The organism is Dactylosporangium sp. NPDC051087, assembly GCF_055586325.1.
Window position 1 is genome coordinate 1 of record NZ_JBVJIJ010000013.1, and the last position, 57,671, is coordinate 57,671.

Here is a 57,671-nt window from a genome sequence, read left to right on the forward strand (position 1 = left end):
ACCGTCAACATCTCCGGCTTCTACGTCGAGAACGCCGGGAAGCTGTACCGGGCCTGCGGCAACTGCACGAACTCCTACCAGCGCAACGTCGTCGTCGACAACATCCGCGTGAAGTCGCTGAAGGTCGTCGCCGGCATCAACACCAACTGGGGCGACACCGCCCGCTTCACCCGCGTCACCGTCATCGGCGACAGCTCGCACAACACGATCATCTGCGACAAGTACAAGGGTGTCCCGAAGGGCAGCGAGCCGACCCACATCGGCTCCGGCCCCGACAGCACCAACTGCTTCTACAACCCGAACACCGACGTGATCTGGGCCTGACGGCCGGCGGAGGGGCCCTTCACCGGGCCCCTCCGCGGTTCAGGCGGCGATCGTCTCCCGCCGCGCCGCCGGTGCCGGGGCCGGCCGCTTGCGGCCGAACCACAGCGCCCGGGCCACGACCGACGGGGCGAACAGCGCCGGCGGCGCCTTCATCAGGTTCGCGACCTCCAGGAACCGGCGGCCGACCGCGGCGCTGCGGCCCGACGCGGCCTGGATCCTCGCCACGTAGGCGTTGAGGAAGCGGGTCTTGCCCGTGCGCTCACCCTGGATCTCGGGGTTGGCGAGGTCGGCGCCGACCGCGATGTCCCACGGCACGTCGACGACCTTCGCCGCGCGGGCGTAGAACCGGCGCGGCAGCCCCGCCCGGCCGGCCCGCAGCGCGTCCCGCAGCTCGATCGCCTCCGCCGCCGCGACCGTCATGCCCTGGCCGTAGGCGGGGTTGAAGGCGCAGACGGCGTCCCCGATCGACACCAGGCCGTCCGGGAGCCGGCTCATCCGCTCGTACCGGCGGCGCACGCTCGCCGGCAGCCGCATCCGCAGCGGCGGGCCCAGCGGCTCGGCCGTGCTGAGCAGCTCACGCAACCGCGGGTCGGGCAGCTTCGCGGCGAAGTCCGCGAAGGCGTCGGTGGGCGGTGCCTGGCCCGCGCCGACACCGAGCAGCGTCACCATCCACCGGTCGCCGTCGGCGGCGATCGCGACGGCGCCGAACGGGCGGCCAGCGTTGGGGGAGTTGATGACCGCGGCGTAGTCCTGCGCGCCCGGGACCCGGCGGTAGTCGCGGGACACGTAGACGGTCAGCGGGTCGACGCGCTCCTCGACCGGCCGGTCGAAGCCGAGTGCGGCGAGCCACGTCGGGCCGCGGTTGCCGCGGCCGGTCGCGTCGACGACGAGGTCCGCGGCCACGTCGTGCTCGCCGCCGGCGACGGGCCGGACCTTCGCGCCGGTGACCCGGACCCCGTCGAACAGCAGGCCGGTCGCCTCATGACCGTCCAGGACGACGACCCCGGGCAGGGCGAGGACGTGCCGGCGGACGGCCGCCTCGAGCGTCGGGCGGCTCACGCACAACCCGGCGAGGCCGGACGCGACCCGCGGCATCGGCCGGTCGCCGGTGACCCACACGCAGTCGCGCATGATGTCGACGGGGATCGCACCGGCGGCGGTCAGCTCGCCGGCGATGCCGGGGAAGAGCTCCTCGAGGACCTGGCGGCCACGGGCGAGGAGCCCGTGGGAGTGCTCGCCCTGCGGCACGCCCTTACGGTTGGCGGCGCCGGCGGGAAGGGTGTCACGGTCGAATATGGTGACATTCGCAAATGACTCGCTGAGGACACGCGCGGCGAGCAGCCCGGCCATACTGGCACCGAGCACGACGGCATGACCGGATTTTTCCTCGGGTGACAAGGGAATCCTCCGTTTGAAGTGGCTGGCTGTGCGCAAACCGTAGCCACCGGGTCTGCCCCACGCCGTCTCCAACGGGACTGTCAGGTCGCCGACCGAGCCGTATCAGACCGCCGGGGACCGCCCGAACAGGGAAGACACGGGACACCCGCGGATCTCTCCGGTGTCCCGATGCCCTCGACAGTCGCCGACCCGACCGCAGCCTGCCTCTGGTGCGTCCGCGACGCGTGCCGGCGGGACGGGTGCGGCGACCCGTCCCGCCGGTGATCAGGAAGCGCCGCGGTCAGGCGAGGCGCAGCCAGGCTGACGTGTCGACCGGCAGGCGGCCGCCGGGCAGGTCGCCGCTGGTGAGCAGGACCTCGCCGGCGGGCAGGTCGACCGGGGCGCCGGACAGGTTGACGACGCAGGCGAAGCGGCCGTCGCCGCGGGTGAACGCGAGGACGTCGGCGGGCGCGTCCAGCCACGCCATCGGGCCGTCGCCGAGTCCCGCCAGGTCGCGGCGCATGGCGAGGGCCCGCCGGTACAGGCTGAGCATCGACGACGGGTCGGCGCTCTCCGACTCGACGGTCCACTGTGTCCAGTCGGCGGGCTGCGGGAGCCAGCCGGACGTCCCGACCTCGGCGGCGGTCCAGGGCAGCGGGACGCGGCAGCCGTCACGGCCGGGGTCGGCGCCGCCGGTGCGGGCGAAGATCGGGTCCTGCCGCGCCCCGGCGGGGAGGTCCTCGACCTCGGGCAGGCCGAGCTCCTCGCCCTGGTAGACGTAGACGGAGCCGGGCAGCGCCATGGTGAGCAGCGCGGCGGCGCGGGCCCGGCGGGTGCCGAGCGCCAGGTCGGTGGGGGCGAGGTGCCGGGTCTGGCGCAGGTGGTGCTCGAAGCCGGTCTCGGTCCGACCGTAGCGGGTGACGTGCCGCGTGACGTCGTGGTTGGACAGCACCCAGGTGGCGGGGGCGCCGACCGCGGCGTGCGCCTCGAGGGTCTCGTCGACGCACCGGCGCAGCGCCTTGGCGTCCCACGGGCAGCCGAGGAAGTCGAAGTTGAACGCCGCGTGCAGCTCGTCGGGGCGCAGGTACTGGGCGAAGCGCTGCTGGTCGGCGAGCCAGACCTCGCCGATGAGGGCGCGGCCGCCGGGGTAGCTGTCGGCGACGCGGCGCCAGGCGCGGTAGATGTCGTGGATCTCGTCGCGGTCGTTCCACGGGTGCGGGTCCGGCGGCGACGCGGGGTCGAAGTCGGGCAGCGCGGGGTCCTTGGCGACCATCGCCGCGGAGTCGATGCGGATGCCGTCGACGCCCCGGTCGAACCAGAACCGCAGGACGTCCTCGAACTCCTCGCGGACGACGGGGTTGTCCCAGTTGAAGTCGGGCTGGCCGGCGTCGAACATGTGCAGGTACCACTGCCCGTCGGCGACCTGGGTCCAGGCCGGCCCGCCGAAGATCGAGCCCCAGTCGTTCGGGGGCAGGTCACCGCGGCCGTCGCGGAACCAGAAGCGGTCCCGGAACGACGGATCCACCAGCGCCCGCTGGAACCAGGCGTGCGCGGTCGACGTGTGGTTCGGCACGATGTCGATGATGATCCGGATGCCCCGGGCGTGCGCCTCGTCGATCAGCGCCTCGGCCTCCGCCAGGGTGCCGAACGCCGGGTCGATGTCGCGGTAGTCGGCGACGTCGTAGCCGGCGTCGGCCATCGGCGACGGGAACCACGGGCTGAACCAGATCGCGTCGACCCCCAGGTCCCGCAGATACCCGAGGCGGGCCCGGACCCCGGCCAGGTCGCCCACGCCGTCGCCGTTGTCGTCGGCGAAGGACCGCGGATAGATCTGGTAGATGGCCGCGTCGCGCCACCATCGGGTATCTGCTGTGGACACTGGAGGTCCCCGCTTTCTGCTGGTTGTGAAGGGGTTAGAAGCCGCTGTTGCCCGGGCCACGCACGAGCGTGTAGCCGGTGTTGTTGAGCAGCCCGCCGGACGCGGCGCCGCTGACGGTGACGTAGTTGAAGGTGGCGGAGCCGGCGGCGGAGATCTCGATGCCGTAGGTGCCGGCACCGGCGATCTTCACGTGGTCGAAGGTGACGCCCGAGATGGTCCGCTGCCACGTCATCAGCAGGCCCTGGTACGAGCTGTCGAGGATGTCGACGTCCTTGACCAGCACCGTCGAGGTGATGTCGCGGGCCTCGGCGTACAACCACAGGGCGCCGATCGAGGAGCCCCAGTTGCGCTCGTACCCACCGGTGCGGGTCAGCGTGTTGCGCTGCACGCTCGTCGTCCCGGAGAACGGCTGCGCGCCGTGCCAGGTGCTGATCGCGATGCCGGACGCGGCGTAGACCGTGTCGGAGAACAGGTTGTCCTCGATCCGGTTGCCGTTCCCGCCGTAGATCGCCGCCGTGTTGGCCAGCATCGGCAGGGCGGCGGTGTTGAACGTGAACGCGGAGTTCGTCACCGGCGCGCTGTTGGACCACATGGCCAGGGCGTCGTCGCCGGTGTTGCGCAGGACGCTCTGGTCGACGCGGGTGTTGCGCAGGTCGCCGTTGAGGTTGACGCCGTCGGCGAAGGTGTCCCGGATGCGGACGCCCACCATGTACAGGCCGTCGGTGCCGCTGGACGCCCACAGGCCGACCTTGGTGTGCTCGACCCACAGGTTGTGCAGCAGCGAGCCGGTGCCGAAGTTGCCTTCCAGGGCCGCGTCGAAGTTGGTGTCGTCGCGGTACCGGACGTCCCCGGCGATGGTGAGGTCGGCGATCTGCACCTTCGAGCCGGTGGCGAAGAAGCCGCCCTTGCCGTTGCTGCCGCGGACCGTGGTGTGCCACATGCCTGCGCCGCGGATCGTGACGTTGTCGACGTTGATCCGGGACGTGATGTCCCACGTGCCGGCCGGCAGCCACAGCGTCCGGCCCTGCGACCTCGCCGCGGCGACGGCCGAGTTGAACGCGCCGGTGTCGTCGCCGCCGCCTGCGACCGCGCCGTAGTCGGTGATGGACAGCGAGTTCGCCGGTGCGGTGAACGGCGCCGCGACGACCTCGGTGTCGACGAGGTCGACGGTGATCGGGGTGCCGCCGTCGTTCTGCAGCTTCAGCACCGTGCCCGCCGGGTAGCTGGGCAGCGTGGTGCGGAACTCGTCGAAGAACCGGTGCGGCTCACCGCCGGCCGGGTTGTTGTTGTACGGGTACGCGCCGTACACCCAGCTGTAGGTGGAGGAGACCGGCAGGTCCTTGACCTTCGCGCCGCCGGCGTAGACGGCGAGGTTGGCGCTGGTGCCGGTGCCGGCCGCGTTGTCGGGCACGGACGCCCGCACGACCAGGGAGTTGGTCGGCTTGGTGAGGGTGAACTGGACGTACTTGCCGGCGTTGTCCAGGCGCACCGCGCGCCGGCCGGACGCCTCCGCGGCGACGCTCAGGTAGGCGCGGTCCGGGCCGATCGTGGTGGCGTTGGTGCTGCCGTTCTCCGCCTCGTACTCGGTGTAGGCGACGGTCGCGCCGCGCGCGGCGAGAGCGGTGGAGCCGGCGACGGCGACGTTGTCGAGGGACACGTTGCCGGAGTCGCCGCTGTCGTACTGGTAGCCGATCAGGTTGAGCCCGGCCCGCAGCGGCAGGGTCTGCGCCGCGGTGAGCCAGCCGCTGCCGGCGGCGAGGGAGATCTGGCCGACCTTCACGCCGTTCGCGTAGGTCGACAGCGTCTTCGTGCCGCCGGTGGTGTTGCTGTACCGCAGCGTCGTGGCCGCGTTCCCGGCGGTGGTGACGTTGACGGTACGGATGGCGCGGGCGCCGACGGCGGTGAAGCCGGTCGCGTAGCCGGTGCCGGTGTAGCCGCTGGTCGAGGTCGCGACGGTCGGCCCGCCGGACAGGAACGCGGTCTCCAGCTCGGCACCGCCGGAAGCGGGCGGCTGCGACGGGGTCGGCGACGTGCTGACGGACGCCACGACCAGGTTGTCGAGGTTGACGTTGCCGGAGTCGGTGCTGTCGAAGCGGTAGGCGACGCTGTTCGCGCCGTTGTTCAGCGCGACCGTGTCGGCCCGCGTGCCCCAGGAGTCCCAGTTGGCGGTCGCCGGCAGCGACACCTGCGTGACGCGGGTGCCGTTGACGTACAAGGAGAGCGTCATCGCCGACCCTGTGCCGTTGGCGTAGCGCAGGGTCAGCGACGACGAGCCCGCACCGGACCGGTTGACGGTGAACGTGGTCGCGGCGTTGCCCTTATTGCCGTCGGTGTAGCCGCCGACGAACCCGGAGCCGGTGAATCCACTGTGGTCGGTGGCGACGGCCGTACCGCCGGACAGCGCCGCGGACTCCGCCTCGAGGGTGCCGGCGGGCGGCGCGGCGACGTCGGCGACGACGAGGTTGTCGAGGTTGACGTTGCCGGAGTCGGTGCTGTCGAAGCGGTACGCGACGCTGTTGGTCCCGTTGTTGAGCGTGACGGTGTCGACGCGGGTGCCCCACGAGTCCCAGTTCGCGGTCGCGTTCAGCGACACCTGCGAGACGCGGGTCCCGTTGACGTACAACGACAGGGTCTTGGCGGAGCCCGTGCCGTTGGCGTAGCGGAGGGTGAGCGTGCGCTGCGCCGTACCGGAGACGCCGACGCTGAACGTGGTCCTGGCGTTGCCCTTGTTGCCGTCGACGTAGCCGCCGACGAAACCCGAGCCGGTGTAGCCGGTGTGGTCTGTGGCCGTGGCGGCGCCACCGGCGAGCGCGGCGGACTCGGCCTGGTAGGTGGTGGTGGCGGCCTCGGCGCGCATCGTCGCGGCGAGGGTGATGGACGCCGCCGCGATCAGGGTGGCGGCCCCGATCGCGAGCAGGCGGGATCGTCGGAGCATCGAACCGATCTCCTTAGTGGTGTGAAGAAAAACGGGTGTTGTATCAGCCTTTGAGCGCGCCCGCGGACAGGCCGCTCAAGATGCTGCGTTGGAAGACGGCGAACACGACCACCATCGGGATGCTGGTGATGGCGAGCCCCGCGAACATCTCGTTGGGGGTCACGTAGCCGTTGAACGCCAGGCGGCTCAGCGCGACGCTGATCGTCTGGTGGTCAGGGTCGGGCAGCACGAGCAGCGGCCACAGGAAGTCCTTCCAGGCGCCGATGATCGCGAAGATCGACACCACGGCGAGGACCGGTCGGGACAGCGGCAGCACGATGTGCCAGAGCATGCGCAGCCGCCCGGCGCCGTCGATGCCGGCGGAGTCCAGCAGCTCGTCGGGGATCTGGTCGAAGAACCGCTTGAGGACGTAGATGTTGAACGCGTTCGCCGCGCCCGGCAGCCACAGCGCCCACGGCGTGTTGAGCAGGTTCACGTGCAGCAGCGGCACGTCGGCGACCGTGAGGTAGCTGGGCACCAGCAGCGCCGCCGCGGGCAGCATCAGGCTGGCCAGCATCCCGCCGAGGATCAGCTTGCCGAAGCGGGGCCGCAGCTTCGACAGCGCATACGCCGCGGCGACGTCGACGACGAGCTGGAACAGCCAGCCGCCGATCGCGTAGAACGCCGTATTCAGCAGGTACCGGCCGATGTTGAGCTTCCGCCACGCGTCGAGGTACGTCTCCGGGTGCCAGCTCTGCGGGACGAGGGTCGGCACCGGCTGGGCGAGCTCGACCGGGGTCTTCACCGCGCCGGTGACCATCCAGTACAGCGGGAACACGAACAGCGCGACGAACAGCACCGCGAGGCCCCACAGCACGACCCGGTAGAGCACCCGGTGGCGCTGCAGCTCGCTGTCGGAGATGAGGGATCGCATCATGACTTCCGGGTGAGTCGCAGGTACACGGCGGAGAACGCGCCCAGGACGACGAACAGCAGCACGCTCATCGCGGCGGCCATCCCGAAGTCGTTGTTGACGGTGAACGCGTAGCGGTAGATGAGCACCATCACCGTGATCGAGTCCGGGTTGGTGGTGCCGGTCAGCTGGTACGGCTCGATGAACACCTGCATCGTCGCCACGATCTGCAGCAGGAGCAGCACCAGCAGGATGAAGCGCATCTGCGGCAGCGTCACGTGCCGGATCCGCTTCCAGACGCCGGCGCCGTCGAGCTCCGCGGCCTCGTAGAGCTCACCGGGGATGCTGGCCAGGCCCGCCAGGTACATGATGGTCGCGCCGCCCATGTTGGCCCACGTGCTCACCAGCACCAGCGACACCATCACCATCCGCGGCGACTGCGTCCAGCCCGACTCGGGCAGGTGCAGCGCCGACAGGACCGCGTTGAACAGGCCGTTGCCCGGGTCGTAGAAGTACTGCCAGAGGATGACCGTGACGATCGGCGGCAGCATCACCGGCAGGTACACCGCGAACCGGAAGAACCCCTTCAGGTGCCGCAGCTCGTGCAGGACGATCGCCACCCCGAACGGGACGAGGTAGCCGAACACCAGGGCGAGGCCGGTGAAGTACAGCGTGTTCTTCCACGCCGTCCAGAACAGCGGGTCGTCGAGCACCGCCTGGAAGTTGGCCAGCCCGACCCACTCCGGCTCGGTGACGAAGTTGTCCTGCTGGAACGCCAGGATGATGCCCTTGACGAGCGGCCACCAGCTGAACAGCCCGAAGCAGAGCAGACCCGCCGCCAGGAACGCGTAGGCGGTGGCGTTGTCGGCGATCCGGCGCCTGGTCGCTCCGCCCCGCGCGGCCTCGGTGGTGACAGGCCGCGCGGGACGGGTCGGGGTGATCGTCGCCATCGTTACTTGACTGTCGCCAGGATCTGGTTGACCTGGGTCTCGGCGTCCTTGAGCAGCTGGTCGACGTTGGCGTTCGGGTCGGTGAGGACCTTCAGCATCGCGGTGTCCAGCACGGCGTAGAGCTGCTGCGCGTTCGGCGGCTCGATCTTCAGCGGGACGCCGGCGCTGGCCTTGTTGAACGGCGCGTAGTTGGCGGCCGGCACGTTGGCGTACTTGGTGTTCGCGGCGATCAGCTTCTGCTCCGACCCGCCCGTCCAGATGTTGGGCTCCGGGATGCCGACCGGCTGGTTCTTCTCCTTGTCGAGGGCCTTGTCGGCGTCGACGCGGTCCGGGTTGAGCTTGCGGAACGCGAGCCACTGCAGGCCCGCCTTGATCTTCGCGGGGGACAGGCCGGCCTTGAACATGTAGCCGTCGCCGCCGCCGAGGGTCGCCTTGCCGTCGGGGATGACACCGAGGCCGTAGTCCTCGTACTTGCCCTTGTACTGGTTGACGATGTTGGGCAGGTCGCCGGTGCCGCCGACCATCATGCCGAGCTTGCCCGACGCCATGTGGGTCAGCAGGTCCGCGTACTCCAGGGCCTGCTTCTCGGCCATCGACCTGTCGGTGAAGCGCATGTCCTTGAGCTGCTGCAGGACCTGCTTGCCCTGGGCGTTGTTGAAGCCGGCCTTCCAGGTCTCGCCGTCCTTGACCGCCATCTCGCCACCGACGGAGTACAGCTCCGCGGTGAAGTGCCAGCCGCCGGTGTTGTTCTTGCTGAAGTCGCCGTAGCCGGTGATGCCGTTGCCCAGTGCGGTGATCTTCTTGGCGGCCTCGCGGACCTCGGCCCACGTCGCCGGCGGCTTGTCGGGGTCGAGTCCGGCCTGCTGGAACAGCGTCCGGTTGTAGATCAGGCCGAGGGAGTAGTTGGCCGACGGCAGGCCATAGGTCTTGCCCTTGCCGTCGCTGAAGACCTGCATCAGGACGGGGCGGACGTCCTTGAGCGCCGGGACCTCGCCGAGATACGGCGTGATGTCGGAGACCTGCTTCTTCGCGATCAGGTTCTGCGGGTCGGTGAAGTAGACGTAGAAGACGTCCTCCAGCTGGCCGCCGGCCAGTTTGGCGCTGAACGTCTTCGGGTCCATCTGACCCTCTTTGGCGTCGATCTTGATGTTGGGGTACTTCGCCTCGAAGTCCTTGACGTCCTTCTCGAAGTTCGCGCGGTTGTACTCGTCGGTGGCGGCGGGCATGCCGTTGACGACCAGCGTCACCGGTCCGTCGGCGGCCTCCGGCTCGTCCCCTGTATCGCCGCATGCGGCCAAGAACAGTGACGCTGCGAGGGTCACTGCCGCGGCGGCGCGGAAATGCTTCATGGTGCCTCTCTCTCCACGAGCCAAAGAATCGGGCGGCGGGCCCGAGGGGTGTGGCTTCTTGCTCACGACGTGTGAGGGCCGCGCCGTTGTTCCCGGCGCGTGGAGACGAGAGTAGGGCCATGGACATCAGAAAGTCCATAGCTTCTTGCAATCCAATGCAAGAACCCGCTACTCCGCTTGCGTAGCCTTGCAAATGTAGTTGTTTTCCCAGCTCAGGAGCGGTGCTTCACCGGTCCCGTGGAGTCCCGGACGATGAGCTCCGGGTCGTAGAGCTGCTCGTCGAGGGCGACCTTGCGCCCGTCGATCTGCGCCACGAGCGACGCGACGGCGGCCGCGCCGATGGTCTCGATCGGCTGCCGCAGCGTGGTCAGCGGCGGGTCGGTGTAGGCCATGTACGCCGAGTCGTCGAAGCCGATCACGGACAGGTCGCCGGGCACGTCGAGGCCCTGCTTGCGGGCCGCCCGGATGGCGCCGAGCGCGAGGGCGTCGCTGGCGCACACGACGGCCGTCGCGCCCTGCGCGAGCAGCCCGTTCGTCGCCGCCTGGCCGCCCTCCATCGAGAACATCGTGCGGGTGACCAGCTTGCGCGCCGGCCCCTTGGCCCGGGCCAGGAACTCCTCGACCTTCCGGTCCGACGGGACGTGCCCGGCGGGTCCGACGACGACGCCGATGCGCTGGTGGCCGAGGCTCTGCAGGTGGCTCAGCGCCAGGTCGACGGCCATCGCGTCGTCGACGCCGACCCGCGGGACGTCCCGGTTCTCGTCCGCGGGGTTGATCAGGATGATCGGCAGCTTCCGCCGGCGCAGCGCGTCGGCCTGCTCCGGGCCCGCGTCGGCATAGCTGGCCGCGACGAACACGATGCCCGCGACCTGCCTGGCCAGGAGCATCTCGATGTAGTGCGCCTCGGACACGCCGTCGGACGTGCGCGTGCACAGCACCGGCACGAGACCCTGCCGAAACAGCGCGCCCGCCATCGCCTCCGCATAGGCCGGGAAGATCGGGTTGTGCAAGTCGGGCAGCACCATGCCGACCAGCCGGGCCATCTCGCTGCGGTGCCGGAACGGCCGCTGATAGCCCATCACGTCCAGCGCGGTGAGCACGGAGTCCCTGGTCGCGGCGGCGATGCCGGGCCGGTCGTGCAGCACCCGGCTGACCGTCGCCTCGCTCACGCCGGCGTATTTGGCGACCTTCGACAGTCTCGTGACCACGCCAGCAGTCTAACCATCGGTCATGCAAAAACACCATCCGGTCGTGCAACGATTTGCATAACTGAGGGTAGTCACGAAAGTTGTTACATTGGATCGTGACCTTTCCCGGCCCCGTGCTCGCCGCGCCCATGGCCGGCGGCGCCGGCACCCCGGCCCTCCTCGCCGCGTGCGGCGGCGGCTTCCTCGCCGCCGGCTATCTCACCCCCGGCGCGCTGGCGTCGCGGATCGCGCAGACCAGGGCGGGCGGCACGTGGTTCGGCGTGAACCTCTTCGCTCCGCCCGCCGTCCCGGTCCCGCCCGCCGCCCTGGCGCGCTACGCGGACGAGCTCCGGCCGGAGTTCGCCGTGTACGACCTGACCCCCTCGCCGCCACCGGCGGACGACGACGACCACTGGGCGGCGAAGCTCGACCTGCTGCTCGAGGACCCGGTGCCGGCGGTGAGCTTCACGTTCGGCATCCCGCCGGCGGCGACGGTCACCGCGCTGCGCCGGGTCGGCACCCTCGTCCTGCAGACCGTCACCACCCCGGCCGAGGCGCTCCTCGCGGCGGGTGCCGGCGTCGACGCCCTGGTCGTGCAGTCGTCCTCCGCGGGCGGCCACTCGGCCACCCTGACCCCCGCCGCCGCGCCGTCCCCGGTGCCGCCGTTGTGCCTGCCCGAGCTGGTCGCGGCGGTGCGGGGCGCGGTGTCGCTGCCGGTCGTCGCCGCGGGCGGGATCGCCACTTCGGCGGACGTCGCCGCCGCCCTGCACGCGGGCGCCGCCGCCACCATGGCCGGCACCGCCCTGCTGCGCACCGACGAGGCCGGCACCTCGGCCCCGCACCGGGCCGCCCTCGCCGCCCCGGCCGGCGCCGGCACCGTGGTGACCAGAGCCTTCACGGGACGGCCCGCGCGGGCGTTGCGCAACGGGTTCATCGACCGCCACGACGCGACCGCGCCGCTCGGGTACCCACGGATCCACCACCTGACGGCGCCGCTGCGCAGGGCCGCCGCGGCCGCCGGTGACCTCGACCGGGTCCACCTGTGGGCGGGCACCGGCCACCGGCACGCCGCCACCGGCCCGGCCGCCGCGGTCGTCGCCGCCCTGACCGCCGCGCTGTGACGGCGCCCGGGGCCCGGGCCGGCTACGCGGGGCGGACCAGGCGCGCGGTCAGGTCCGTGGCGGCGACGACCGACCGCAGCGCGTCCGGGTCGCCGCCGTCGAGGCCGAGGGCGGCGGCCCGCGGGTAGGGGCGGACCCGCGCGCCCGCGTCCTCCAGGGCGAGGATCAGGCCGAGCACCCGGCCCTCGACGTCGCCGGTGAGCAGCACCCGGTGCTCGTGCCGCTGGGAGCCGCCGCCGTCGAACGCCTCCTGGAGCACGGCGGCGGTGGAGCGGGTCATCGAGCGGGTGGTGTTCACGCCGGGCGGGGTGGGGGAGTAGACGGGCCAGTACGCGTGCCGTTCGCCGCGGCGCGGCCGGCGGGGATGGCCGGCGCAGTGCCGCAGGAACCCGGCGAGGTCGGTGACGTGGTGGGCGCGGGCCTCGGCGGCGAGCACCGCCCACGTGAACCCGCCGGCGAGCCCCCACGCGGCGCCGTCGAGCTGGTGGGCGCGGGACCAGGCCCGCACGTCGCCGAGCAGCGCCCGGAACACGGGGTCGGCCGCGGGCAGCGCGTCGGCGTCCCGGACGGCGAGGACCGCCCGCAGGTCGGCGTCGTGCAGGGCGGCCAGGTCCAGGTCCGCGGCCGGGTCGACGCTCACCCGCTGCACGTCCACCCCGACGCCGCTGACGACGGCCCGCACCACGGGCACGACGCTCCCGGCGAGCCGCGCGCCGTCCAGCAGCCCCGCGAGGTGCTCCAGGGCGTCCGGCGCCGGCGTCGCCCACACCAGGTCCAGGTCGGTGGACGGCCCGGCGACCCCGAGCCGCACCGAGCCGGCCACGTGCAGCACCCCGGCCGGGTCGACCGCGGCGCAGGTGGCGGCGACGGTGTGCAGCGCGGCCTGGTGCGACGGTGACGGCAGGCCGCTCCACGCGGGCAGGTCCGCGACGGCTGGGTGCGGCGCGACCGGGCCGAGCGGCACGCTGTCGCGGACGGCGAACGGCTCGTCGTCCCGGCGGCTGATGAGGTCCACGGCCGAGACGGTGAACTCGACCGGCTCCCAGTCCGCCTGCCACTGCCGGACCCGCGCGTCGACGTCCGGCCCGGTCAGCTTCGCGACCGTCAGGTGCGGGGTGAACCCGCCGCGGCTGTCCTGCTCGACGCAGCCGGGGAAACGCGCGGCGAGGGCCGCCCGCAGCTCCCGCAGCGGCTCCGGCGGTGACGGCTCCAGCCACACGGTGGTGCTGCCGCGGTGCTTGAACGTGCGGAACTCCGACAACCGGATCCGCACCGGCCCGAGCTCGGCGACGGCCTCCCGGACCGCGGCCGCCGCCCGCGGGAACGCGTCCTCGGGGACGAACCCGTACACCAGGTTGATGTGCGGCATCCAGCGCCGGAACGACGGGTCGTGCGCGGACCGGATCGCCTGGACCGCCGGCCACGCCGCCACCGGCGGGCGCAGGACGAGCGCCGACGTGTGCACGGACGCCGCACCGACCACAGTGGACGGTGCCGCGTCCTGCAGGAGGGCGGTGACGCCGAAGTGGTCGGACACGAACCGGGACCCGTCGAACGGCCGGTCGCCGAAGCGCTCCACGGCGAGCGGCACGAGCCCGCCGGGCGCGCCGGACCGGATGAGGATCCGGTCGAGGCGCCGCGGCAGCCCGGTCCGGGACGCGACCGCCGCGAGCGGGTTGACCGCGGGGTCGAACGTGAACCCGGCGTCGTGCGGGTGCAGCGCCCGCCACGCGTCGGTGTAGCCGGCGACGTCGGGGCGGGTGTCGTCGCCGAAGTTGACGTCGGCGAGGACGACGGCGCCGTCGAGGTCGCCGCGGCCGAGCCGTTCGTCGATGATCCGCAGCTGGTGTTCGCGGCGCTGCTCGGCGCCCGCGGTGTGGTCGCTGGTCAGGTGCGCCGCGACGAACCCGACCCGCCGCCCGTTGAGGCGGGCCGTGCCGAGGATGGTCCGCTTGTACGTGCTGAGCCGGTGCACCTCGAGCGACAGCGGCCACCGGGACAGCAGCACGGTGCCGTAGTCCGCGTCGGGACCCGCCGACACGTGGTAGCCGTCCCGGACCCACGGCGCGGCGAGCAGCGCGTCCCACAGCGCGACCGTCACCTCGTGCAGCGCGACGACGTCGGCGCCGAGCCCGCGCAGGAGCTCGACGCACGCGGGGACGCGCAGCTCGGGGTAGGTGAGGTCCCGGTCGTACGCGTCGGACAGCACGTTGAACGTGGCGACCTGCACGGCGTCGGCCCGCACGTCCGCGGCCGGCGGCGCGGGCACCCACCCGCCGGTGGCCGCGTCGAAACGCAGGCACCCGGCGGCGTCGAACGCCACCCCCCGCCCCGGCGCGGCGACGGCAGGGGCGACGGCCGGGGCGACGGCAGGGGCCGCTGCCGGCGCGTCCCGCAGCGCCGTGAGGTCCGCGGCGGGCGTGTCACCGGTGCCGAACACGAGGTCGACCCGCGCGTGCCGGTCCCAGACGACGAGGTCGCCGGCCTTCACGTACCGCACCCGATGCCACGGCACGTCCCCACCGGCGACGAACAGCGGCAGCGGCGTCTCCCGGATCCCGGTGCCCCGCTCCTCGTAGCCGACGGCGAACCGGGCGGCGTCGAGGGCCGCGTCGAACCGGATCCGGGACACGACGTCCTGCACGGGACGCAGACTCCCGGTCCCTTTCGCCATGCCCGGATCGTAGGCCGCCACGCCACAGGCGCTCCACCGGTTTAGCCGCCGGGCGAAGGCGCCGCCGACCCGGACGGCGACGGCGACGGCGACGGCGACGGCAGTTCGGTGGACTCGGGCGCGGGCGTCGGCGAGGCCTCCGCCGCCGACGGGTCCACGGTCGGCACCGCCGGCACCGCCTCCACCGTCACCTCCGGCAGGTCGAACGTCCACCCGGCGGCCAGCAGCCGCGGGATCAGGATCCGCATCGCCTCCACGGTCTGGCCGCGGTCGCCGCCGCCGTCGTGGACGAGCACGATCGCGCCCGGCGTCAGCTGCCGCTCGATCCGCGACACGATCTCCGCCGCGCCGGGCATCGTCCAGTCGTCGGGGTCGACGGTCCAGCCGATCGGCGTGTGCCGCATGTCGTGGGCGACCTTCGCCGACACGCCCCAGTCGCCGTACGGCGCCCGGAAGTACGTGACGGTCGAGCCGGGCGCGGCGGCGGCGATCGCGGCGTCGGTGGTCGCGATGTCGTCGTGGACCCGCTCGGCGGTGGCGTGCCCGAGCTCGTCGTGGTGGGTGGAGTGGTTGCACAGGGCGTGGCCGTCGGCGACGATCCGGCGGACCTGCGCGGGGTGGTCCGCGACGGCCTCGCCGACGACGCAGAAGGTGCCGCGGATGCCGTACTGGCGCAGCAGGTCCAGCACGGCGGTGGTGTATTGCGACGGGCCGTCGTCGAACGTCAGCGCGAGGGTCCTGCCCGGGTGGGCGGTGCGCAGGACGGGCCGGGCGCCGACGGCGGCGGCCGGGGCGCGGCCGTCGAGGTCGTCGGGGCTGCCGGTCCTGCCGGCGTCGCCGGTGTCGGCGCGCCCGACGTGCGCCGGTGCGGGGAACGCGGCCTCGGCGGTGCCGTGCAGCGCGGCCCGCACGAAGTCCCGCCACAGTCGCGCCGGGAGGGTCTCGCCCTCGATGGGCGCGCCGCCGTCGTCGCGGATCGGGCCGGGCACCAGCCTGCCCATCCAGACGGCGGCGGCGAGCTGCGGGGTGTAGCCGCTCATCCACGCGTCCTGGTTGTCGCCGGTGTCGCCCCACTGCTGGCTGCCGGTGGCGCCGGCGGCGGGCCGCCCGGGGGTGAGGCCGCGGCCGTCGACGACGGCCCGGAGGACGGCGGTGACGTCGGCGGCGACCCGCGGGTCGAGCACCCGCGCGCGGGACGGCGCGGCCCGCCACGCGACCGCCCCGCCTGCGGTCGTCACGGACCCGACGAAGTGGCGTTCGCTGCGGGTACCGGCGGCGGCGAACGTCGCGTAGACCGTGGCGACGTCGGCGACGGACACGGGATAGCGGCCGAGGGCGATGTCGGCGCGGGTGCGGCCGGGACGCGGGTCGCCCTGGACGTCGACGAGCGACGGGTTGCCGCCGTACGCGGGTGCGACACCGAGGTCGAGTGCCACGGCCCGCACCTTGTCGCCGCCGATCCGCCGCGACAGCGCGTAGATCGGGGTGTTCAGCGACCGGACCATCGCCTCCTCGAGGGTGCAGGAGGGGCATTGCGCGCCGCCGCGGTTGGTCAGCGGCACGCCGCCCCGGTCGGCGAACAGCCGCGGCGATCGGCCGTCCCACCGCGACAGGTAGCCGATGCCCTCGCGGAGCCCGGCGGCGAGCGCGACCGCCCGGAACGTCGCCGCCGGCGGGTGCGGCGCGGCCGCGTCGTCGTAGTACCCGCGGCCCTGGTCGCCGCCGTAGTACGCGCGGACGGCGCCGCTGCCCGGGTCGACGGCGACGAGCGCGGCCCGCAGCCCGTCCGGCTGGCCGCGCAGCGCCGCGCCGACGAGGTCGAGGGCGGCGCCCTGCGCGGCCGCGTCGAGGGTGGTGACGACGGTGAGCCCGCCGGTGTGCAGCTGCTGCGCCGTGACGCCGTGCGCGGCGAGCTCCCGCTCGACCCGGTCGACGACGAGCCCGTTCCCGCCCGCCCGCCGCGCCACCGGCAGCACCGGCGGGTAGGCCGGCTGCCCGGCGCCCATCCCGGCGACGACCCACCGCCACCGGTCGAGGGCCTCGCCGGGGTTGACCGCCGGGTCGAAGTACGACGGGTCCTTGACGACGGCGGCGAGCACCGCGCCCTGCGCGCCGTCGAGGTCCTCCGGCGGCATCCCGAAGTACGCGTGCGCGGCGGCGGCGATCCCGTAGGCGCCGCGCCCGTAGTAGATGGTGTTCAGGTAGCGGGCGAGGATCTCGTCCTTGGACACGGCGCGTTCGAGCTTGACGGCCAGCGCGAACTCCCGCGCCTTCCGCCCGGCCGTCACCTGCTGCGTCAGGTAGGCGTTGCGCACGTACTGCTGCGTGATCGTCGACGCGCCCTGCCGGGCGCCGCCGGCGTCGGCGACGACGGCGCGGAACACGCCCCGCACGGAGATGCCCCAGTGGTCGGGGAAGTCGCGGTCCTCGGCGGCGACGAACGCCCGGCGGACCGGCTCGGGGACCGCGGCGAGCGGCACGTCGGTGTGGTCGGTGACGCCGACCCGGGCCAGGACGGTGTGCCCGTCGCGGTAGTACAGCACCGACGCCTGCGGGCCGACCGGGGTGGCCGGCAGGTCCACGGAGGCGATCCAGCCCTCGAGGGCGGCGTCGCCGGCGATCGTGACGAGGACGAGGAGCACGAGCGCCCGGCAGGTGACCCGCAGCCAGGCGCGGGGGCGCCGCTTCAAGAGGTCCATGACGCGGGTCACGCTAGCGGCGCGGCGCCCCCACGCCGATCGTCCGGGTGACGGACCACGGCCCGGGTCGCCCGCCCGGACCCAGGCCGGCGGCCGGTGCGCCGACCGCGACCGGGGTCGCCCGCCCGGGTCCGGCGGCTCGTCGATCCGTCCACCATCCGGGACGACCGGCCCGCGGTCCAGGACGATCGGTCCGCCGTCCCGGGGTGTGCGCCGTTCGGCGTGCACCGGCGGCGGGCTCAGCCGAGACGGACCTCCACGGCGACCGTCGGGCCGTCCACGGTGGTGCGGGCGTCCGGGAACAGGCGGCCCAGCAGGCGCAGCATCGGCGTGTTGTCGGTGAGGACGGCGGCCTCCACGATCTGGTAGTCGAGGGCCTCCGCGACCGTCACCAGGTGCCGCAGCAGGGTCCGGCCGACCCCGCGGCCCTGCGCGGCGTCGACGACCTCGACCGCGACCTCGGCCCGCCCGGACCCGGTCGCGACGAGGTGGCCGATACCCTCGGCGACCCAGCCGCCCGGACCGATCCGCTCGGCGACGAGGACGATCCGGCGGCGTCCGTCCACAGCGGACAGTGCCGCCCGGTTCGCCGGGCTCAGCCGGTGCATCGCCGTGTGGTAGCGCAGGTACCGGGACCGGACGGACAGGCCGTCGAAGACGTCCTGCAGCACGTCGACCTCGCCACGGGCGAGGGGCCTGACACGTAACCGCCGCGCGTCGGGGCGGGACATCACCTCTTGCATACGTCGAGCATCGGCGCGGGCACCGGTGACCCGGATCCGTAGAACTACCGGCGGGCGCCGGTAACCGAGTGTCGGGAATCCGCCCGCCCGCGATAGCATCCGCCGTGGACTCGGTGCTGGCGCGGGCCGTCGCGGCCCTGCACGACGACGGCGACCTGCGCACCGCCCGCACCCTGTTCGAGCAGGCGTGGCAGGAGTCGCCCGGCGACCCGGAGGCGGCGCTCGGCCTGGCCGGGCTGTGGGTGCACGAGCACCGCGACGCGGCCGCCGCCGCCCTCGTCGAGCAGCGCGTCACCCGGGCGCTGACGACCGCGACGGGCCCGGCGGCGATCCGGTTGCGGGCGCGGCTCGCCGCGGAGGCCGGCTACGCCGCCGGCGACCCCGCCAGGATCCTCGCCGTCCTCGACGAGGCCCGCGCCGCCGGGGACCCGGTCGCGCTCGCCGAGACGCTCAGCCTCGCCCACCACTGCCTCCTCGCCCCCGCCCACGCCGGGACCCGGCACCGCCTCGCCCGGGAGCTGCTCGGTGTCGCCGCCGGCACCGGCCGCCGCGGCGACCTGATCATGGGCATGCTGTGGCACACCGCGGACCTGTTCCTCGCCGGTGACCTCCTCGCCGAGCGGCGCCTGAGCGCGCTCGCCGACGCGCTCGCCGAGCGTGACCATCTCGCCGTCGGGTATGTCGCCGCCGCGATGCGGGTGATGCTCAGCATCCGGGCCGGCCGGCTCGAGCACGCCGAGTGGCTCGCCGCGTCCTGCGCCGACCGGGGCCGCGACGCCGGCGACGAGGACACCGACGGCTGGCACGGCGGGCAGCTCATGGCGATCCGCTGGTTCCAGGGCCGGATCACGGAGCTGCTGCCGATGTTCGGCGACCTCGCGCACGCCGCGACGCTCAGCGCCATCGACCGGTCGCCGCTCGCCGGGCTCGCCGTCGCGGCGGCCGCCGCCGGTGACCGGGCCCGCGCCGCCGCCGTCCTCGCCCGCCTCCGCGGCGACGGCCTGGCGACGCTGCCCCGCGGCAGCAGCTGGCTGGTCACCCTCTACGGCGTCGTCGAGGCCGCGCACCTGCTCGGCGACGCCGCCCTCGCCGCGGAGGCCGCCGCGCTGCTCGCCCCGCACGCCCGGCTGCCGATGACGGCGAGCCTCGCCGTCGCCTGTTTCGGCTCGGTCGAGCACGCTCTCGGCGTCGCCGCGCTCACCACCGGCGACCTGGACGCCGCCGTCGCCCACTTCCGGGCGGCGCTGCGCGACAACCGGACGCTCGGGCACCGGCCCGCCGCCCTGTACTCCCTGCGCCGGCTCGCGGAGGCACTGCAGCGCCGCGGCCTGCCCGGCGACGCCGACGCCGCGGCCCGGGACCTGGAGACGGCCGCCGCCGAGGCCGCCGACCTCGACGTCGCGCCCGGCGGGGAGGAGATCCTCGGCCGGGACGCGGAGCGGGCGCGGCTGCTGCAGCTCGCCGCGGAGGCCCGCGACGGGCACAGCCGCGGCGTCGTCGTGCGGGGCGCGCCCGGCATCGGCAAGACCACCCTCCTGGACGACCTCGCCGTCTCCGCGCACGGCTTCCACGTCGTGCGGGCCGCGGGCGTCGAGTTCGAGGCCGACCTGCCGTTCGCGGCGCTCGCCGCGCTGACCCGGCCCCTGCTGCCGCTGCTGGACCGCCTGCCCGGCGGGCAGGCGGCCGCGTTGCGGGCGGCGTTCGGGCTGGACGCCGGATCGGACACCGGATCTGACGGCGGCCCGGACGGCGGCGCCGCCGTGGAGCGGTTCGCGGTCGGCGCCGCGACCCTGTCGCTGCTCGCCGCGGCCGCCGACGAGCGGCCCCTGCTGTGCCTCGTCGACGACGCCCACTGGCTCGACCACTCCTCCGCCGGTGCGCTGCTCTTCGCCACCCGCAGGCTCCTCGCCGAGCGGGTCCTCGTCGTGTTCGCGACCCGCAGCGGCACCGCCTTCACCGCCCCCGGCGCCGCGACCGTCGACCTCGGCGGCCTCGACGGCGAGGCCGGCGCCGCGCTGCTGCGCCGGTGCGGGATCGGCTCCGGCGCCGTCGCCGACCGGCTCCTCACCGCCACCGAAGGCAACCCCCTCGCCCTGCGGGAGCTCGCCGGCGCCCTCACCGACGAGCAGCGCGCCGGCCGCAGCCCCGTCACGGAGCCGCTGCCGACGACGGAGCGGATCGAGCGCGCGTTCACCGACCGGGTCGCCGCCCTCGCCGACGGCGAGCAGGTCGCGCTGCTCGTCTGCGCCGCCGCCGGCACCGGCACTCCGGCGCTGCTCGCGCGGGCGTTCGCCGGGCTCGGCCTGTGGCCGTCGGCGCTGGACGCCGCGACCCGCGCCGGGCTGCTCGTGGACACCGGCGGCACGGTCCGGTTCCGGCATCCGCTGGTCCGTTCCGCCGTCTACCACCGGGCGCTGCCCGGGCAGCGCCGCGAGGTCCACGCCGCGCTCGCCGACGCGTGCGTCACCGCCGACGACGCCGACCGGCGCGCCTGGCACCTGTCGCTGTCGCTCGTCGGCCCCGACGACGCCGTCGCCGACGCCCTCGACGAGACCGCCGGCCGGGCCCGCCGCCGCGGCGGGCTCGTCGCCGAGGCCACCGCCCTGGAACGGGCCGCCGCGTTCACCGCCGCGCCGGAGCCGCGCGGGCAGCGGCTCGCCATGGCCGCCCGCGCCTGGGTCAGCGCCGGCGCCGTCGAGCACGCCGTGACCCTCCTCGACGACGCGCTGCCCCTGGTCACCAGCACCGCCGGCCGGCTGTGGGTGCTGGGCGAGCGGGCCTACCTGGCGATGCTGCGCGGCGACGCCGACGCCGCGTTCGCCGCGATCGTCGCCGAGGTCGACCGCAACGGCGCCGACGTGCCCGAGAAGGCCGCCCGGACGCTGAGCCTGGCGATGAACGGCCCGATGCGCCACCTCGACGTCGCCGGCATGGTCCGGGTCAGCGTCCGCGCCGCCGAGGTCGCCGGCACCGCCCTGCCCGACCCGGACCTGCCGAAGATCGCGATCCGGCTCGCGCACTCCCTCACCCTCGCCGGCGACCCGGAGGGGCCGCTGCTCGCCCGCCGCTGCGTCACCGCCTGCCTCGGCGAGCCGGGCAGTCCCCGGGAGGCCGACGGGTCCGCCGCGGAGCTCGGCGACGTCCTCACCTGGCTGGAGGACCACGCCACCGCCGCGCGGCTGTTCGACCACGACGTCGACGGCGGCCGCCGCCTCGACGACATCTCCCTGCTCGCGTACACGCTGCCGCTGCGGGCCAGGCTGCGGCTGCGCACCGGCGCCGTCACCGCCGCCTACGCCGACGCGCTCGAAGGTGTCGAGCTCGCCGAGGCGATGGGCCTGCCCGTCAACACCGCCGACGCGCTCACCGTCCTCGCCCAGGTCGAGGCCGTCCTGGGCCGCGCCGACGACTGCGCCGGGCACGCCGCCGCCGCGCTCGCGCTCACCCCCGGCAACCTCGGCGTCGAGGTGCACGCACGGTCCGCGCTCGGCGTCGCCGCCCTCGCCGCCGGCCGCCACGACGCCGCCGTCGCCGAGCTCGGCCGCGCCGACGACATCCTGCGCGCCGGTGGTGTCGTCGAGCCGGGGTTCCTGCCGGTCGCCGCCGACCTCGCCGAGGCGCTGGTCAAGACCGGGCAGGCCCGCGCCGCGCACGCCGTCGCCGACCGGCTCGACGCCGCCGTCGCCGCGACCGGCCGCGCCGGCATGGCCGCCGTCGCCGCCCGGGTCCGCGCGGTCCTCGGCGACGACGGCACCGGCTTCGGTCCCGCCCTCGCCGCGTTCGACGGGGTGCCGCTGCCGGTGGAGCTCGGCCGCACCCATCTCGCCCACGGGCAGTGGCTGCGCCGGGCCCGCCGCCGCGGACCGGCCCGCGAGCACCTGACCGCCGCCCTGGACCTGTTCACCGCCGCGGGCGCCGACGCGTTCGCCGAGCAGGCACACGCCGAGCTCACCCCGTCCAGCGGGCGCAGCACCCCCGCCGGGGCGCCGGCCCCCGCGACGGCGCTGGACGGGCTCACCCCGCACGAGTGGCGCATCGCCTACGCCGCCGCGGAGGGCCGCACCAGCCGGGAGATCGCCGACCGGATCGTCCTGTCGGTCCGCACCGTCGACTACCACCTCGGCAACGTGTACCGGAAGCTCGGCATCCGCTCCCGCCGCGAACTCATCCAGCTGCTCGGCGGCCACGACCCCCGCTGACAGGGCTGTTGACAGGGCCGCTGCTACGGTTCCGGGGTGGGCAGTGTGTTCAAGGCCGTGCGGCGGGACCTGCGCGGGTTCCTCGTCGGCCCCGACCCGCCGGTCCGCCCCCGCACCCGCCTCGGCCGGGCCCTGCCCACGATCGGGGTTGTCGTCGCGATCGTCGCCGGGCTCATCACCTACGAGTACCTCCTCGGCAACGGCCCCAGGGTCGGCTCGTTCTTCCTCGTCCTCGACGCCGGTCTCATCGCCGCCCCGATCGGGCTCGTCGCGACCCGGCCGCTGCTCGCGTGGCGGATCGCGTTCCTCGTCGCCGGGTTCGCCGGGCTCACCATCCCGATCGTGCAACGCACCCCGTGGCCGTGGACGCCGACGCAGATGCTGAGCATCCCCGTGGTCCTCGCCGTCGTCGCCGTCCGGCACCGCCGCGGCGTCCTCGTCTGGACCGGGCTGTCCGCGGCGCTGCTCGTCGTGCTGTTCGTCGAGCCCGCCAACATCGCCGGGCTGCTCCTCGCGGTGTTCGCCATCCTCGTCGTCGGTGACCAGGTCCGCCGCCGCCGCGAGGTCCAGGTCGCCCTCGCCGAGGAGGAGGAGCGCACCGAGCTCGCCCAGGCCCGCCGCGCCGTCGCCGAGGAACGCAACCGGATCGCCCGCGAGATGCACGACGTCGTCGCCCACCACATGTCACTGATCGCGGTCCGCGCCGAGACCGCCGTCTACCGCATCGACGACGTCCCGCCCGCGGTCGCCGAGGAGCTCGCCGCGATCGCCGGCACCTCCCGGGAGGCGCTGGTGGAGATGCGCCGGCTCCTCGGCGTGCTGCGCAGCACCGAGACCCCGGCCGTCGAGCCGCAACCGGCCCTCGACGACCTCGCCGGCCTCGTCGCCGACGCCCGCCGGGCCGGGGTCGACGTCACGTTCGAGCCGCTGCCCGGCGCCACCGTCCCGCCCGCCGTCGGGCTCGCCGCGTTCCGCATCGTGCAGGAGGCGCTGAGCAACGCCCGCCGGCACGCCGCCGGCGCCCCCGTCCGGATCAGCCTCGCCCTGAGCCCGTCGGCGCTGGAGCTGTCCGTGCGCAACACCCTGACCGGCGCCGCCGGTGACGCGGCGGGTGACCCTGCCGGTGAGCGGCACGGCCTGCTCGGCATGCGGGAGCGGGCCACCGGCATCGGCGGCACGTTCACCGCCGGACCCGACGCCGGCGACTACGTCGTGCACGCCACACTCCCGCTGGAGGTCGACTCGTGATCCGGGTCCTCATCGTCGACGACCAGGCGATGGTCCGGCAGGGCTTCGCCGCCCTGCTCGCCGCCCAGCCCGACATCGTCGTCGTCGGCGACGCCCCCGACGGCGCGCACGCGGTCACGATGGCCCGCGAGCACTCGCCGGACGTCGTGCTCATGGACGTGCGCATGCCGGTCCTCGACGGCATCCAGGCGACCCGCCGCATCCTGGACACCGACCCGGGCCTGCACCGGCCGAGGGTCGTCATCCTCACCACGTTCGACCTCGACGACTACGTCTTCGAGGCGTTACGCGCCGGCGCGTCCGGGTTCCTGCTCAAGGACGCCCCGGCCGCCGAGCTCGTCAACGCCGTCCGGGTCGTCGCCGCCGGCGACGGGCTGCTCGCCCCGTCGGTGACGCGGCGGCTCATCGAGCAGTTCGCGGCCCGCCCGAAGGCCGCCGCCGGGCACCAGCCGGCCCGGCTCGCCGCCCTCACCCCACGGGAGACGGAGGTGCTGCGGCTCATCGCCCGCGGCCGGTCCAACGCGGAGATCGCCGAGGACCTCGTCGTCGCCGAGCAGACCGTGAAGACCCACGTGAGCCGCGTGCTGACGAAACTCGACCTGCGTGACCGGGCCCAGGCCGTCGTCTTCGCCTACGAGACCGGGGTCGTCAGCGCCGGAGCCTGATCCGGGAGGACCCGTAGTACCCCGGAGGTACGCCGCAGATGGTCCCCCGGAGTGACGATCCGGGCACCGCCGCGCGCCTACCTTCGGCCACATGTTCCGCAGGGTGTTCGTGCTGCCGCTGATCGCGGTCCTCTGGTCGGTGTTCGGCCCGGCGCAGGTGTCCGCCGTCCCACCGGTCCTGCCCGTCCACGACGTACGGTCCGCCGACGGTCTCGCGGTCGAGGTCACCGGCGACCCGTCGGCGGCGGCGACCGTCGTCGTCCTCGTGCCCGGCGCCGGCACCACCGCCGCCAACTTCGACCGGGGCCTCGGCGGCGTCCAGCGCCGCGCCCCCGCCTGGCAGGCCGCCCGGCTCGCCGACGCCGCCGGCCCGGACGTCGCGGTGATCGCGTGGCTCGGCTACCACCCGCCGAAGGGGATCCGGCTCGACGCGGTCCGCGAGGACGTCGCCGCGACCGGGGCCGCCGCGCTGCTGCGGTTCCTGCGGAACGTGCCCGCACCGCGGATCGTGCTCGTCGGGCACAGCTACGGCTCCACCGTCATCGGCCGTGCCGCCGCGCGCCTCGACGCCGGTACCGGCGGCCGCGTCACCGACATCGTCGCCCTCGGCAGCCCCGGGATGGGCGTGGACCGCGCCGCGGACCTGCGCACCACCGCCCGCGTGTGGGCCGGGACCGCCGCCGGCGACTGGACCCGCCGCCTGCCGGGCCTGCGCATCCTCGGCGCCGGCCACGGCACCCACCCCGCCGACCCGGCGTTCGGGGCGCTGCCGCTGCCCGTCGGCGGGGTCACCGGCCACGACGGCTACTTCGTGCCCGGCACCGCCGCCCTGGACGCCCTCGCCGCCATCGCGAACGGAGACCTCGATGCCGCCGCTCGACACGGTCATTAGCTGGTACCGCACGTACGCCGACGACCTGCGCACCGCCCGCGACGAGCAGCGGGAGCTCCTCGCGCAGCGCCCGATGCGGCCCAGGCTCGACGACGTCGAGGCGGAGATCGCCTACCTGACGGTCCGGGCGCTGCGCCCCCGCACGGTGCTGGAGATCGGGTCGGCGCGCGGCTGGTCGACGACGTGGCTGCTGCGCGCCCTGCACGACAACGCCGCCGGCCGCGACGGTCACGGGGTGCTGCACACGTTCGACCTGACCGGCGACGCGACCCGGACCGTCCCGCCGGCCCTCGCCGCCGACCGGTGGCGCTTCACCCGCGGCGACGTCCGCGACGGCCCGCTCCCCGACGACCCCGGGTTCGTCCTCGTCGACGCCGCCCACACGGCGCGGTTCGCCCGCTGGTACACCACGGCGCTGTTCGACCGGCTCCGCCCGGGCGCCGCCGTCGCCGTCCACGACGTGTTCCACGGCCGCCGCCCGTGGCCGGTCAGCGAGGGCGCGGTCGTCCTCGGCTGGCTCCGCCGGCACGGCATCGCCCACCTGACCGCGTCACCGGCCGCCGACCCCGACACCCACGACCGGCTCGTCGGCCTGAAACTGAAGCTGCGGCTCGCCGCACCCGTGCACGCCGCCGCGTCCGGCAACCCGATGCTGTTCGCCTACCTGTAGCCCTGCAACGCCCGCTGCAGCCGTGCCTTCGCGTCCGGCGGGAGGCGGCCGCCGTCGTCGAGGGCTTCGAGCACCACCTGGCGGAACGTCTCGGAGAACTGCGCGTAGTGCGCCGTCACCGGGCGGCTGTGCGCGGACCGGATCGCCTCCAGCAGCGTCGGCGCGTACCGGTACAGCTTCACGACCGTCGCGTCGCGGTACACGATCTCCCGGGTCGCCGCGAACCCGCCACGTTCGAACAGCAGCTGCTGGCTGCGTTCCCCGGTGAGGAACTCGATGAGCGCCCGCGCCGCCCGCGGGTGCCGGCTCTGCTTCGCCACGGCGAGGTTCTGCCCGCCGAGGACGCTCGGCCCGGGCAGTTCCGCGACCCCGAACTCGACGGCCGCGGCGGCGTCGGCGCCGGCGGCGGGCGCCTTCGGGATCAGGGCGCGGTGCGCGACGGGCCAGTTGCGCATGAAGACGAGCCGGCCACCGGCGAACGCCTGCGTCGTCGCGGCCTCGTCGAAGCGCACCGAGTCCGGCAGGACCACCTGCGGCGCGCCGGGCCGCAGCCCGGCCGCGAGCCGGGTGAGGCCCGTCTGCGCCTCGGGGGAGTCGATGACGACGTCGCCGTGCCCGTCGACGACCTCACCACCGGCGCCCCAGATCGCTTCGAGGGCGTTGACGGTGAGCCCTTCGTAGTCGCGCAGCTGCCCGGCCCACCCGGCGGCGGGCCGCGCCGGTGCGGGCTGCGCCGCGGGCCGGGCGAGGACGTCCTGGACGGTGGTGACGAGCTGCGTCCAGGTGGTGGGGGCGGCGGTGACGAGGTCCGTGCGGTAGTAGAGCAGCCCGGCGTCGGTGTTGAACGGCAGCCCCCACAGCTTCCCGTCGTACGTGCACGTGGCGAGCGGCGCGGCGAGGAACCCCGCGACGTCGTGCCCGTCGGGGAATGCCCGGATGTAGCCGCTGGACGCGAACTCGGCGGTCCACGTGACGTCGAGGTTGAAGATGTCGACGCCGCCGCTCTGCCCGGCGCCGCCGCCCTGGGCGCGGGCGGTCATCTCGCTGTGCTGCGCGTCGGCGTCGGCGGCGATCTCCTCGATCCTCGCCGGGTTGTCGGGGTGCAGCGCGTTCCACTGGTCGACCAGCGCCTGCCGCTGGTTGCCGTCGCCGTCGTCGCGGCCGCTGAGGATGACGAGGTCGCCGCGTTCGAGGCCGGGCTCGTGCTCGAGGAGCGGCACGACGTGCTGGGCGGCGAGCGCGGCAACGACGAGCCCGGCGAGGAACCCGGCGAGGAGCCCGGCCCGTCCCCGCATCCGCCGGACGCCGTTCCTGATCCGCCGCACGAACCCGGGCGGCGGCGGGTCGTCGTCCCCGGGCGGCGGTGGCGGGTCGTCATTCCCAGGCGGCGGCGGGTCGTCGTCCGCGGGCGGCGGCGGGTCGTCGTCCGCGGGCGGCGGTCCAGGCGGCGGGTCGTCGCCCGGTGGGGGCGGCGGGTCGTCGGCGGGTGGGGGCGGCGGGTCGTCGGCGGGTGGGGGCGGCGGGTCGTCGGCGGGTGGGGGCGGCGGGTCGCCGGCGGGTGGCGGTCCGGGGCGTGGCGGGTCCTCGTCCGCGGGCGGGGTCGTCATGGTGCGGTGTCGCCTCCCCAGAGCAGGCCGAACAGGGTGACCAGCACGTCGTCGAGGGTGTCGGGGGCCGCGTCGTGGCAGGCGCCGCCGGTCCGCGCGATGACGTCCCGCAACGGCAGCGTGCCGCAGCTCGCCTCACCGATCGCGATGACGAACACCCGCACGCCCTTCCCCCGTACCTGGGCGTCCACTTCGGACGGTGTGAGCCCGCTGGTGTCGTTGCCGTCGGTGAGCACGACGAGACTCGTGATCGCCTCACCGGGGTCGGCGGCGACGTCCCGGACCCCGTCCGCGATCGTCTGCAGCAGCGGCGTGTTCCCCGCGGGCCGTACCCCGGCGAGCGCGTCCGCCGCCGCCTGACCGCGGCCCGCGGCCCGCCCGATCGGCAGCAGCTGCCGGGTGCCGGCGCCGCGCCCGTCGCCGGGGAACACCCGGAGCCCGAACTCGTCGCGGTCGCTCATCAGGTTCAGCGCACCGGTCACGCCCCGCGCGGCCAGCTGCAGCCGGGTCGTGCCGGCCCGGTCGACGGTCGCCGCCATCGAACCGGACGCGTCCAGCGCGAGCAGCACCCGGCCGGGGCGGTGCGCGGCGGCGTATAGGCGCAACGCGTCACCGACGGCGGTGCTCGACGGTGCCCGCCGGTCGAACACCGCGCCCGGGTGCGCGCCGAACTGTTCGGTGAGCGGGTCACCGACCGGGGACAGCCCCGGCGGCCGCAGCCCGGCCCGCACGAGGGCGCGGCGGCCGTCCTCGCCGTCGAGCCACGCGCCGAACCCGGCGGCCGCGGCCGCGGTGCCGGCGGCGGCCCCGTCCCAGGCGAGCCGGACGAACGGGTGGTCCTCGCTGATCGTGTCGGCCGGGTACTGCACGAGCAGCGGCCGCTCCGGCCGCCCCCCGCCGGGGCAGTCGAGGCCCTGGTTGTAGCGGACGGCGGCCTGTTCGGTGGTGACGACCGCGACCGTCGCCCGCGCCGGGCCGTCGTGGCACAGCAGGTCCTGGGCGGTGCCGAGCGGGTAGCCGCCCCGGTCGAGCGCCGTCTCGAGCCGCTGCTCGACACCGCGGGCGGCCGCCGGGGTCGCGCCGAGACTCGTGTACAGCGCCGCCGTGGCGAGCACCCCGGCCGAGGACACCTCCGGGTCGGGGCGCACGACGTCCCAGCCGAGCCGCCCCGCCTCCGTCCACAGCTGCCGCCAGGTCAGCTCGCCCGGCAGCGGGCCGGGCGCGGCGAGGACGACGGGGGACGTGCCGATGCTGCGCTGCTCCGCGATCGGGACGGTGATCCCGAAGCGGGCGGACGCGGCGACGGCCGCCGCGACGTCGAGGGTCGAGTCCGGCAGCCACACGTCGGCGCGGGGCCCGACACGTTGCAGGGCGTCGTTGAGCCAGCCGCTGCCGACCGCCGCCCGGGCACCCGCCGGGGCGGCGCCATACACGTACAGGTCGGCGGTCGGGCAGCCGTGATGGTGTTCGGCGGTCGCGGTCTCGTAGGCGGCCGCGATCCGCCGCGCCGCACCGACCTGCTCGGTGGACGTCATGACCCGCACCGCGGCCGGCTGCGGGCACCCGTACAGGCGGCGGTGCAGCCACTCGTAGGCCACCGGGATGACGAGCCCGGCGGCGACGGCGAGGACGCAGGCGGTCGCGGCGGTGACGACCGTCCGCAGCCGGGTGCGGGTGCGCAGGAACGTCCAGCCGAACCCGGCCCACGTCAGCAGCTGCTCGAACAGGCCGGTGGCGAGGATGCCGGCGGCGCCGCCGATGAACGCCCCGACGACCAGCATCACCCAGCGCCCGGGCGACTCGGGTGTGCCCATCGACAGCTGCTGCAGGGAGATCCCGAGCCCGCCGGAGACGACGACGAGCAGCGACACGACCGGACGCGCCGAACGACGGCCGTCGTTGTCCCCATCGTCGGTCATGCGGGCGGCGCACCCCCTGGCGGTTGACGCCAGTCTATCTCTTGCGCGCCACCGCCGTGGTGTCCGTCACCCGGTCAGGCCGTGCTCGTACGCGTACCGCACCGCCTGCGCCCGGTCCCGCACCCCGGTCTTCGCGAACAGCCGGTTCACGTGCGACTTGACCGTCACCTCGGTCACGAACAGCCGTTTCGCGATCTCCCGGTTCGACAGGCCGGCCGCGATCAGCCCGAGCACCTCCGCCTCCCGCGCCGTCAGCCCGTCAGGCGGCGGCTGCGGCGCCTGTACCGGCCGCGCCCGCTCCCCGGTCGCGGCGGCGACGAGACGCTGCTGGACGACCGGGTCGAGGACGGACTGGCCGGCGGCGGCCGCCCGGACCGCCTGCTCGATCTGCGCCCGTCCCGCGTCCTTCGTCAGGTACCCGAGCGCGCCGGCGCGCATGGCGGCGAGGATGTCGGCGTCGTCGGCGTACGTCGTCAGGACCACCACCCGCGTGCGGGGGTGCTCGGCGCGGATCCGGGCCGTGGCGGTGACCCCGTCACAGCCGGGCATCCGCAGATCCATCAGCACCACGTCGGGGTCGTGCGCGGCGACCAGGTCACACGCCCCGTCGCCGTCGCCGGCGGTGCCGACGACGCGGACGTCGTCGAGGAGACCGAGCAGCACCTCGAGACCTTCCCTGACCACCGTCTGGTCGTCGGCCACCACCACCGTGATCATCCCGGGATCCTCGCATCGACGAGCCAGCCGCCGCCGTCCGGTGCGGCGGTCACGGTCCCCCCGGCGAGCCCGACCCGCTCCCGGATGCCCCGCAGCCCGTGCCCGCCCGTCGGCGGTGCGTGCCGTGCCGCGCCCGCGTCGTTGCGGACCGTGAGCCGCACCTCGCCCGCCCCGTAGGCGAGGCCGATGGCGACGGCGCTGCCCGGCGCGTGCTTGCGGACGTTGGTGAGGGCCTCCTGCGCGGTGCGGAACAGGGCGAGGCCCGGCTCGGCGGCGACGGGCCGCGGGCTGCCGGACACGGTGACGTTCGCGGGTGCCCGCAGGTCGGTGCGGTACCCGTCGGCGAGCGCCCCGACGAGCTCCGCCAGCGGCACCGGGTCGCCGCGCAGCGCGCCGACCGCCCGGCGGGTCTCGGTGAGCCCGTCACGGGCCAGCTGCCCGGCACGCCCGACGAGCACGGCGGCGTCCGCGGCCCGGTCCTTCTCCAGCAGCGCCGCCGCCGTCTCCAGCTGGACGGACAGCGCCGACAGCGAGTGCGCCAGGACGTCGTGGATCTCCCGGGCGACCCTGGCCCGTTCGTCGAGGGCCGCGACGGTCCTCGCCTGCCGGGCCTGCTCGTCCCGCTGCCGGCGTACGACGCCGAGCAGCACCGTCAGGCACACCGACCCGGCCCAGACGAGCACCTCCGCGACGCCGGCGCCCCGCGCCCACAGGATCAGCACGAGACCGCAGGTGGTGACGGCGGTGCCGGCGGCCGCCGCGACGAGGGGCAGCGCGTTGACCGCGACGGTGGCGGCGGCGATCAGATAGCAGGGCGCGTACCCGCGGCCGTCCAGCGCGGTCAGCGTCAGCCCGGCGGCGGCGCACCCCGCGACCGCTGCCGCCTTCGCGGCGCCGTCCAGCACCGTCATCGCCGTCCACGCGACGGCGGCGGCCGCGACCAGGGTCAGGACCACCGCGCCCGGCCGCGGCTCGAGGTGCACCATGGCGGCGCTCAGCAGGACCAGGAACACCACGCTGCGCGCCTGCCGCCACCTGGCGACCGCGGTATCGGTGAACACCGTCCCAGTCTTACCGGTTCACGAGCCGGCGGCCGCCCCGGTTCCCGCCGGGGGCGAACGGGACACCGGTGGCGATGCCGCGCCGGCCGACGACGGCGGCCTCACCGAGGAGGCTCAGCCCGAGCACGAACGGCAGCGCGGCGGCCATGACCGCGGCGTCGGCACCCAGCGCCCGGCCCGCGAGGTCCTCACCGAACCGGACGGCGATCAGCACGACCCACACGACGACGGTCATCGCGGTGTACCGGTACCACAGATGCCCGTCCCGCACGAACACCCGCACCGTGAGACCCCGGACGAGCCCGCCGAAGACGGACAGGACCGCGCCGGCGCCGAGGACCGCCCCGTCGAGGACCGCGTGCGGGACGGTCCCGCCGGTGAACGTCTGCGAGACCGTGTAGCCGCCCCAGGCGACCAGCAGCACCGGCGGCAGGACCAGCCGGCGCGCTTCCAGCGGCTCGCCCGTGAACCGGCGCACCAGCAGGTACAGGACGGCGGCGGTGACCAGCAGGATCGTCGTGAGATTCATGACGGTGACGCTAGATTCCGCACCGGGTGGAGCGCCGCCACCCACGGGTGGAGACCGGGTTGGAATCGCACATGGGAAAGGCCCGGGTCGGCGCGCGACCCGGGCCCCTCCTGGACGGTGCTAGTTGCTGAGGGTCACCGCGAGATCGTCGAGGACGAACGACGTCTGCAGGGACGAGTCCTCACTGCCGCTGAACTTGATCGTCACCGTCTGACCGGCGAACGAGTTCAGGCTGTACGTGCGCAGCACGTACCCGGACGCCTTGTTCAGGTTCGACAGGGTGCCCAGGGTGGACGAGCCGGCCGTGATGGTCAGCTTGTCGTACTGCACGGTGGTGGTCGTCTCGGCCGAGTCGATGTGGATGTAGGCCGTCAGCGTGGCCTTGCACCCGGCCGGGATGGTCACCGACTGCTGGATCGCCTCGGTGTGCGTCGAGCCGTACCCGTCCAGCCACGAGCTGAACGTGCCGCCGTGAGCGGCCTGGCCCTGGCTGGCCCACTGGCCGATGGAGCCGGTGGTGCCGGTCCACGACGAGGCGCCCGACTCGAAGCCCGGGTTGAGCAGCTTCTGGCCGGAGCACGAGCCGGTCGGCGGGTTCGAGGTCGGCGGGTTCGACGTGGTGGGCGGCGGGGTGGTGCCACCGGTGCACGTCGGGTCCCCGGACTGCGCCGGCACGTTGACGGCGTTCCACGCGTTCTTGACCGCGTTGAACTCCGCGCAGCTGCTCGGGTACAGGTTCTTGGCCGCAGTCAGCGTCCAGGTGCGGTACTTCAGGTACGACGACGACGAGGTCTTCATCAGCATCGCGTTGTAGAAGATCTTCGTCGCCTTCTGGATGCCGATGCCGACGAGACCGGTCGAGCCGTTGCACGTGGTGCTGGTCGGCTGCCCATTGGTCGGGTTGGTGCCCTCGGCGAGCAGGTAGAACCAGTGGTTGCCGGGGCCGGCGGCCGCGTGGACCTCCTGCGTCGGCGTGCTGCTGGAGTAGCAGTTGTCGTCACCGGCGAGCGACGGGTTGTACATGTAGCGGATCGGGCCGCTGCCGACGAGGTTGACCTCCTCGCCGACCTGGTAGTCGGCCGGGTCGTTCGCGTTGGCGGCGAACGCCTCGGTCGCCGCGCCGAACACGTCACCCACGAACTCCTGGGTGCCCGCCTTCGAGATACCACCGGGGGTGGTGTCGTCGATGCCGTGACCGACCTCGTGACCCACGACGTCCAGCGAGCTGATCCACTTGCCGGCGGTGTTCTTGCCGATCTGGATCTGGGTGCCGTCGTAGTAGGCGTTCTGGTCGTTCAGGCCGACGCGGATCGGCCAGCCGCCGCCGCTGCCGTTGAACCCGTTGCGGCCCAGCCACGACGAGAGCATCGCGGCCTCCTTCTGGGCCGCGTACAGCGCGTCGACGCAGCCGGTCTCCCGGTCGGTGCCGACACCGGTGCCCCAGACGTCGTCAGAACCCGTGAACGTCGCGTTGCCGGTGGCGTTCTGGCAGCTGATGTTCGTGTAGTTCGGGTCCTTCATGCTGTACGTGCTGCCCGACAGCGTCGTGTTGATCGTGACGTTACCGACGATCCAACCGGTGCCGGTGCCGTGCATGACCCGCTCGGTCTTGTCGAGCACGGCGCCGGTGAGGGCGTCGACCTGCACGGTGAGGCGGCTCGCGCCCTCCGCGCCGGTGCCGTTGAGCGTCGTCTCGTACGCGAGCTTGGCGTTGCCGTCCAAGGTGTAGACGACCAGCCGGGTGCCCTCGACCGCGTTGACGCTCGTCATCAGCTTGCGGGCCGCCGCCTCGGCGTCGGCGGAGCTGATCTTCGCCGACGTCGACAGGCTGCCGATCGCCTTCGTCTGCGACACCGACGTGTACTTCGCCGTGCCGGCCGCGTCCGTGACGACCACGAAGTCACCACCGACGACGGGCAGACCCTTGTAGGTCCGCTCGTAGCCGACGTACTTCGCGTTGCCCGAAGCGACGAACGACTTCTGCACGTACGCGTCGTCGGTGCTGGGCTGCAGCACGCTCGGACGCTGGGACACGAACGTCGCGGCCGACTTGGCCGCGACCGCGTTGGCTGCCTCGACGCCTGTGGGCGCCGGCAGCGGGGGCGAGGCTTGCACGGCTGCGGCGGTGCCGGCTGTTACCAGCCCGACCGCGAGCACTCCGGCCGCTGTAGCGAACCGTGGGGACAGCTTCAAGGGTGCCTTCTTTCCAGGGCGGCGCACGGAACCGGGGGTACAGCTCTTCGGGGGGTGCGCCGGAACCAATCGAGACACGCCAGCGTCGACTCTGGTGCAACGGCCGGCGTGCGCGCGCCGAACGGCCAACCGCAAGCTTCATCGACTCATGGCGATTTCAGGACGATCACACAGCCGGAATCGTCGGGACAAGACTTCATACCCTCTGGGCACCCTTGCCGCCACCCTGTACTTCAATGCCTCTCAACCCGTGAAACACCACCGAAACGGTTTAACTGAATTCACGCCCCCGTCGTTGAATAACTGCAGGTCATTAACTTTTAACTCATCGATGACCTTTGCCGGTCTTGGTCGGATCGCCGCGCCCCGTAAGGTGAGGGGCGATGACGCCAGCAGCCGGCCCTGCCCCCTCGGACCAACCCTCACCGTCCGCCGGGCAGCCGCCCAACAAGATCACAGGCCGCGCAGCCCCGGCATCATCCGTTCCGCCATCCTCCGCTGATGCCGCCGACGGCGGTGAAACGCCTTCGGCCGAACCGGGCGCCGGCACTTCTGGCGAGGCGACCGGGTCGGCCGCGGAGACGCCGATCGAGATGGTGGCCCGGATCGTGGCGGATGCCGGGATCGGCGGCCGCCGCCTGCGACTCGCCCTGGTCCAGCTGGCGACAACCCCGACCACGCTCGACGACCTGATCCGCGAGCACGCCCTCCCTCGCCGGACCGCCGAGCACCTGCTCCGCGCCGCAGGCCCCGACCTGCACACCGCACGCAACGGCGCGCTCCGCCTGCCCGGCGCGTACCGCACCCGCTTCACCACCCCGGTTTCCGGCCCGGCGGATCCGACCTCGCCCTCACCATCAACCATCGCGGGCCAGACGAATCCGAAATATCCGGCCAAACCGATGGCGACCAACCCGCCCGGCGCGTCTGAACACTCCGACGACCTTGCCCCGGCGGCCTCAACAGGCTCAACGAGCCCGGCAACCTCGACCGGCAGCGCGGCCGACTCTGGCGCGACTGGGTCGGGCGAGGCCGGCTCGGGCGTGGCCGGGGCCGGCTCGGCCAGGTCGGGCGCGGCCGGCTCGGGCGTGGCCGGCTCGGGCGTGGGTGGCTCGGGCGTGGCCGGCTCGGGCGTGGGTGGCTCGGGCGTGGCCGGCTCGGGCGTGGGTGGCTCGGGCGTGGCCGGCTCGGGCGTGGGTGAGTCGGGCGTGGGTGGCTCGGGCGTGGCCGGCTCGGGCGTGGGTGAGTTGGGCGTGGGTGGCGCGGGCGTGGGTGGCGCGGGCATGGGTGGGTCGAGCGTGGCCGGCTCGGGTGTGGGTGGCGCGGGCATGGGTGGGACAGGCGTGGCCGGCTCGGGCGCGGCGACCTCGGCAAGCGAGCCGCGCCGGGCGGGCCCATCCGGCATCTCGGACGCGGACCTGATCGCCGACCTGACCCGCCTCATCGCGGACGTCCCCACCGACCGCGCCCTCGACCACGTCTCCGCCACCGCCCAGACCGCCGCGAACCGGGCAAGGTGGCTCGACGAGACGTACGACCTGGCCGGCGCCCACCTCGTCTGCGTCGGCGATCATGACCTGACCTCGCTCGCCGTCCTCGCCGTCCGGTCCGACGTGCGGGTCACGGTCGTGGACGTCGACGAGCGGCTGCTCGAGTTCATCGCGGCCCGGGCGGCGGAGCGCGGGCACGCGGTCGAGTGCTGGCACGCGGACCTGCGGTTCGGCCTGCCGCCGGTGGTCGCCGAGTCCGCGGACCTCGTCTTCACCGACCCGCCCTACACGCCGGAGGGTGTCCAGCTCTTCCTCGGCCGCGGGGCGCAGGCGCTGCGGGACCGGGTCAACGGGCGGCTCGTCATGGCCTACGGCTTCAGCCCGCTCACGCCCGCGCTCGGGGTGAAGGTGCAGCGGGCGGTCCTCGACCTCGACCTCGCCGTCGAAGCCATCCTGCCGTCCTTCAACCGCTACCACGGCGCGCAAGCGGTCGGGTCGGCGAGCGACCTCTATGTCTGCCGGCCGACGGCGCGCACGTGGCAGGTGCTGGAGAAGCGGCTGAGCGGGGCGGCGGTCAACATGTACACCCACGGTGAGCATTCGCTGGAGGGCGAGGCCGTCGGGCGCGGGCCTGCGGAGCTGCTGGCGGCGCCGTTGCGGTCGGTGCCGGACCTGATCGACCTCACCGGCGATCCCGGGCCATGGCTGTTGCGGGTGCTGCTGGCGCTCAATGCTTCTTCCCTGAGCTTACAACTGCCCAACAAATCGCCCGACCTCATCGATGCGAAGAGTCAGGCGGCGCTACGCACCGTTGTCGCCTCGAAGTACACGTTACGTTACCGGCGCAGCACCCCCTCGCCGAAGCTGGCGATCGTGGAGGCGACCGCCGTGCCGGACGGGTCACGGACCGCGGTCGGGTGGCTGCTGCGGCACGCGCACGGGAAGCTCGGCAACGTCCTGCGCGAGGGGCTCGTCAGGCAGGACGGGATGACGAAGAACGAGGCCAGAGCCAAGGTCGCCGAGCTGCTCCGGCCGTCGTGGGCCGATGCCAGGCTGCTCGACCTGCCGCGGCACGACATCGCCGCGCTGGTCGAGACGCTGACCTTGCGGGAGCGCTAGGGCAGGTCGCCGGCCGTGTCAGCCCACAGCTGAATCAGGTCGGCGCCGGGGGAGCGCAGCCACTGCAGCTGTACGCCGTCCATGAGCGCCATGACCCTTCGCGCCGTCGTCTCGGGTGGGACCGGCCCGCCGGCGGCCTTCGCCAGGGCGGTGATCTCGTCGAGTATCCGCTGCTGCCGGGCGACGAAGTACGCGTGCGCGGGGTGGTCGGGCGTGAGCGACTCCGCCTGCAGCACCGCGAACAACCGCACGATCTCCGGCTGCGAAGCGTTCCGCCGCACCACCGCCGCACAAACCTCCCGTAAGGAAGGCGCAGAAGGCCACGATGGCAAGGCGCGGGCGTCCTCGGCGTCCCGGTGTTCGAGGATCGCGATCAGCAGGCCGTCCTTGGACCCCACGTGATGCAGCAGCCCCGGCACCGTGAGGCCGCAGTCGGCCGCGACGTCCTGCATCGACAGGCCCCAGAACCCCCGCTCCGCCACGAGCCGCGTCGCGACGGTGATGATCTGCTGGCGGCGTTCGGCCGCGGGCAGGCGGGTCCGGCCGTGCCGTGCCATCCGGGCCGCCCCTCTTGTCGCATCGAGGTCAGTGACGCTACCTTACCTGGTACCTAATACTTTACAAGTACTCAGTAGTGAAGGGCGAGCAGCCATGGACCTCGAGGAGAAGGCCGCCGTCACCAGCGGCAGCAGCTTCTGGCGCAGCACCGCCGTCACCGGCGTGCCCGACATCATGCTGACCGACGGCCCGCACGGCGTCAGGAAGGCGGCGCCCGGCGGCGGCATCCTCGACAGTGAGCCCGCCACCTGCTTCCCGCCCGCCGTCGCCCTCGGCTCGACCTGGGACCCGCAGCTGGCGAGGAGGGTCGGTGAGGCGCTCGGCGACGAGGCGCGGGCCATGGACGTCCAGGTGCTTCTCGGCCCCGGCATCAACCTCAAGCGCAGCCCGCTCGGCGGCCGCAACTTCGAGTACTTCGCCGAGGACCCGCTGCTCACCGGCATCCTCGCCACCGAATGGGTCAAAGGCCTGCAGAGCCGCGGCGTCGGCGCGTCGCTGAAGCACTTCGCCGTCAACAGCCAGGAGACCGACCGGATGCGGGTCTCCGCCGACGTCGACGAGCGCACGCTGCGCGAGATCTACCTGCGCGCGTTCCAGCGGGTCGTCACGCAGGCGAAGCCGTGGACGGTCATGTGCTCGTACAACCGCGTCAACGGGGTCCTCGCCTCCCAGCACCACTGGCTGCTCACGGAGGTGCTGCGCGGCGAGTGGGGCTACGAGGGTCTCGTCGTGTCCGACTGGGGCGCCGTCGCCGACCGGGTCGAGGCGGTCCGCGCCGGACTCGACCTCACCATGCCCGGCCCCGACCCGGAAGGCGACCGCCGCCTCGTCGAGGCCGTCCGCGGCGGCGACCTCCCCGAGTCCACATTGGACACCGCGGTCCGGCGCGTCGCCGCGCTCGTCGAGAAGGGGCTCGCGGGCCGTACCGGCGCCGCATACGACCAGGCGGAGCACCACGCGTTGGCCCGTGAGGTGGCCGGCCGCGCCGTCGTGCTGCTCAAGAACGAAGGAGACGTCCTGCCGCTCGCCACGGGCGGCAGCACGGTCGCGGTCCTGGGCGAGTACGCGGGGACGCCGCGCTTCCAGGGCGGCGGCAGCTCACAGATCAACCCGACCCGGCTCGACTACGCGCTCGACGCGATCACCGAGCTCGCCGGCGGCGACGTCACCTTCGCCCCCGGCTACGACGACGTCGACGCCGCCGTCGCACTGGCAGGGGAGGCGGCCGTCGCGATCGTGTTCGCCGGCACGGACCGGGAGACGGAGGGCGCCGACCGCGAGTCGCTCGACCTCCCCGCGGCGCACGTCGAGCTCATCGAACGGGTCGCCGCCGCCAACCCGCGCACCGTCGTCGTGCTGTCCAACGGCGCGGTCCTGCGCACCGGCCCGTGGGACGCGGCCGTGCCCGCGATCGTCGAGGGCTGGCTGCTCGGCCAGGCCGGCGGCGGCGCGCTCGCCGACGTCCTGTTCGGCCGGGTCAACCCGTCGGGCCGGCTCACCGAGACGATCCCGCTGCACCTCGCCGACCACCCGTCGCACCTGGACTTCCCCGGCGAGCACGGGCACGTCCGCTACGGCGAGGGCATCCACGTCGGGTACCGCGGCTTCGACGCCCGCGGGCAGCAGGTCGCGTACCCGTTCGGCCACGGCCTCTCCTACACCACCTTCGCCTACGGCCCGGCGTCCGCCGAGGCCACCGCGGCGGGCCTGACGGTGCGGCTCGACGTCACCAACACCGGCGACCGTGACGGCCGCGAGGTCGTGCAGGCATACGTCTCCCTGCCCGGCTCCGCCGTCCGCCGCGCACCCCGGGAGCTCAAGGCGTTCGCCAGTGTCGCGATCCCCGCCGGCGAGACCGTCGCGGTGGAGCTGACGATCGCCCGTGACGACCTCGCCTACTGGGACACCCGCGTGTCCCGCTGGGTCGTCGAGGGCGGCGAGTACCAGGTCGAGATCGGCGCCTCCTCCCGCGACCTGCGGGTCACCGCCACCGCCGCCGTCGGGGGCGACGAGGTCCGGGTCCCGCTGACCGGCGAGTCGACGATCGCGGAATGGCTCAGCGACCCGAAGGGCGCCCAGGCGCTCGGCGAGGTGTTCGCGTCCCTCGCCGGCGGCGGCGAGTCGGGCGTCATGGCGCACACCGTCGCCGACCCGGAGATGCTGACGCTGATGGGCAGCCTGCCCCTGGCCCGGCTCGCGGTCTTCGCCGGTGAGGCGTTCAGCCCGGCCGCGATCGAGAAGCTGGCCGCGTCCGTGAACTAAGGCGTGTTTGGTAGGTGGGGTCGGAGCGAGGCGAGGTCCAGGCGGCGTCTGGGCCCGCCGCAGCCCGGCATCCACTTACCAAACACGCCTTAGAACCGCTTGACGAACCCACGCTGCCAAGGTGTCTCGACGGCGTGCCGGGAGTAGTGCTGCCGCACGTACGCGACGGCCTCACCGGCCGGTACGCCGTCGAGGACCGCCAGGCAGGCGAGCGCTGTCCCGGTCCTGCCGCGCCCGCCGGCGCAGCCGAACTCGACCCGGCCCGTCCGCGCCTCCTCGAGCGCCTCCTCGAGCGCCGCCCGGAGCGCGTCACGGTCCCGCGGCAGCCCGAAGTCCGGCCACCGCACCCACCGCCGCGGCCACGCCGTCGCCGCCGGCTCCCGCCCGAGGGCGTAGACGCCGAGCGTCGGCACCGGGCCGTCGGGGACAGGCTTCGACAACGCCCGCCCCCGTACCGTCAACCCCGACGGCAGCCGCAGCAGCCCCGGCGTGTCCTCCGGCCAGAGCGCGGTCACGGCTTCGGCCGGAAGCTGGCGAACACCAGGTCCAGCGACGGCCTGGCCGCGGCCCAGTCGGCGTCGGTGGTCTGCCAGTAGAACCCGTACGCCTGCTTCGGCGACGTGACCACCCCACGGTTGTTGACGTGCTGCCGCGCCCCCCGCACGAACGTGAACTCCCAGTCCGCCGCGGTCACGAAGTACGGCACCGGCTGGATGTGGATCTCCGCGTACCCGGGGAAGTCGCCCCCGGCCAGCCGCGCGTCCCGCTGCGCCGTCCAGTCCTTCACCGGGTCCGACTTCGGCCGGTCCGTCTGGTCGATGCCCAGGACCCGCCCGTCACCGCGGAAGTACACGATCGACCCCTCCTTCGACCGCCGCCAGCCGGCCGGCACGTACACCGAGAACCCCGACGGGTCGCGGTAGTCGATCCACCCGGCCGGCAACGGCGGCAGCTGCCCCGTCCCACCCGGCTCCTGCGACGGCTCCGAAGAAGGCGGCGCCGACGACCCGGTCCCGGCGGGCTCGCTGGACGCCGCCGCGCTCGGCGACCCGGCCGCCGCACTCGTGGCCGCCGCCGTCGACCCCGCCGAACTGGCCGGCGCCGCGGTCTTGTTGCTGTCGTCCCCACCCTGCCGCACCAGCACCCACGCGAGCAGCACGACGACGACAAGGGCCCCACCGACAGCGGCGAGCACCTTCGCAGGGGGTTTTCCGCGTGTACGACCACCGTCCCCGACCAGCGGCGAAGCCGACCCGTCCGAGACGGATGCCGGACCGCCGGTCGTCCCGGACACTCCACCCGGTGCTACGGGCACAGTGCTGTCCACACCCCGCCCACCACCGGCACCGCCACCGCTCCCGGCCATCTCGGTCTCAGCACCCGCAACCCCGGCCGCCGCGACACCGCCCCCGGCGACGGGCGCCTCGGCATCGGCCCGCTGCTCTGCTGCGGCCTGTGCATCGGCTGCGACCTGTGCTTCAGCGGCCGCCTGCGCTTCGGCTGCGGTCCGTGCTTCTGCTGCCGCCCGCGCCTCGGCCGCCGCCTGTGCCTCGGCCGCCGCCTGTGCTTCGGCTGTCGCCCGGCGTTCGGCTTCTGCGCGCGCCTCGGCTTCGGACCGCGCGTCCTGCGCCGCCTGCCTCGCGGCTTCGGCCTGTGCTTCTGCTGCCGCCTGCGCTTCGGCTGCCGCTTGTGCCTCGGCCTCCGCACGTCGCTTGGCTTCCGCGAGGGCCTCGGCCTCCGCGCGTGCCGCAGCCTCGGCCCGCGCGTCCTCCTCCGCCTGCCTCGCGGCCTCCGCCCGCGCTTGCGCTTCCGCTTCGGCAAGTGCCGCGGCTTCGGCCAGCGCCGCGGCCTCGGCCTGCCTCGCGGCTTCGGCCCGGGCTTCTGCCTCCGCCTGCGCCTCTGCTTCGGCCGCTGCCTGCCGGTCGGCCTCGGCCTGCGCTTCGGCCGCTGCCTGCCTCGCGGCCTCCGCCTGTGCCTCGGCTTCGGCCAGCGCAGCGGCCTCGGCCTGCGCCTGTGCCTCGGCCGCTGCCTGCCGGTCGGCCTCCGCCTGTGCCTCAGCTTCGGCCAGCGCTGCGGCCTCGGCCTGCCTGGCGGCTTCGGCCCGGGCTTCTGCCTCCGCCTGCGCCTCTGCTTCGGCCGCTGCCTGCCGGTCGGCCTCGGCCGGTGCCTCAGCTGCCGCCTGCCGGTCGGCTTCGGCCTGTGCCGCGGCTTCTGCTTCGGCCTGGAGCGCCGGCGCTGCCTCCGGGGTCTCCTCCTGGGCGGTCGCGGCTTCCGGTGCCCGCTGCGCGGGCGGAGCGGCCTGCTCGAAGGCGGGAGGTTCGCTGGCGGTGGGATCGGCGGGAGCTGGACGTACCGTCGCGGCGGCCGCAACCACAGGAAGAGGCTGGACGACCGTCGGCGGGTCCTGGCGGGTGCGGGGCTGGACGACGGTCGGCGGGTCGGCCGGTGCGGGGCGCTGCGCGGGGACGGGCGGCGCGGGCGGCGTCGGAGCCGGGGTCTGTGCCGGAGCCGAACGGCCCCAGCCGCTCAGCCATGACCGGCGGCGACGCTCGGTGGGGGCGACGAGGGCGGCGCGGAGACGTTCCTCGGTCTCGGCGAACCCCGACCTGGCCCGCGGGTCCTTGCGCAGCAGGCCCCGCAGCGCGGGGGCGAGCGCACCGGCGCGCTGTGGCGGGTCGAGCTCGTCCGACGCGAGAGCCATGAGGGTTTCCATGGCGGAGCCGCGCCCGTACGGTGACCGGCCCTCCACCGCCGCGTACAGCGTCGCGCCCAGCGACCACAGGTCACCGGCGGCGCCGGCGGTGCCGTCCCGGGCCCGCTCGGGGGCGATGTACTCGGGCGAGCCGAGGACCAGGCCGGTGCGCGTGACGTGACCGTCGCCCTCGATGCGGGCGATGCCGAAGTCGGTGAGGACGACCCGGCCGTCGTCGCCGAGCAGCACGTTGCCGGGCTTGATGTCGCGGTGGTGGACACCGACGCGGTGCGCCGCCTGCAGCGCGGCGAGGACCGCGAGCCCGATCTCCGCGACCCTGCGCGGGGGGAGCGGCCCGTCGGCGCGCAGCGTCTGGTCCAGCGACCGCGACGGCACGTACTCCATGACGAGCCACGGCTGCCCGTCGAAGGCGAGCACGTCGTACACGCGGACCACATTCGGATGGGTCAGCCTCGCCGCCGCGCGTGCCTCCCGCAGCGTCCGCTCCATCGCGACGTCGCGCGCGCTGTCGAGCAGCTCCGGCGGCAGGATGATCTGCTTCACGGCGACGTCCCGCCCGAGCGTCTCGTCCCGGGCACGCCACACCCTGCCCATCCCGCCCGCCCCGAGTGGTTCAAAAAGGCGATATCGGTCGGCGACGAGGGCGGGCGCGGCGGTCATGCACAAAGGTGTACCCGATCGATCACCCAAGCACGCAATCGGCACACCGCACGGCACCCCTACCGTCGCGAGGATCACGACACGTCCACCCGTGCAACCTCACCCGATCTGTTGACAACCGGACTGCACCCGATCACCTACCGTCATGGGACGGCGGGTTTGCGCGGCTCGGAGGCATTTGTGCACCAGAACGTTCTCGACCTCGGCAGCACGGCGGGGACACTGCTCCTCACCTGCTACGTGATCGGCGGCCTCGTCACCGCCGCGGCCGGCGTCCTGCCCGGCAACCCGCCGAAGCTCCGCCTCCTGTGCCTGACGGTCGGCCTCGCCCTGTCCGGCTGGGCCGCGAAGGTCCTCGTCCTCGGCGGCGTCATCCTCGTCGGGCGCGTCGTCCTGGTGGTGCCCGTGACGCTGACGGTGGCCGCGGTCGCGGGGACGTTCCGCGCGTACAGCCGCCGCCGGACCACCTCGGCCCACCCGTCCCGCCCGCACCCGGTGGCCGCCCGGACGTACACCGAGCCGGCGCCACTGCCCCCGACGTACGTCGCACCGGCGGCGTTCGCCGCCGCTCCGGCTTCGGGGTCTGTGGCTCCGGCTCCGATGTCTGGGGCTCGGGGTGTGGTGGCCGCTGCTCCGGTCCAGGCGTTCACGGGCTCCCCGGAGCAGCTGACGGCTGCGGGTGCCGTGTTCGCAGCGCCGGACCCGGTGTTCACGGCGTCGGACCCGGTGTTCGCTGCTCCGGCTCCCGCCTTTGCCGCAGCAGGTCCGGCGTCCACCGCCGGCGCCGATCGGCGGCCGCTCCACATGCGGGCCGCCGCACAGCCGAGGTTCCACGGGCACGCGATCGCCCCGCCTGCCAAGTTCCCGACACCGCCGCGGTTCGCACCACAGCCACTGCACAACGTCCCGTCGCCGCGCCGCGGACAACCACATCGCCGTGCACGCGGACCACTCAGCGAACCACCTCCGGACGCCGTCATCCCCCCTTCCGTCCCACTCGCTTCCCACCAGGTCAACTCCCGCGCACTTCTCGCAGCCCAACCCGTCGCCCGCGCAGCTGTCGCAGCCCGGCCCGTTGCCCGCGCAGCCGTTCCCCGCGCAGCCGATGCCCGCGCAGCTGTCGCAGCCCGGCCCGTTGCCCGCGCAGCCGTTCCCCGCGCAGCCGATGCCCGCGCAGCTGTCGCAGCTCGACCCGTTGCCCGTGCAGCCCTTCCCTGCCCAGCCGATGCCCGTGCAGCCCTTGCGCGCGCCGGAGTGGGCACGCACGCAGGTCTGGACAGGCGTGCAGGAGCTGCCACCCGCGCACGACCTGTCGCCCGCGCACGACCTGTCGCCCGCGCACGACCTCCAATCCGTGCACGGCCAGCCGAGCGCGCACGACCTGCCGCCCGTGCGCAACTGGCCGCCCGTGCAGGACCACACCCGGTCGCGGCACTCGTCGTGGTCACCGGAACCGGTCGTGGGGCCACGGCGTGCCGTACCGTCGCAGCCCGACGCGACGCCGATGTCAGCGCAGGCCTCCGTGCCGCCGCAGCGGATGGCACTCGCCCTGGTGACCGACCCTTCGCCGTTGCAGCCGTCCGCCGTCCGCGCCCGGCACCGCGCCGCCGGAACGTCCGCCTGACCCGGATCCACCCCCTGACCGCGTCACCGCAGGCCGATCACCTCCCCTGACGTCCTCCACGCCGCGACGACCGGCGGCGGCTCCTGCGCGCTCAGTCACCTCGGCCCGACCCGGCTCCCCTTCCGTGACACGTCACTCCTGGTCGACCACCTTCTCCCCGGCGGGCGGCGGGAACAGCCGGTCGACCAGGTTGTCGACGAGCGTCTCCACCCCGTGCGGCCGCAGCACCTCGGGCATGGTGAGGTCGTCGACGATCAGGCCGAGCATGCCCAGATAGAGCAGCAGCACCGAACCGCTGTCACCGGGCAGGCCCGCGTCGACGTGGAACGCCACATTCGCCTCCAGGTCCGCGGTGAAGAACCTGGTCAGCGTGATGTCGAGCTCAGGCCGGCGGGTCGCCTCCAGCCGCAGCTCCAGTAGGGCCAGATGGCTGCTGCGCTCCTGGCGGGTCCGGTCGAGGAGCTGGTGCATGAGCATCTTCACAAGGTCGCGGGACGGTGCCGCCCGCATCGTCTCCGCCAGCTCCCGCGGGTCGGGGGTGAGTCGCTCCCGGACCCGGAGCATGAGCTGCTCCAGCAGGTCGGCGCGGTTGTCGAAGTAGTTGGACGTGGTGCCCGTCGGCACCTCCGCCCGCTGGTCCACCGCGCGCAGTGTCAGCCCCCGCGACCCCTCGTCTGCCAGGACCTCGATGGCGGCGTCGAGCAGTGCGGTCCGTCTCGTGGGGTTCTGACGCATCGCTGGTCCCTTCTCACCGATCTGGTTGACACCACTGCAATCACAGTACTACATTCAAACCACTTCATCCATAGTACTTCAATATCGAAATGAGTGGCAGACATGCGAAAGCTGACCTACCTCGTGGCCGTCACGCTCGATGGCTTCATCGCGGGACCCGACGGGCAGTTCGACTTCCTCGGCTTCGAGGGCGACTCCGCGGCGGCGATCCTCGCCGACTGGCCCGAGACCATGCCCACGCACGCCCGGGGGCCACTGGGCCTCGAAGGCGTCGCCAACCGGCGGTTCGGCACCGTCGTCATGGGCCGCGGCACCTACGAGCCCGGCCTCGCCATCGGCGTGACGAGCCCATATCAGCACCTGGAGCAGTTCGTCTTCTCCAGAACGCTCACCGACGTCGACCCGACCGTCACGTTCGTGGGCGGGGACACCGACCCCGCCGCGTTCGTGCGCGACCTCAAGCGCCGCGACGGCCTCGACATCTGGCTGTGCGGCGGCGGCAGGCTCGCCGCGCAGCTGGTCGACGAGATCGACGAGCTGATCCTCAAGGTCAATCCGGTCGCGGTGGGCTCCGGTGTGCCGCTCTTCGCCGCCCCGTTCAAACCGATGCCGTTCCGGCGGACGGGCGTGCGCGCGTTCGACACCGGGGTTTCGATCCTGACGTTCGAGCGGGCGGTGCCGGCATGATCCGGGCCGCGACGTCCGACGACATCGACCGGGTCGCGGCCGTCGCCGTCGACGAGCCGATCGGCTGGATCGGCGCCGAGCGCTTCCACGCCGACCTCGCCGCACGGATGTATCGGCCGGAATGGACCTGGATCGCCGAGCGTGACGGGCGGATCGTCGCCCGGGCGCTCTGGTGGGGACTGTCCGGCAGCGCCCATCCGGCCGCCCTCGACTGCCTGAGCACCGACCCGTCGGTGCCCGACCGTGTGGGGCTCGCGGCGCAGCTGCTCCGGGCGGGCATGTCGACGTTCGGCGCAGCGGTGCCCCCGCAGTTCAACGTGTCGCTCGCCGAGGGCTGGCGAGACCACCCCGCGACCGTGGCAGCCGTCGCGTGGCGGCGGGAGGCGGTGCTCGCCGTGGGGCTGACCGACGAGGTCGAGCGGCTGCGGTTCGAGTGGACGCCCGAGTCGTCCGCTCCACGTGGTTCGGCCGTCCCACCCGACCCCGCCACCGGCGGACCGGGGAGCGACGGCACGGCGGCAGGCGACGGCGGGACGGGCGGGCGTCTGGTGTTCAGAGAAGGGCGCGACGACGAGTTTCTCGACCTGTTCCGCAGGGTCGCGGCCGGCAGCCTCGACGCGCAGACCCGGCGGAGCGTGGCCGCGGACGGGGCGGACGCCACGGCACGAGCCGACCTGGAGTTCTATCTCGGATGCCCGGGGGAGCGTGCGTGGTGGCGGGTCGCCGAGACGCCGGGTGGGGAGGTGGTGGGGCTGGCGGTGCCGTCGGCTACGCCGTACCACCGCAATGTGGGCTATCTCGGTGTCGTGCCCGAGATGCGCGGCCACGGGTATGTCGGCGACATCCTCGCCGAGATCACGCGAGTCCACGCGGCGGACGGGGCACGGGTGATCACGGCGACGACGGACACGGGCAACGCGCCGATGGCCGCGGCGTTCCGGCGGGGAGGGTATCGGGTCAGCGAGATCAGGCTGGTCTACACGGCGCCGCCGGTGGGACAGCCGGCCGGGTGAGCTGCGGGTGCGGTCAAGTCAGCGCGACGTCAGCGGCGTTTCAGGGTGCCGACGCATCCTTTCCGGCATGAGCTCATCACCGCAGGCGCGGACCGTCTTCGTCGGCACGCCGGCGTTCCTCGGACGGATCGACGGCGTGACCCGCTGCGCGTTCTGGACCGGCGAGCCCGTCGAGCACGAGTTCGACCCGGCCAGGCTGATCAGCGTGGACCTGGCGAGGACACCGTCGGCGGCCGCGGCGAAGGAGATCAGCTGGGCGGACGTCGACGTCGACGACTGCTTCAGCGGACCGGACGGCGACACCGGCGGCTCGACGCTCGGGCCCGCATGGCCCGAGCTGCAGCTGACCGGTGTCGTCTACCTGGCCGTGGACTTCGTCGACCGGCTGCCGGTCGCGCTGCGGCCGTCGCCGGGGGCCGGCGGGTTCGCGGGTGAGCCGTATGAGTGCCAGTCCGTCGTGTACTGGCCGGACACCGCCGACCCGAGAGCCGGCAACCGGTATGCGGGACACTGCGCGGACGTCCTCGAGCAGCGGGGCACACTCGCGCGGGTCGCCGTGTACCCGCCGGGCCGGTCCACAGATCCGGGGACGTCGCCGGTCACGATGTGGCTGGACCTCGCCTCCCCGGAGCACTGCGACGCGGGCCCGGGCAGCCTCACCGAGGTCGGCGGGGACGTCACGCGTGGCGCCCTGTTCCTGATCGCCGGCCATGTCCATTCCTCTTCGACAGATGACAGGAGCATCGAATGACGACCCACCGCCCGTTACGCACGACCGTGCTCGTCGGCGCGATCGGACCGAAGATCCCGCCGTGGGCGGGGCCCACCCGGGCCGCGTCGCACGTGCGCGCCGCCGGATCGCCGGCCGGCCAGGCCGGGCCTGGGACCGGCACACTGACGACGTCCGTCCGGCATCGTGCGCTGACGACGCCGACCCGGTCCCGCACGCTGGCCGGCCCCGCCCGCCACCACGCGCCGGCGACCTCTGCCCGCGCCGGTGCGCTGCAGCCCATCAAGTGGCCCGACGCGCTGGGCGACTGACACCGAGCCGCTGACCACAAGCTCACGGCCACCGAGTCCGCCGGCCACCGAGTCCGCCGGCCACCGAGTCCGCCGGCCACCGAGTCCGCCGGCCACCGAGTCCGCCGGCCACCGAGTCCACCGGCCACCGAATCCACCGGCCACCGAACCTGCCGACCACTGAGCCGCCGGCCGCCGCGTCGTCGAGCGACGCCCGTGCAGGGGGCGGGTCGTCGACCGTTGCGTCGTGGATGGGAGATCGCCGCCCACCGCGTCGTCGCGGCGCAGCTGGCCCCGGAATGCCACGTCGTCGAACGGCTGGCGTTGCGGCGGTGTGTTGTCGGACGTCGCGGTGAAGGGCGAGCGTTTCAGTGGTGTGCCGTTGGACGTGTGCCGTTGCAAGGGTGTGCGTTGCGGCGGTGCGCTGTCGGGCAACGCGGTAAGAGGCGAGCGTTCCAGCGGCGTGCCGTTGGACGCGCACCCTTGCAGGAGCGGACCTTGCGGTGGGCGAGCCGTTGAACGCTGCGTCGATGAAGGGCGAGCCTGCAGACGGCGAGCCGCTGGGCGTCGCGCCGTTGAAGGCTGCGGTGGTGAGCTGTCGAGCGCTGTGTCGTTGAAATACCCCCCCGCAACGGAAGCCGTTGTGTCGTTGACGGGAGATGGTGGGCCGCTGGACGCTGCTGCGCCGGGAGCGGCAGGCATTGCGGCGGTGAGCCCGTCGGAGGCCTCGTCGGCGAGGCGGAGGGTTGTCGAGGATCGCGTCGTGGAGAGGAGAGTCGAGGATCGCGTCGTGGAGAGGAGAGGAGAGGAGGGAGAGGCGTTGAGCGCGGGGTTGGCGGGTGTCGCGTCGTTGAATGTTGCCTCGCCGGACTGTGCCGAGGCGTTCTTCGCCGGTCGGGTGGTGCGGTGCGGGGTGCTGCACCACGCGGCGTCGCTCGGTGAGCTGCGGGACGTGCTCACGTCGGTCGAGTGGCCGCAGGGGCCGGTGCACCTGGACCTGATCGGGCATTCGACGCGGGGGCATCGGTTGTTGCGGCTCGGGCGTACGCCGATCGACATGCTCGACCGTGGCGTCGCGCGGTTCTTCGCCGGGCTCGCCGCGGACAGGGTGCTGGAGCGGCACGACGTGGTGGCGGTCCGGCTCCTCGGCTGTCAGACGGCGGTGACCGATCCGGGTCGCCGCACGCTGAGGATGTTGTCGCGGGTGCTGGGGGTCGCCGCGTACGGCACCCTCGTCCCCCTCTTGAAGAGCCACTCCGGCGCGGCGGGGTTGTCGCCCAGGTTCGCGCACGTGCTCGCCTCCGGCTGGACGCCCACCGATCGATGAAGCCCCCGCCCCTGAGCCGGGAGTCTCCCGGCTCAGGGGAAGACGAACAAAAGGTCAGACAGCGGCGGCCAGGGCCAGCGCGAATCTGCCCTCGCGGTCGGTCCACCAGTGGCGCAGGGCGAAGCCGGCCGACGAGAGCTCCGCGGTCAGCCCGTCCTGGTGGAACTTGGCGGAGACCTCGGTGCGCAGTTCCTCGCCGTCGGTGAAGTCGACCGTCAGGTCCAGGGCGGCGATGTGCACGCGTTGGGCGCCGGTGGCGCGCAGGCGCATCTCGATCCATTCGTTGGCGGGGTCCCAGAGGGCCACGTGGGAGAAGGCGGCGACGTCGAAGTCGGCGTCGAGGGTGCGGTTGAGGACGTGCAGGACGTTGCGGTTGAACTCGGCGGTGACGCCGGCGGTGTCGTCGTAGGCGGGGACGAGGACGGACGGTGATTTCACGAGGTCGGCGCCGAGGAGGAACCATTCGCCGGGGGAGAGGCGGGCGCGCAGCGCGGCGAGGAAGGGCGCGCGTTCGGCGGGGGTGAAGTTGCCGATCGTGCCGCCGAGGAAGGCGACCAGCCGGTCGCCGTTGTCGGGCAGGGCCTCCAGGTGGTTGACGAAGTCGGCGACGATGCCGTGGATGTGCAGGTCCGGGTAGTCGCCGCGGAGGGTGGTGACGGCGTCGCGGAGGGCGGACGCGGAGACGTCGAGCGGGGCGAACGAGCCGAGCGTCCCGGCGTCGCGCAGCGCGGTCAGCAGCAGGCGGGTCTTCTCCGAGGAACCGGAGCCGAGCTCGACCAGGGTCTTCGCGCCGGTGACGCGGGCGATCTGCGCGGCGCGGTCGGTGAGGATCTCGCGTTCGGCGCGGGTCGGGTAGTACTCGGGCAGGCGGGTGATCTCCTCGAACAGTTCGCTGCCGCGGGCGTCGTAGAAGTACTTCGGCGGGAGGGTCTTCGGGGTGGCGGTGAGTCCCGCCCGGGCGTCGGCGCGCAGGGCGGCGGTGAGGTCGGTGTCGAGCAGGTACACGTCGAGGTCGGGATCCTGCAGGGTCACGAGAAAACACCTTCCGATATGCGCACCGCGGACGGGTCCGCGACGAGCAGCGAATGGTCGGGGACGGGCCGCCAGGCCGGGTCGTCGTCGAGCGGCTCGGACGCGACCAGGGCCGCCCCGCCGGCGGTGGACACGGACAGCGCGTGGCCGTACGTGGTGGCGGCGATCGACCGGCCGTCGGTGAGCAGCAGGTTGAGCCGCGACCCGGGCGCGGCCGCGGCGACCGACGAGACGACCGAGGACAGCGCGGAGGCCGCGGATCCGCCGGTACGAAGGTGCTCCCGCACCAGTGCCCACAGCAGCGCGGCGTCCGTCGGCGCGTCCAGGGTCATCAGGTCGCGGACCGGGAGCCGGGATGCGAGGTCGGTGACCGCGTCGGGCCAGCCGACGATCTTGCCGTTGTGGCTGAACAGCCAGGAACCGTCGGAGAAGGGCGCGGCCGCGGACTCGTTGACCGGCATCCCGACCGTCGCGGAGCGCACGGCGGCCAGGACCGCGCCCGAGGACACGGAGGCGGCCAGCGACGGCAGCGCCGGATCGGTCCACAGTGGACGGGCCGACCGGTACACCACCGGCCCGGGGAACCAGCCGAGCCCGAAGCCGTCCGCGTTGATGGTGCCGCCACGGCGCATGTCGCGCGGCGCCCACGACTGGTGGCACAGGCCGTGCGGCGGGTCGAACAGCAGGCGCGACAGCGGGACCGGCGGGCCCACGTACGCCAGGTGCCGGCACACTAGGCGGACTCCGGGAAGGAACGGGCGGTGCGGAAGCCGCTGAAGATCTGGCGGCGGATCGGGTGGTCCCAGTTGCGGAACGTGCCCCGGCACGCGGCCCGGTCGGTGCCGAACGAGCCGCCGCGCAGCATCTTGTAGTCGCCGCCGAAGAACACCTCGGAGTACTCGCGGTACGGGAACGCGCTGAAACCCGGGTAGGGCAGGAAGCCGCTGTCGACCCACTCCCACACGTCGCCGACGAGCTGGTGGACGCCGAGCGGTGACGCGCCGTCCGGGTAGGCGCCGACGGCGGCCGGCGCGAGGTGCCGCTGGCCCAGGTTGGCGTGGCGGGACGTCGGATCCTCGTCGCCCCAGGGGTACCGGCGGGAACGGCCCGACGCGGGATCGTGCCGCGCCGCCTTCTCCCACTCCGCCTCCGTCGGCAGCCGGCGCCCGGCCCACGCCGCGTACGCCTGCGCCTCGTGGAAGCAGACGTGCACGACCGGGGCGTCCGGCACGACCGGCGCGGTCCGGCCGAAGGTGGTCGCGGCGAAGCCGTCGCCGTCGCGGGTCCAGTGCAGCGGCGCCGACAGCCCGGCCGTGACGCGGTGCCGCCAGCCCACCGGCGTCCACCAGCGTTCGTCGTCGTAGCCGCCGTCGAGGATGAACGCCGCGTACCGCTCGTTCGTGACCGGCGCGGCGTCGATCCAGTACGCGGGGAGCTCGACGCGGTGCGCGGGCCGTTCGTTGTCCAGCGCCCATGCCTCGGTCGACGTGCCCATGTCGAACCCACCGGCGGGGACGAGCACCTCACCGCCGACCGTGACCCGCGCGGCGGGCGGCGGGTCGGCGGACAGCACCGGCGGCCCGGCCCGCAGCTGGTGGGTGGCCAGCATCGTCTCGTCGTGCTGCTGCTCGTGCTGCACGATCATCCCGAACGCGAACCCGTCCTGCAGGAGCCGCCGCGCGGCCGCGGGCGGCACGTCCGGCGAGGACGCCACCGAGGACGGCACCGAGGACTGCGGCAGCCCGTCGAGGACGTCGAGCACCTTGTCGCGCACGGTCGCCACGTACGAGCGGGCCTCGGCCGGGCTGAGCAGCGGCAGCTGCGGCCGGTCCGCGCGGGGGTGCTTGAACGCGTCGTAGAGGTGGTCGATGTCCTGCCGGACGGGTTCGCGGCCGCCGACGTCCCGGACCAGCCACAGCTCCTCCTGGTTGCCGATGTGCGCCAGGTCCCAGACCAGCGGCGACATCAGCGGCGAGTGCTGCCGCACCAGGTCGGTCTCGTCGACGGCGTCGGTGAGGACGGCCGAACGGCGGCGGGTCCGCTCCAGTTCCGCGGCCACCTGCTCTCTAAGACTCATTTCGGGTGCTCCCTTCGATGACGTCACGCAGGAGTGCGGCGGGCAGGTCGAGCCGCGACAGCGCCAGGTCGCGGACCGCGGTCGCGGCGCGGGCGAGCGCCGGGTCGGTCATGCCGAGGCGGGCCGCGACGGCCCACCGGCCGGCGACGGGCTCGCACAGCTCCCGCACCCGGTCGATGGTCGGCTCGTCGGCGAGCAGCGCGGTGAGGATCGCCGCCGGCGCGAACCAGTCGGGGCCCGCGACGGTGTCGAGGTAGCGCACCTCGAGGTAGCCGCGGGGCCGTACCGGCGGAAACAGCGTGCTCAGGTGATAGTCGAGGTCCGCGTAGGTCGGCGGGCCGTCCACGGCACCGGCGATCCAGTCCGCGAACGTCACCCCGGCCGGCACGGTCCACGGCCCGTCCGGGCGGCGGATGCAGAGCAGCTGCGCCTCGAGGGCATACCGGGCCCACCGCGAGGCGGGGTCGTCACCCGGCGGCACCTGCCGGGTCCTGGACGGGTCCATCGCCAGCCAGGTGCGCATCCGGGCGGACGCCCACCCGGTGTCGTGCCCGGCGTGCCGCCGCGAGTTGGCGAACAGGGCGATCAGCGGCGGCCCCAGGTCGTGCACCGCGGCCCAGCGCGACGGCGGGCCCGCGTCCAGGCAGACCTGCAGGCCGGCGGTGCTGCACATCATGGTCCGGCCGGCGTCGTTGCGCCGGGCGAAGGCGGCCGCCATCGCGTCATACCGGGGAGTGGAGAGCATCCGCCGTGGCGGGCGGTGCGGGTCGATGCCGGTGCCGCCGAGCTCGAGCCCGAAGCGGGCGAGCCGCCCGGTGAGCTCGGCCAGGTCCGCGCCGACGGCCTCGTGGAGGTCGGTCAGGGACCGTTGCGGGAGGGTGGAGAGCTCCACCTGGCCACCCGGCTCGAGGGTGACGGCCGACCCCCGCCGCAGCGGCAGGTGCGCCGAGCCGGCGCGCAGGGTGGGTGGTGCGTGGTCGCCGAGCGCCTGACACAGCCGATCCGGGTCGACGTAGGCCGTGGGACTGGCGCTGGCATGGACGGTGTACTCGAGCTCGACGCCGACCGTCTCGGGTGGTCCGGTTTTGAAGCAGATCGATGCAATGTAGCCCTCGGCCTGCTCAATCGCACAGATCACCGCATCGGGGTCGGCGGCCGTGCGGTCGATACGCAAGGTCGCCATGCGAGCCGACGCTACCCGAGGATCCGGCCGTCGGCGAATGCCCAGGTTGAACAAACAGTTACCGATCCATTACGAACGCCCGTTCGAACTGGGCGTACACCTGCTGGTCACGGACCTTCGAAATACCCGGACGAGTGAACGTCCACACCTGCGATTCCCGATCCGTGATCCCGGCGCGGCGACAGCTCAGCGCAGCAGCCGGTACAGGCTGATCGCCTCCCGCACGACGGGCTGGAACACCCGGAAGCGGGACATCCCGACGAGCCGGTCGATCAGCGGCGTGGACCGCTCGACCAGCAGCCGCGTTTTCGCCTGACCGGGTGAGGTGTCGTGCACCCAGTACAGCGTGATCCCCATCTGCGCGAGCCACAGCAGCTCCGGCAGCTCCGCCCGCAGCTCCGGGTCGATCTTCGTGGTGGCGCCGTCGACCACGGACCGGAACATCCGCATCGACCGCTCCCGGGTCGGCGCGGAGTCGGCGCTGAACGGGCTCAGCGGCGAGCCGGGCTCGGCGGCCGTCTTGAAGAACGACCCGGCGAACCCGTGATAGGGGGCCATCGCCTCCACGCCGGTGAGCAGCGCGGCGCGCAGCCGGTCGACGAACGGCCCCGGCGCCGCCAGCGCCTGCCGGCACGCCTCGTCGTGGGCGTCCTGCACCGTGGTGTAGAACGCCTGGACCAGGTGGTCCTTCGACGGGAAGTAGTAGTAGGCGTTGCCGACCGACACGCCGGCGGCGGCGGCGATCGCGCGCATCGTGGTCTTGTCGTAGCCCTGCTCGCCGAAGAGCCTGACCGCCGTGTCCACGATCAGCCGCCGGGTCTGGTCGCCCTTCGCGGTGGACTCGCCGGGCTCAGAGGTCGCAGGTGCCGCCACAGTCCGAACCATATCCCCGTGACCGGTCCGTCCGGCGTACCGCGGCCGCCGCCGCCACCGTCCGCCGCGCCACGGGCCGCAGACCCGGGCGGGAAAGGCGCGCCGCCAGCCCCCGATAGCCGTCCAGCGCCCACAGGCAGATGATCCACGCGCCGTCGCCGGTGTAGACGCCGCCGTCGTCGGCGACCACCGTGATGTCGGCGAGGGTCTCCGCCGGATCGAGCGCCGGATACCGGCGGCGCGCCTCGTCCGAACCCGCCGGCACGAACTCCAGCGGCACCAGCTGTGCCCGCGACGCGAGCCACGCCCGTGCCGTCCGGCACAGCCCGCAACCCGCGTCGTAGAGCACGGTGAGTCTCGTGATCACTGCGGCGGCTCGGGCCGCGGTTCGGGCCGCTGCTCCGGCTGCGGCACCGGTCTGGTGTACCCCTGCGGCGGCACGGTCGGCCGTGGGGCCGGGTACTGCGGCATCGGGTGGCCCACGGGGATCATCCTGTTCGGCGCCACCGGCGGCGGCAGCTGCTCCAGGGTCCGCCGCCGGCGGAACCGGCTCAGCACGAACAGGTTGAAGAAGTGCAGCCCGCCGAGGACGAGCAGCACCAGGCCGAGCTTCAGCGCCAGCGCCTCCATCGCCGTGCTGCCGTCGGGCAGCGCCTGCCCGATCTTCAGCGCCACCGCGACGTAGCCGAGGTTGAGCAGGTAGAAGCCGACGACCAGCAGATGGTTGACGGACTTGGCCAGACGCTCGTCGGCGAACGCGTCGTCGAGGAACACCTGGCCGTTCTTGAGCAGCGTCCGCGCCACCCAGACCGTGAGGACGATGCTCACCGCCAGGTAGATCAGGTACGTGCCGAACTTGATGTCCATGAGCCGGCCCTTCTTGAACGTGTTCAACTACGTCTGACGGTAGACCCGTTGTTGAACATGTTCAATTGTGTGCGCCGTCTCAGCCGCCTCAGGTGTAGAGCACCCAGGGGCCGTCCACGGTCCCGACCGCCACCGCGCGATCGAGGTCCCGCGAGGAGTGCAGGAGCACCGTCCCGTCGGGCAGCTGCCGCAGGGCCGGCGCGTCGCTCGTCGGCACCGGGATCAGCCGGATCCCGCCGGAGGACCAGACGTAGAGGCCTTTGCGCGGGGACGCGCCCAGCAACCGGCCACCGCCCACGGGGATGACGGCCCCGTCGACGGCGTCCTCGCCTGCCCGGACCGCCGGCGGCTCGCCGCCAGGGACCGGCGGCAGCAGCTCCAGGCGCCTGCCGTCGGCGGTGTCGCGCACGTACCAGATGTCGTCGCGGGCCGGTGACGGCAGCAGCGCCGTGCGCGCCGGGTCGCCGTGCACGTCCTGCCAGGTCGTGCCGTCCGCGGAGTACACCAGCAGGGTCGGCCCGCCGGACCGGCCCTCGTCCAGCAGCGCCCACAGGGCACCGGTGGGGGTGCGCACGACGTCCCGGAGGCTCATCCCGGCCCGCACCGGCACGACCCCGACGTCTCCGGCGCCCTCGATCGTCAGCCGGTCGCCGGTCGTGCCGAAGCGGTCCGTCCCTATCGACCGGGGTTTCGGGTCCGGGTACGTCTCGGCGTCGTTGCGGTTCCAGGTGTCCCCGGAATCGCCGGACTCCCAGTTCTGCGGCTTGTCGCCGAGCATCATCAGGGCGACGTGCCGCGCGTCGATCGCCTCCAGGTGCCAGTCGGCGGCCCGGTCGAGGCGGACGTCCGGCACCGTGCGCGGCTGCCAGGTGCGCCCGCCGTCGACGGTGCTGCCCAGCCGCGGGACGCAGAAGCCGGCCGGCGGGCAGCCGGGGAACAGCGCCCAGCCGTGCCGCCGGTCGGCGAAGCGGACCTGGTGCGGGCCGGTCGCCCCGGCGAGCACCACGGGCCGCTCCTCCAGGGAGAAGCCGGCCGGCCCGGCGGGGCGCAGCGCGACGCCCCCGGCGGTGGCGATGGCCGCGGCGACGATCCCGGCCAGCCACACCCGCGGCCGGCGGCCGCGGCGGACCGGCAGCGCGTCGACGGGCAGCGGCCGGAACGTGGCGGCCGCCTCCTGCGCGAACCTGGCGAACTCGTCCTCGACCCGGATGTCACGCATGCCAGGCCCCCTCTCTGAGATCGGCGGCGAGCGCGATCCGGCCACGGCTCAGCCAGGAGCGGACGGTGCCCTCGGCGACGCCCTCCTGTTCGGCGATCTCCACCGCGGTCAGCTGGCCCAGGTGCCGCAGGACCAGGGCGCGGCGGTGCGCGGCCGGGAGCTTCGCCAGGGCGTCGAGCAGGACCAGCCGGTCCGGCGACGGGCCCTGCACCGGCTCCGGGGTCCGCTGGCGCTGCAGGAAGCGCAGCGCGCTCTGCAGGCGGCGCAGCCTGCTCGTCGCGAGGTTCCACGCGACGTGCCGCACCCAGGCGGCCGGGTCGGCGTAGCCGGCGACCGCCGGCCAGCGTTCCAGGGCGCGGCAGAACGCCTCCTGGGTCAGGTCCTGGGCCTCCGCGTGGTCGCCGAGGTACGCGTAGAGCTGCACCGCGACCCTGGTGAACTGGGTGCGGTACAGCTCCGCGAAATCGTCCGGTGGGGCTGGCATGCCGGTATCACGCCTGGGCCCGCCGCAGTGTTGCAGCCGTTCTACAGCCCGGCGACGAGCAGGGCCGCGACCAGCAGGGACGCCTGGTGCAGGGCCTGGTCGGCGACGTACATGCCGCAGACCGGGCTCGTCGTGTCGGCGAAGCGCGGGGAGCCCGTCGCGCGCAGCACCGCCCGGACCGGCCAGCGGCGGTCGAGCAGGCCGTGGGTCACGGCGGAGAACGTGATGCCGGCGGCGACCCCCGCCGGGGACAGCGGCAGCCGCAGCGCCGCGCAGGTCAGCAGCAGGGCCGCGGTGACCGTCAGGTGGTAGGTGAACAGGTGGCCGGCGAGGGCGCGCCAGCCGTCCCGGCCGGGCGTCGCCTTGTGCGTCGCCTGCCGGTCGGTCTGCGCCACGTGATCGCCGAGGGAGTGCCCGACGAGCAGGACCGCGAGGGCCACGACGAAAACCACGGACCGGGTCAGCGTGTCATAGGACATGATGGAGGGGCTCCTCACGGGGAGCAGCGGGACGGTTCGGTCTTGGAGGATGGGACCGTCCCGCCGCATCGACATCGACGGAGCCGCCATCATGCGCACGGTTCCGCGCCGACTTCTACGTCGAACGTTGCAGAACACATGTGTCGTGGGTCGCGTGATCCACTGCGGCGCGCGGCTTCCCCGGTGGGTATGAACGGTGGCATGGTTGACGCGAGCGTGGGCTGCACCCTGGAGTTCGAGGTCCGGGAGACCGCCGACATCCACCTGATGATCGCCGTCCATCCACGCCCCGGCGTGACGGCCGACGAGACCTTCGACGTCCGGCTCGACGGCGGGCCGGTCCCGCTGCGCCAGGTCGCCGGCGGGCACTTCCTGACCGCGGGCCCCGGCCTGCTGCGCGTCGACTACACCGCCGGGGT

General features: G+C 73.9%; 45 protein-coding genes and 1 pseudogene (1 of these 46 running past the window's edge). 16 read left to right on the forward strand and 30 right to left on the reverse strand.

What is annotated here, in order from left to right; genetic code table 11:
- Nucleotides 1-324 (forward strand): pectate lyase (locus ACZ6TV_RS24580; RefSeq protein WP_465299585.1); only part of this gene is annotated, 324 nt, incomplete at its 5' end.
- Nucleotides 325-363: 39 nt separating this feature from the next.
- Here the strand turns inward: ACZ6TV_RS24580 and ACZ6TV_RS24585 are convergent.
- The 7 genes from ACZ6TV_RS24585 to ACZ6TV_RS24615 all read right to left on the reverse strand — a co-directional run bounded on the left by ACZ6TV_RS24585 (nucleotide 364) and on the right by ACZ6TV_RS24615 (nucleotide 10,914).
- Nucleotides 364-1,689: an FAD-dependent oxidoreductase gene (locus tag ACZ6TV_RS24585; RefSeq protein ID WP_465299586.1), complete on the reverse strand. Its 1,326-nt coding sequence runs from the start codon at nucleotides 1,687-1,689 to the stop codon at nucleotides 364-366.
- A 313-nt stretch (nucleotides 1,690-2,002) separates the two neighbouring features.
- Nucleotides 2,003-3,580: a glycoside hydrolase family 13 protein gene (locus tag ACZ6TV_RS24590; RefSeq protein ID WP_465299587.1), complete on the reverse strand. Its 1,578-nt coding sequence runs from the start codon at nucleotides 3,578-3,580 to the stop codon at nucleotides 2,003-2,005.
- Between the two features lie 34 nt (nucleotides 3,581-3,614).
- A complete protein-coding gene (locus tag ACZ6TV_RS24595; protein WP_465299588.1) occupies nucleotides 3,615-6,515 on the reverse strand; it encodes a CBM35 domain-containing protein in 2,901 nt (966 codons plus the stop codon).
- 43 nt (nucleotides 6,516-6,558) lie between these two features.
- Nucleotides 6,559-7,431: a carbohydrate ABC transporter permease gene (locus ACZ6TV_RS24600; protein ID WP_465299589.1), complete on the reverse strand. Its 873-nt coding sequence runs from the start codon at nucleotides 7,429-7,431 to the stop codon at nucleotides 6,559-6,561.
- Nucleotides 7,428-8,357 (reverse strand): carbohydrate ABC transporter permease, encoded by a 930-nt coding sequence (locus tag ACZ6TV_RS24605; protein ID WP_465299590.1) that lies wholly within the window; start codon nucleotides 8,355-8,357, stop codon nucleotides 7,428-7,430. The genes ACZ6TV_RS24600 and ACZ6TV_RS24605 overlap by 4 nt, the downstream gene beginning before the upstream one ends.
- A 2-nt stretch (nucleotides 8,358-8,359) precedes the next feature.
- The gene (locus ACZ6TV_RS24610; RefSeq protein ID WP_465299591.1) at nucleotides 8,360-9,706 is read right to left on the reverse strand and encodes an ABC transporter substrate-binding protein; all 1,347 of its coding nucleotides are present in this window, start codon (nucleotides 9,704-9,706) and stop codon (nucleotides 8,360-8,362) included.
- Nucleotides 9,707-9,918: 212 nt separating this feature from the next.
- A complete protein-coding gene (locus ACZ6TV_RS24615) occupies nucleotides 9,919-10,914 on the reverse strand; it encodes a LacI family DNA-binding transcriptional regulator (protein ID WP_465299592.1) in 996 nt (331 codons plus the stop codon).
- A 95-nt stretch (nucleotides 10,915-11,009) separates the two neighbouring features.
- Between ACZ6TV_RS24615 and ACZ6TV_RS24620 the strand changes: the two genes are divergently transcribed.
- Entirely contained in the window at nucleotides 11,010-12,014 is a 1,005-nt protein-coding gene (locus ACZ6TV_RS24620) for a nitronate monooxygenase (protein ID WP_465299593.1), read from the forward strand.
- 22 nt (nucleotides 12,015-12,036) lie between these two features.
- On the opposite strand, the gene ACZ6TV_RS24625 is transcribed toward ACZ6TV_RS24620, so the two are convergent.
- The 3 genes from ACZ6TV_RS24625 to ACZ6TV_RS24635 all read right to left on the reverse strand — a co-directional run bounded on the left by ACZ6TV_RS24625 (nucleotide 12,037) and on the right by ACZ6TV_RS24635 (nucleotide 18,130).
- Nucleotides 12,037-14,688, reverse strand: a complete 2,652-nt coding sequence (locus ACZ6TV_RS24625; protein ID WP_465299594.1) for an RNA repair domain-containing protein — start codon at nucleotides 14,686-14,688, stop codon at nucleotides 12,037-12,039.
- A 41-nt stretch (nucleotides 14,689-14,729) separates the two neighbouring features.
- Nucleotides 14,730-17,387: a transglycosylase domain-containing protein gene (locus tag ACZ6TV_RS24630; RefSeq protein WP_465299595.1), complete on the reverse strand. Its 2,658-nt coding sequence runs from the start codon at nucleotides 17,385-17,387 to the stop codon at nucleotides 14,730-14,732.
- 239 nt (nucleotides 17,388-17,626) lie between these two features.
- Nucleotides 17,627-18,130: a GNAT family N-acetyltransferase gene (locus ACZ6TV_RS24635; RefSeq protein ID WP_465299596.1), complete on the reverse strand. Its 504-nt coding sequence runs from the start codon at nucleotides 18,128-18,130 to the stop codon at nucleotides 17,627-17,629.
- A 104-nt stretch (nucleotides 18,131-18,234) separates the two neighbouring features.
- Between ACZ6TV_RS24635 and ACZ6TV_RS24640 the strand changes: the two genes are divergently transcribed.
- The 5 genes from ACZ6TV_RS24640 (at nucleotide 18,235) to ACZ6TV_RS24660 (ending at nucleotide 25,804) form a co-directional block, all read left to right on the forward strand.
- On the forward strand, nucleotides 18,235-22,329 hold the full coding sequence (locus tag ACZ6TV_RS24640; protein WP_465299597.1) for a helix-turn-helix transcriptional regulator: 4,095 nt from the start codon (nucleotides 18,235-18,237) through the stop codon (nucleotides 22,327-22,329).
- Between the two features lie 36 nt (nucleotides 22,330-22,365).
- Nucleotides 22,366-23,577, forward strand: coding sequence for a sensor histidine kinase (locus tag ACZ6TV_RS24645; protein ID WP_465299598.1), 1,212 nt, complete (start codon nucleotides 22,366-22,368; stop codon nucleotides 23,575-23,577).
- Nucleotides 23,574-24,242 (forward strand): response regulator, encoded by a 669-nt coding sequence (locus ACZ6TV_RS24650; RefSeq protein ID WP_465299599.1) that lies wholly within the window; start codon nucleotides 23,574-23,576, stop codon nucleotides 24,240-24,242. The genes ACZ6TV_RS24645 and ACZ6TV_RS24650 overlap by 4 nt, the downstream gene beginning before the upstream one ends.
- Nucleotides 24,243-24,333: 91 nt before the next feature.
- Nucleotides 24,334-25,134, forward strand: a complete 801-nt coding sequence (locus ACZ6TV_RS24655) for an alpha/beta hydrolase (protein ID WP_465299600.1) — start codon at nucleotides 24,334-24,336, stop codon at nucleotides 25,132-25,134.
- On the forward strand, nucleotides 25,109-25,804 hold the full coding sequence (locus ACZ6TV_RS24660; protein WP_465299601.1) for a class I SAM-dependent methyltransferase: 696 nt from the start codon (nucleotides 25,109-25,111) through the stop codon (nucleotides 25,802-25,804). Before ACZ6TV_RS24655 ends, ACZ6TV_RS24660 begins: the two co-directional genes overlap by 26 nt.
- Here ACZ6TV_RS24660 and ACZ6TV_RS24665 read toward each other — a convergent pair.
- From ACZ6TV_RS24665 to ACZ6TV_RS24690, 6 genes are all read right to left on the reverse strand, one after another.
- Nucleotides 25,795-27,411: an extracellular solute-binding protein gene (locus ACZ6TV_RS24665; protein WP_465299602.1), complete on the reverse strand. Its 1,617-nt coding sequence runs from the start codon at nucleotides 27,409-27,411 to the stop codon at nucleotides 25,795-25,797. The two genes, ACZ6TV_RS24660 and ACZ6TV_RS24665, sit on opposite strands and share 10 nt — an antisense overlap.
- Entirely contained in the window at nucleotides 27,408-29,330 is a 1,923-nt protein-coding gene (locus ACZ6TV_RS24670; RefSeq protein WP_465299603.1) for a vWA domain-containing protein, read from the reverse strand. The genes ACZ6TV_RS24665 and ACZ6TV_RS24670 overlap by 4 nt, the downstream gene beginning before the upstream one ends.
- Before the next feature lie 66 nt (nucleotides 29,331-29,396).
- Nucleotides 29,397-30,047: a response regulator gene (locus ACZ6TV_RS24675; RefSeq protein ID WP_465299604.1), complete on the reverse strand. Its 651-nt coding sequence runs from the start codon at nucleotides 30,045-30,047 to the stop codon at nucleotides 29,397-29,399.
- Nucleotides 30,044-31,108 (reverse strand): sensor histidine kinase, encoded by a 1,065-nt coding sequence (locus tag ACZ6TV_RS24680; RefSeq protein WP_465299605.1) that lies wholly within the window; start codon nucleotides 31,106-31,108, stop codon nucleotides 30,044-30,046. Before ACZ6TV_RS24680 ends, ACZ6TV_RS24675 begins: the two co-directional genes overlap by 4 nt.
- Nucleotides 31,109-31,118: 10 nt before the next feature.
- The gene (locus ACZ6TV_RS24685) at nucleotides 31,119-31,637 is read right to left on the reverse strand and encodes a hypothetical protein (protein WP_465299606.1); all 519 of its coding nucleotides are present in this window, start codon (nucleotides 31,635-31,637) and stop codon (nucleotides 31,119-31,121) included.
- A gap of 120 nt (nucleotides 31,638-31,757) precedes the next feature.
- Nucleotides 31,758-33,752: a M4 family metallopeptidase gene (locus ACZ6TV_RS24690; protein ID WP_465299607.1), complete on the reverse strand. Its 1,995-nt coding sequence runs from the start codon at nucleotides 33,750-33,752 to the stop codon at nucleotides 31,758-31,760.
- Nucleotides 33,753-34,438: 686 nt separating this feature from the next.
- Between ACZ6TV_RS24690 and ACZ6TV_RS24695 the strand changes: the two genes are divergently transcribed.
- Nucleotides 34,439-36,439: a bis-aminopropyl spermidine synthase family protein gene (locus ACZ6TV_RS24695; protein WP_465299608.1), complete on the forward strand. Its 2,001-nt coding sequence runs from the start codon at nucleotides 34,439-34,441 to the stop codon at nucleotides 36,437-36,439.
- Here the strand turns inward: ACZ6TV_RS24695 and ACZ6TV_RS24700 are convergent.
- Nucleotides 36,436-36,996 carry a TetR/AcrR family transcriptional regulator gene (locus ACZ6TV_RS24700; RefSeq protein WP_465299609.1) on the reverse strand — a complete coding sequence of 187 codons (561 nt, stop codon included), beginning with the start codon at nucleotides 36,994-36,996 and terminating at the stop codon, nucleotides 36,436-36,438. The two genes, ACZ6TV_RS24695 and ACZ6TV_RS24700, sit on opposite strands and share 4 nt — an antisense overlap.
- Before the next feature lie 94 nt (nucleotides 36,997-37,090).
- Here ACZ6TV_RS24700 and ACZ6TV_RS24705 point away from each other — a divergent pair, with 94 nt between their 5' ends.
- On the forward strand, nucleotides 37,091-39,259 hold the full coding sequence (locus ACZ6TV_RS24705; protein ID WP_465299610.1) for a glycoside hydrolase family 3 C-terminal domain-containing protein: 2,169 nt from the start codon (nucleotides 37,091-37,093) through the stop codon (nucleotides 39,257-39,259).
- A gap of 89 nt (nucleotides 39,260-39,348) precedes the next feature.
- Here the strand turns inward: ACZ6TV_RS24705 and ACZ6TV_RS24710 are convergent, their stop codons facing one another.
- Together ACZ6TV_RS24710 and ACZ6TV_RS24715 are read right to left on the reverse strand one after the other, a co-directional pair.
- Nucleotides 39,349-39,774, reverse strand: a complete 426-nt coding sequence (locus ACZ6TV_RS24710) for a protein-tyrosine phosphatase family protein (protein WP_465299611.1) — start codon at nucleotides 39,772-39,774, stop codon at nucleotides 39,349-39,351.
- A 1,871-nt stretch (nucleotides 39,775-41,645) separates the two neighbouring features.
- Nucleotides 41,646-42,632: pseudogene (locus tag ACZ6TV_RS24715) on the reverse strand (serine/threonine-protein kinase); the annotation flags it as partial.
- Between the two features lie 1,075 nt (nucleotides 42,633-43,707).
- Here ACZ6TV_RS24715 and ACZ6TV_RS24720 point away from each other — a divergent pair.
- Nucleotides 43,708-44,256, forward strand: coding sequence for a hypothetical protein (locus tag ACZ6TV_RS24720; protein ID WP_465299612.1), 549 nt, complete (start codon nucleotides 43,708-43,710; stop codon nucleotides 44,254-44,256).
- A 132-nt stretch (nucleotides 44,257-44,388) separates the two neighbouring features.
- Here ACZ6TV_RS24720 and ACZ6TV_RS24725 read toward each other — a convergent pair whose 3' ends face one another.
- The gene (locus ACZ6TV_RS24725) at nucleotides 44,389-44,991 is read right to left on the reverse strand and encodes a TetR/AcrR family transcriptional regulator (RefSeq protein ID WP_465299613.1); all 603 of its coding nucleotides are present in this window, start codon (nucleotides 44,989-44,991) and stop codon (nucleotides 44,389-44,391) included.
- Nucleotides 44,992-45,093: 102 nt separating this feature from the next.
- Here ACZ6TV_RS24725 and ACZ6TV_RS24730 point away from each other — a divergent pair, with 102 nt between their 5' ends.
- From ACZ6TV_RS24730 to ACZ6TV_RS24750, 5 genes are all read left to right on the forward strand, one after another.
- The gene (locus ACZ6TV_RS24730; RefSeq protein ID WP_465299614.1) at nucleotides 45,094-45,678 is read left to right on the forward strand and encodes a dihydrofolate reductase family protein; all 585 of its coding nucleotides are present in this window, start codon (nucleotides 45,094-45,096) and stop codon (nucleotides 45,676-45,678) included.
- A complete protein-coding gene (locus ACZ6TV_RS24735; protein ID WP_465299615.1) occupies nucleotides 45,675-46,691 on the forward strand; it encodes a GNAT family N-acetyltransferase in 1,017 nt (338 codons plus the stop codon). Before ACZ6TV_RS24730 ends, ACZ6TV_RS24735 begins: the two co-directional genes overlap by 4 nt.
- A 67-nt stretch (nucleotides 46,692-46,758) precedes the next feature.
- A complete protein-coding gene (locus tag ACZ6TV_RS24740) occupies nucleotides 46,759-47,442 on the forward strand; it encodes a hypothetical protein (protein ID WP_465299616.1) in 684 nt (227 codons plus the stop codon).
- On the forward strand, nucleotides 47,439-47,732 hold the full coding sequence (locus tag ACZ6TV_RS24745; protein ID WP_465299617.1) for a hypothetical protein: 294 nt from the start codon (nucleotides 47,439-47,441) through the stop codon (nucleotides 47,730-47,732). The genes ACZ6TV_RS24740 and ACZ6TV_RS24745 overlap by 4 nt, the downstream gene beginning before the upstream one ends.
- A gap of 799 nt (nucleotides 47,733-48,531) precedes the next feature.
- Nucleotides 48,532-49,038 (forward strand): hypothetical protein, encoded by a 507-nt coding sequence (locus ACZ6TV_RS24750; protein WP_465299618.1) that lies wholly within the window; start codon nucleotides 48,532-48,534, stop codon nucleotides 49,036-49,038.
- 54 nt (nucleotides 49,039-49,092) lie between these two features.
- Here ACZ6TV_RS24750 and egtD read toward each other — a convergent pair whose 3' ends face one another.
- The 10 genes from egtD to ACZ6TV_RS24800 all read right to left on the reverse strand — a co-directional run bounded on the left by egtD (nucleotide 49,093) and on the right by ACZ6TV_RS24800 (nucleotide 57,252).
- Entirely contained in the window at nucleotides 49,093-50,064 is a 972-nt protein-coding gene (gene egtD, locus ACZ6TV_RS24755) for an L-histidine N(alpha)-methyltransferase (protein WP_465299843.1), read from the reverse strand.
- Between the two features lie 2 nt (nucleotides 50,065-50,066).
- Entirely contained in the window at nucleotides 50,067-50,804 is a 738-nt protein-coding gene (gene egtC, locus ACZ6TV_RS24760) for an ergothioneine biosynthesis protein EgtC (RefSeq protein ID WP_465299619.1), read from the reverse strand.
- Entirely contained in the window at nucleotides 50,804-52,147 is a 1,344-nt protein-coding gene (gene egtB / locus ACZ6TV_RS24765) for an ergothioneine biosynthesis protein EgtB (protein ID WP_465299620.1), read from the reverse strand. Before egtB ends, egtC begins: the two co-directional genes overlap by 1 nt.
- Nucleotides 52,137-53,330, reverse strand: coding sequence for an ergothioneine biosynthesis glutamate--cysteine ligase EgtA (egtA, locus tag ACZ6TV_RS24770; protein WP_465299621.1), 1,194 nt, complete (start codon nucleotides 53,328-53,330; stop codon nucleotides 52,137-52,139). The genes egtB and egtA overlap by 11 nt, the downstream gene beginning before the upstream one ends.
- Nucleotides 53,331-53,516: 186 nt before the next feature.
- On the reverse strand, nucleotides 53,517-54,203 hold the full coding sequence (locus ACZ6TV_RS24775; RefSeq protein WP_465299622.1) for a TetR/AcrR family transcriptional regulator: 687 nt from the start codon (nucleotides 54,201-54,203) through the stop codon (nucleotides 53,517-53,519).
- Nucleotides 54,181-54,570: a thiol-disulfide oxidoreductase DCC family protein gene (locus tag ACZ6TV_RS24780; RefSeq protein WP_465299623.1), complete on the reverse strand. Its 390-nt coding sequence runs from the start codon at nucleotides 54,568-54,570 to the stop codon at nucleotides 54,181-54,183. Before ACZ6TV_RS24780 ends, ACZ6TV_RS24775 begins: the two co-directional genes overlap by 23 nt.
- A complete protein-coding gene (locus tag ACZ6TV_RS24785; RefSeq protein ID WP_465299624.1) occupies nucleotides 54,567-55,097 on the reverse strand; it encodes a hypothetical protein in 531 nt (176 codons plus the stop codon). The genes ACZ6TV_RS24780 and ACZ6TV_RS24785 overlap by 4 nt, the downstream gene beginning before the upstream one ends.
- Before the next feature lie 61 nt (nucleotides 55,098-55,158).
- Nucleotides 55,159-56,289 carry a hypothetical protein gene (locus ACZ6TV_RS24790; RefSeq protein WP_465299625.1) on the reverse strand — a complete coding sequence of 377 codons (1,131 nt, stop codon included), beginning with the start codon at nucleotides 56,287-56,289 and terminating at the stop codon, nucleotides 55,159-55,161.
- Nucleotides 56,282-56,773: an RNA polymerase sigma factor gene (locus tag ACZ6TV_RS24795; RefSeq protein WP_465299626.1), complete on the reverse strand. Its 492-nt coding sequence runs from the start codon at nucleotides 56,771-56,773 to the stop codon at nucleotides 56,282-56,284. The genes ACZ6TV_RS24790 and ACZ6TV_RS24795 overlap by 8 nt, the downstream gene beginning before the upstream one ends.
- A 41-nt stretch (nucleotides 56,774-56,814) precedes the next feature.
- The gene (locus tag ACZ6TV_RS24800) at nucleotides 56,815-57,252 is read right to left on the reverse strand and encodes a DUF3307 domain-containing protein (RefSeq protein WP_465299627.1); all 438 of its coding nucleotides are present in this window, start codon (nucleotides 57,250-57,252) and stop codon (nucleotides 56,815-56,817) included.
- A gap of 201 nt (nucleotides 57,253-57,453) precedes the next feature.
- On the opposite strand from ACZ6TV_RS24800, the gene ACZ6TV_RS24805 reads away from it, so the two are divergent.
- Nucleotides 57,454-57,671 carry the beginning of a transglutaminase-like domain-containing protein gene (locus ACZ6TV_RS24805; protein WP_465299628.1) on the forward strand. Its footprint extends 571 nt past the window's final position, so the window shows 218 of its 789 coding nt (coding positions 1-218); its start codon is at nucleotides 57,454-57,456; its stop codon lies off the right edge, out of view.

Coding starts and splice junctions, on each gene's coding strand:
- ACZ6TV_RS24595 (WP_465299588.1), bottom strand. CDS start 6,515: ATGCTCCGACGATCCCGCCTGCTCGCGATCGGGGCCGCCACCCTGATC.
- ACZ6TV_RS24600 (WP_465299589.1), bottom strand. CDS start 7,431: ATGATGCGATCCCTCATCTCCGACAGCGAGCTGCAGCGCCACCGGGTG.
- ACZ6TV_RS24605 (WP_465299590.1), bottom strand. CDS start 8,357: ATGGCGACGATCACCCCGACCCGTCCCGCGCGGCCTGTCACCACCGAG.
- ACZ6TV_RS24610 (WP_465299591.1), bottom strand. CDS start 9,706: ATGAAGCATTTCCGCGCCGCCGCGGCAGTGACCCTCGCAGCGTCACTG.
- ACZ6TV_RS24625 (WP_465299594.1), bottom strand. CDS start 14,688: ATGGCGAAAGGGACCGGGAGTCTGCGTCCCGTGCAGGACGTCGTGTCC.
- ACZ6TV_RS24630 (WP_465299595.1), bottom strand. CDS start 17,387: ATGGACCTCTTGAAGCGGCGCCCCCGCGCCTGGCTGCGGGTCACCTGC.
- ACZ6TV_RS24635 (WP_465299596.1), bottom strand. CDS start 18,130: ATGCAAGAGGTGATGTCCCGCCCCGACGCGCGGCGGTTACGTGTCAGG.
- ACZ6TV_RS24655 (WP_465299600.1), top strand. CDS start 24,334: ATGTTCCGCAGGGTGTTCGTGCTGCCGCTGATCGCGGTCCTCTGGTCG.
- ACZ6TV_RS24660 (WP_465299601.1), top strand. CDS start 25,109: ATGCCGCCGCTCGACACGGTCATTAGCTGGTACCGCACGTACGCCGAC.
- ACZ6TV_RS24665 (WP_465299602.1), bottom strand. CDS start 27,411: ATGACGACCCCGCCCGCGGACGAGGACCCGCCACGCCCCGGACCGCCA.
- ACZ6TV_RS24670 (WP_465299603.1), bottom strand. CDS start 29,330: ATGACCGACGATGGGGACAACGACGGCCGTCGTTCGGCGCGTCCGGTC.
- ACZ6TV_RS24675 (WP_465299604.1), bottom strand. CDS start 30,047: ATGATCACGGTGGTGGTGGCCGACGACCAGACGGTGGTCAGGGAAGGT.
- ACZ6TV_RS24685 (WP_465299606.1), bottom strand. CDS start 31,637: ATGAATCTCACGACGATCCTGCTGGTCACCGCCGCCGTCCTGTACCTG.
- ACZ6TV_RS24700 (WP_465299609.1), bottom strand. CDS start 36,996: ATGGCACGGCACGGCCGGACCCGCCTGCCCGCGGCCGAACGCCGCCAG.
- ACZ6TV_RS24705 (WP_465299610.1), top strand. CDS start 37,091: ATGGACCTCGAGGAGAAGGCCGCCGTCACCAGCGGCAGCAGCTTCTGG.
- ACZ6TV_RS24725 (WP_465299613.1), bottom strand. CDS start 44,991: ATGCGTCAGAACCCCACGAGACGGACCGCACTGCTCGACGCCGCCATC.
- ACZ6TV_RS24730 (WP_465299614.1), top strand. CDS start 45,094: ATGCGAAAGCTGACCTACCTCGTGGCCGTCACGCTCGATGGCTTCATC.
- ACZ6TV_RS24735 (WP_465299615.1), top strand. CDS start 45,675: ATGATCCGGGCCGCGACGTCCGACGACATCGACCGGGTCGCGGCCGTC.
- ACZ6TV_RS24740 (WP_465299616.1), top strand. CDS start 46,759: ATGAGCTCATCACCGCAGGCGCGGACCGTCTTCGTCGGCACGCCGGCG.
- ACZ6TV_RS24745 (WP_465299617.1), top strand. CDS start 47,439: ATGACGACCCACCGCCCGTTACGCACGACCGTGCTCGTCGGCGCGATC.
- egtB (WP_465299620.1), bottom strand. CDS start 52,147: ATGAGTCTTAGAGAGCAGGTGGCCGCGGAACTGGAGCGGACCCGCCGC.
- egtA (WP_465299621.1), bottom strand. CDS start 53,330: ATGGCGACCTTGCGTATCGACCGCACGGCCGCCGACCCCGATGCGGTG.
- ACZ6TV_RS24790 (WP_465299625.1), bottom strand. CDS start 56,289: ATGCGTGACATCCGGGTCGAGGACGAGTTCGCCAGGTTCGCGCAGGAG.
- ACZ6TV_RS24795 (WP_465299626.1), bottom strand. CDS start 56,773: ATGCCAGCCCCACCGGACGATTTCGCGGAGCTGTACCGCACCCAGTTC.
- ACZ6TV_RS24800 (WP_465299627.1), bottom strand. CDS start 57,252: ATGTCCTATGACACGCTGACCCGGTCCGTGGTTTTCGTCGTGGCCCTC.